The sequence below is a fragment of the Micromonospora sp. NBC_01796 genome (assembly GCF_035917455.1).
Classification (GTDB): domain Bacteria; phylum Actinomycetota; class Actinomycetes; order Mycobacteriales; family Micromonosporaceae; genus Micromonospora_G.
Genome location: NZ_CP109078.1, coordinates 4510001 through 4567671 on the forward strand (window position 1 = coordinate 4510001; position 57671 = coordinate 4567671).

General features: G+C 70.6%; 42 protein-coding genes, 2 rRNA genes and 1 pseudogene. 35 read left to right on the forward strand and 10 right to left on the reverse strand.

Annotated elements, in window-relative coordinates:
- Positions 1 to 318: 318 nt before the first annotated feature.
- A 23S ribosomal RNA gene (locus OIE47_RS20855) occupies positions 319 to 3425 on the forward strand.
- Positions 3426 to 3502: 77 nt separating this feature from the next.
- A 5S ribosomal RNA gene (gene rrf / locus OIE47_RS20860) occupies positions 3503 to 3619 on the forward strand.
- A gap of 123 nt (positions 3620 to 3742) precedes the next feature.
- Here the strand turns inward: rrf and OIE47_RS20865 are convergent.
- Entirely contained in the window at positions 3743 to 4432 is a 690-nt protein-coding gene (locus tag OIE47_RS20865; RefSeq protein ID WP_326556217.1) for a hypothetical protein, read from the reverse strand.
- Between the two features lie 69 nt (positions 4433 to 4501).
- Between OIE47_RS20865 and OIE47_RS20870 the strand changes: the two genes are divergently transcribed.
- From OIE47_RS20870 to OIE47_RS20880, 3 genes are read left to right on the forward strand one after another with little or no spacing between them, the layout of a single operon-like run.
- The gene (locus tag OIE47_RS20870; RefSeq protein ID WP_326556218.1) at positions 4502 to 7117 is read left to right on the forward strand and encodes a valine--tRNA ligase; all 2616 of its coding nucleotides are present in this window, start codon (positions 4502 to 4504) and stop codon (positions 7115 to 7117) included.
- 59 nt (positions 7118 to 7176) lie between these two features.
- On the forward strand, positions 7177 to 8448 hold the full coding sequence (locus tag OIE47_RS20875) for a bifunctional folylpolyglutamate synthase/dihydrofolate synthase (RefSeq protein ID WP_442792180.1): 1272 nt from the start codon (positions 7177 to 7179) through the stop codon (positions 8446 to 8448).
- A gap of 13 nt (positions 8449 to 8461) precedes the next feature.
- Positions 8462 to 8989, forward strand: a complete 528-nt coding sequence (locus OIE47_RS20880) for a DUF4233 domain-containing protein (RefSeq protein ID WP_326556220.1) — start codon at positions 8462 to 8464, stop codon at positions 8987 to 8989.
- 21 nt (positions 8990 to 9010) lie between these two features.
- On the opposite strand, the gene OIE47_RS20885 is transcribed toward OIE47_RS20880, so the two are convergent.
- Complete coding sequence (locus OIE47_RS20885; RefSeq protein ID WP_326556221.1) at positions 9011 to 10672, reverse strand: VOC family protein; 1662 nt, start codon at positions 10670 to 10672, stop codon at positions 9011 to 9013.
- Positions 10673 to 10826: 154 nt separating this feature from the next.
- On the opposite strand from OIE47_RS20885, the gene ndk reads away from it, so the two are divergent.
- From ndk to OIE47_RS20900, 3 genes are all read left to right on the forward strand, one after another.
- Complete coding sequence (ndk, locus tag OIE47_RS20890; protein WP_326556222.1) at positions 10827 to 11252, forward strand: nucleoside-diphosphate kinase; 426 nt, start codon at positions 10827 to 10829, stop codon at positions 11250 to 11252.
- 82 nt (positions 11253 to 11334) lie between these two features.
- On the forward strand, positions 11335 to 12687 hold the full coding sequence (locus tag OIE47_RS20895) for an SWIM zinc finger family protein (protein ID WP_326556223.1): 1353 nt from the start codon (positions 11335 to 11337) through the stop codon (positions 12685 to 12687).
- The gene (locus tag OIE47_RS20900) at positions 12684 to 15518 is read left to right on the forward strand and encodes a DUF7824 domain-containing protein (RefSeq protein WP_326556224.1); all 2835 of its coding nucleotides are present in this window, start codon (positions 12684 to 12686) and stop codon (positions 15516 to 15518) included. Before OIE47_RS20895 ends, OIE47_RS20900 begins: the two co-directional genes overlap by 4 nt.
- A 260-nt stretch (positions 15519 to 15778) precedes the next feature.
- Here OIE47_RS20900 and OIE47_RS20905 read toward each other — a convergent pair whose 3' ends face one another.
- Positions 15779 to 16372, reverse strand: a complete 594-nt coding sequence (locus tag OIE47_RS20905) for a carboxymuconolactone decarboxylase family protein (protein ID WP_326556225.1) — start codon at positions 16370 to 16372, stop codon at positions 15779 to 15781.
- An 82-nt stretch (positions 16373 to 16454) separates the two neighbouring features.
- On the opposite strand from OIE47_RS20905, the gene OIE47_RS20910 reads away from it, so the two are divergent.
- The 3 genes from OIE47_RS20910 to OIE47_RS20920 all read left to right on the forward strand — a co-directional run bounded on the left by OIE47_RS20910 (position 16455) and on the right by OIE47_RS20920 (position 22490).
- Positions 16455 to 18020 carry an alkaline phosphatase D family protein gene (locus tag OIE47_RS20910; RefSeq protein ID WP_326556226.1) on the forward strand — a complete coding sequence of 522 codons (1566 nt, stop codon included), beginning with the start codon at positions 16455 to 16457 and terminating at the stop codon, positions 18018 to 18020.
- Between the two features lie 384 nt (positions 18021 to 18404).
- The gene (gene ileS / locus OIE47_RS20915; RefSeq protein WP_326556227.1) at positions 18405 to 21557 is read left to right on the forward strand and encodes an isoleucine--tRNA ligase; all 3153 of its coding nucleotides are present in this window, start codon (positions 18405 to 18407) and stop codon (positions 21555 to 21557) included.
- Positions 21558 to 21797: 240 nt separating this feature from the next.
- The gene (locus OIE47_RS20920; protein WP_326556228.1) at positions 21798 to 22490 is read left to right on the forward strand and encodes a lysophospholipid acyltransferase family protein; all 693 of its coding nucleotides are present in this window, start codon (positions 21798 to 21800) and stop codon (positions 22488 to 22490) included.
- Between the two features lie 34 nt (positions 22491 to 22524).
- Here the strand turns inward: OIE47_RS20920 and OIE47_RS20925 are convergent, their stop codons facing one another.
- Both OIE47_RS20925 and OIE47_RS20930 read right to left on the reverse strand, forming a co-directional pair.
- On the reverse strand, positions 22525 to 23997 hold the full coding sequence (locus tag OIE47_RS20925) for a cryptochrome/photolyase family protein (protein ID WP_326556229.1): 1473 nt from the start codon (positions 23995 to 23997) through the stop codon (positions 22525 to 22527).
- An 81-nt stretch (positions 23998 to 24078) separates the two neighbouring features.
- On the reverse strand, positions 24079 to 24543 hold the full coding sequence (locus OIE47_RS20930) for a hypothetical protein (RefSeq protein ID WP_326556230.1): 465 nt from the start codon (positions 24541 to 24543) through the stop codon (positions 24079 to 24081).
- On the opposite strand from OIE47_RS20930, the gene OIE47_RS20935 reads away from it, so the two are divergent.
- From OIE47_RS20935 to OIE47_RS20975, 9 genes are all read left to right on the forward strand, one after another.
- Positions 24521 to 25153, forward strand: coding sequence for a hypothetical protein (locus tag OIE47_RS20935; protein WP_326556231.1), 633 nt, complete (start codon positions 24521 to 24523; stop codon positions 25151 to 25153). The two genes, OIE47_RS20930 and OIE47_RS20935, sit on opposite strands and share 23 nt — an antisense overlap.
- 750 nt (positions 25154 to 25903) lie before the next feature.
- Positions 25904 to 27880, forward strand: coding sequence for a TIGR03960 family B12-binding radical SAM protein (locus OIE47_RS20940; protein WP_326556232.1), 1977 nt, complete (start codon positions 25904 to 25906; stop codon positions 27878 to 27880).
- A 144-nt stretch (positions 27881 to 28024) separates the two neighbouring features.
- Positions 28025 to 28744 (forward strand): TIGR03936 family radical SAM-associated protein, encoded by a 720-nt coding sequence (locus tag OIE47_RS20945; RefSeq protein WP_326563185.1) that lies wholly within the window; start codon positions 28025 to 28027, stop codon positions 28742 to 28744.
- Positions 28745 to 28882: 138 nt separating this feature from the next.
- The gene (locus OIE47_RS20950; RefSeq protein WP_326556233.1) at positions 28883 to 31969 is read left to right on the forward strand and encodes an Rne/Rng family ribonuclease; all 3087 of its coding nucleotides are present in this window, start codon (positions 28883 to 28885) and stop codon (positions 31967 to 31969) included.
- Between the two features lie 173 nt (positions 31970 to 32142).
- A complete protein-coding gene (locus OIE47_RS20955) occupies positions 32143 to 32748 on the forward strand; it encodes a hypothetical protein (protein WP_326556234.1) in 606 nt (201 codons plus the stop codon).
- Positions 32749 to 32911: 163 nt separating this feature from the next.
- A complete protein-coding gene (rplU, locus tag OIE47_RS20960) occupies positions 32912 to 33226 on the forward strand; it encodes a 50S ribosomal protein L21 (protein ID WP_326556235.1) in 315 nt (104 codons plus the stop codon).
- Between the two features lie 49 nt (positions 33227 to 33275).
- The gene (gene rpmA / locus OIE47_RS20965; protein ID WP_326556236.1) at positions 33276 to 33533 is read left to right on the forward strand and encodes a 50S ribosomal protein L27; all 258 of its coding nucleotides are present in this window, start codon (positions 33276 to 33278) and stop codon (positions 33531 to 33533) included.
- A 238-nt stretch (positions 33534 to 33771) separates the two neighbouring features.
- Positions 33772 to 35271 (forward strand): GTPase ObgE, encoded by a 1500-nt coding sequence (gene obgE, locus OIE47_RS20970; RefSeq protein WP_326556237.1) that lies wholly within the window; start codon positions 33772 to 33774, stop codon positions 35269 to 35271.
- A gap of 70 nt (positions 35272 to 35341) precedes the next feature.
- On the forward strand, positions 35342 to 35803 hold the full coding sequence (locus tag OIE47_RS20975) for a GNAT family N-acetyltransferase (RefSeq protein ID WP_326556238.1): 462 nt from the start codon (positions 35342 to 35344) through the stop codon (positions 35801 to 35803).
- 38 nt (positions 35804 to 35841) lie between these two features.
- Here the strand turns inward: OIE47_RS20975 and trpS are convergent, their stop codons facing one another.
- Entirely contained in the window at positions 35842 to 36855 is a 1014-nt protein-coding gene (gene trpS, locus OIE47_RS20980) for a tryptophan--tRNA ligase (RefSeq protein ID WP_326556239.1), read from the reverse strand.
- A gap of 305 nt (positions 36856 to 37160) precedes the next feature.
- Between trpS and OIE47_RS20985 the strand changes: the two genes are divergently transcribed.
- Together OIE47_RS20985 and OIE47_RS20990 are read left to right on the forward strand one after the other, a co-directional pair.
- A complete protein-coding gene (locus OIE47_RS20985; protein ID WP_326556240.1) occupies positions 37161 to 39407 on the forward strand; it encodes an FUSC family protein in 2247 nt (748 codons plus the stop codon).
- Between the two features lie 169 nt (positions 39408 to 39576).
- The gene (locus tag OIE47_RS20990; protein ID WP_326556241.1) at positions 39577 to 40455 is read left to right on the forward strand and encodes an NAD(P)-dependent oxidoreductase; all 879 of its coding nucleotides are present in this window, start codon (positions 39577 to 39579) and stop codon (positions 40453 to 40455) included.
- Between the two features lie 90 nt (positions 40456 to 40545).
- On the opposite strand, the gene OIE47_RS20995 is transcribed toward OIE47_RS20990, so the two are convergent.
- Positions 40546 to 40764, reverse strand: a complete 219-nt coding sequence (locus OIE47_RS20995; protein ID WP_326556242.1) for a DUF397 domain-containing protein — start codon at positions 40762 to 40764, stop codon at positions 40546 to 40548.
- Positions 40765 to 40833: 69 nt separating this feature from the next.
- Between OIE47_RS20995 and pepN the strand changes: the two genes are divergently transcribed.
- The 5 genes from pepN (at position 40834) to OIE47_RS21020 (ending at position 46198) form a co-directional block, all read left to right on the forward strand.
- The gene (gene pepN / locus OIE47_RS21000; protein ID WP_326556243.1) at positions 40834 to 43365 is read left to right on the forward strand and encodes an aminopeptidase N; all 2532 of its coding nucleotides are present in this window, start codon (positions 40834 to 40836) and stop codon (positions 43363 to 43365) included.
- Between the two features lie 112 nt (positions 43366 to 43477).
- On the forward strand, positions 43478 to 44071 hold the full coding sequence (gene nadD, locus OIE47_RS21005; protein ID WP_326556244.1) for a nicotinate-nucleotide adenylyltransferase: 594 nt from the start codon (positions 43478 to 43480) through the stop codon (positions 44069 to 44071).
- Positions 44072 to 44174: 103 nt separating this feature from the next.
- Positions 44175 to 44573 (forward strand): ribosome silencing factor, encoded by a 399-nt coding sequence (rsfS, locus tag OIE47_RS21010; protein ID WP_326556245.1) that lies wholly within the window; start codon positions 44175 to 44177, stop codon positions 44571 to 44573.
- Positions 44570 to 45199 carry a histidine phosphatase family protein gene (locus OIE47_RS21015; protein ID WP_326556246.1) on the forward strand — a complete coding sequence of 210 codons (630 nt, stop codon included), beginning with the start codon at positions 44570 to 44572 and terminating at the stop codon, positions 45197 to 45199. The genes rsfS and OIE47_RS21015 overlap by 4 nt, the downstream gene beginning before the upstream one ends.
- A 132-nt stretch (positions 45200 to 45331) precedes the next feature.
- Positions 45332 to 46198, forward strand: coding sequence for a DegV family protein (locus OIE47_RS21020; protein WP_326556247.1), 867 nt, complete (start codon positions 45332 to 45334; stop codon positions 46196 to 46198).
- A gap of 19 nt (positions 46199 to 46217) precedes the next feature.
- Here OIE47_RS21020 and OIE47_RS21025 read toward each other — a convergent pair whose 3' ends face one another.
- Positions 46218 to 46892, reverse strand: coding sequence for a maleylpyruvate isomerase N-terminal domain-containing protein (locus OIE47_RS21025; RefSeq protein WP_326556248.1), 675 nt, complete (start codon positions 46890 to 46892; stop codon positions 46218 to 46220).
- A gap of 323 nt (positions 46893 to 47215) precedes the next feature.
- On the opposite strand from OIE47_RS21025, the gene OIE47_RS21030 reads away from it, so the two are divergent.
- The 4 genes and pseudogenes from OIE47_RS21030 to OIE47_RS21045 form a co-directional block, all read left to right on the forward strand.
- Positions 47216 to 47956, forward strand: a complete 741-nt coding sequence (locus tag OIE47_RS21030) for a helix-hairpin-helix domain-containing protein (protein WP_442792181.1) — start codon at positions 47216 to 47218, stop codon at positions 47954 to 47956.
- Complete coding sequence (locus OIE47_RS21035; RefSeq protein ID WP_326556250.1) at positions 47953 to 50358, forward strand: ComEC/Rec2 family competence protein; 2406 nt, start codon at positions 47953 to 47955, stop codon at positions 50356 to 50358. Before OIE47_RS21030 ends, OIE47_RS21035 begins: the two co-directional genes overlap by 4 nt.
- 139 nt (positions 50359 to 50497) lie before the next feature.
- A complete protein-coding gene (gene holA / locus OIE47_RS21040) occupies positions 50498 to 51472 on the forward strand; it encodes a DNA polymerase III subunit delta (protein ID WP_326556251.1) in 975 nt (324 codons plus the stop codon).
- A gap of 224 nt (positions 51473 to 51696) precedes the next feature.
- Positions 51697 to 52026, forward strand: a pseudogene (locus OIE47_RS21045) (hypothetical protein); the annotation flags it as partial.
- 464 nt (positions 52027 to 52490) lie between these two features.
- Here the strand turns inward: OIE47_RS21045 and rpsT are convergent.
- Both rpsT and OIE47_RS21055 read right to left on the reverse strand, forming a co-directional pair.
- Positions 52491 to 52763 (reverse strand): 30S ribosomal protein S20, encoded by a 273-nt coding sequence (gene rpsT / locus OIE47_RS21050; RefSeq protein WP_326556252.1) that lies wholly within the window; start codon positions 52761 to 52763, stop codon positions 52491 to 52493.
- 146 nt (positions 52764 to 52909) lie between these two features.
- Positions 52910 to 53896, reverse strand: a complete 987-nt coding sequence (locus OIE47_RS21055; protein WP_326556253.1) for a phosphotransferase family protein — start codon at positions 53894 to 53896, stop codon at positions 52910 to 52912.
- 141 nt (positions 53897 to 54037) lie between these two features.
- Between OIE47_RS21055 and OIE47_RS21060 the strand changes: the two genes are divergently transcribed.
- The 4 genes from OIE47_RS21060 (at position 54038) to OIE47_RS21075 (ending at position 57593) form a co-directional block, all read left to right on the forward strand.
- Positions 54038 to 54568 carry a DUF4240 domain-containing protein gene (locus OIE47_RS21060; RefSeq protein WP_326556254.1) on the forward strand — a complete coding sequence of 177 codons (531 nt, stop codon included), beginning with the start codon at positions 54038 to 54040 and terminating at the stop codon, positions 54566 to 54568.
- A 248-nt stretch (positions 54569 to 54816) separates the two neighbouring features.
- Positions 54817 to 56706 (forward strand): translation elongation factor 4, encoded by a 1890-nt coding sequence (lepA, locus tag OIE47_RS21065; protein WP_326556255.1) that lies wholly within the window; start codon positions 54817 to 54819, stop codon positions 56704 to 56706.
- Positions 56703 to 57230 carry an NUDIX domain-containing protein gene (locus OIE47_RS21070; RefSeq protein ID WP_326556256.1) on the forward strand — a complete coding sequence of 176 codons (528 nt, stop codon included), beginning with the start codon at positions 56703 to 56705 and terminating at the stop codon, positions 57228 to 57230. The genes lepA and OIE47_RS21070 overlap by 4 nt, the downstream gene beginning before the upstream one ends.
- An 81-nt stretch (positions 57231 to 57311) precedes the next feature.
- On the forward strand, positions 57312 to 57593 hold the full coding sequence (locus OIE47_RS21075; protein WP_326556257.1) for a GlsB/YeaQ/YmgE family stress response membrane protein: 282 nt from the start codon (positions 57312 to 57314) through the stop codon (positions 57591 to 57593).
- Positions 57594 to 57671: the final 78 nt, after the last annotated feature.

The window sequence follows — 57671 nt, forward strand, 5'->3', positions numbered from 1 at the left end:
GTGGGGTGCTCAGATGGCGGAGACACTGGTGAGTTCACTGTCGGCAACGGCCGTCCGATCGCTAGTACAGCTGTGACCCTGAGAGGGGTTGTGGTGGGAATGTGGTTGGTGGTGCGGCTGGTGGTGAATGATAAGCATCCTGTTGGGTCCTGAAGGAACAAACACGGTGTGTTTGTTGTTTCGGGTTGCCAGGCATGGCCTGTCATCGCAAACGGATTCCCGGAGCCAGGTTTTCTGGTGGTGGGGTTTGGTGTGGTGGTTGTGGGTTGTGGGTTGGTCGTTTGTTGAGAATTGCACAGTGGACGCGAGCATCTTTGTGGTCAAGTTGTCAAGGGCGAACGGTGGATGCCTTGGCACCAGGAGCCGATGAAGGACGTGGGAGGCCGCGATAGGCCTGGGGGAGCTGTCAACCTAGCTGTGATCCCAGGGTGTCCGAATGGGGGAACCCGGCAGCAGTCATGTGCTGTCACCTGCACCTGAACACATAGGGTGTATGGAGGGAACGCGGGGAAGTGAAACATCTCAGTACCCGTAGGAAGAGAAAACAATAGTGATTCCGTGAGTAGTGGCGAGCGAAAGCGGATTTGGGCTAAACCGGCTGCGTGTGATACCTGTCAGGGGTTGCGTGGTTGGGGTTGTGGGACTCTGCTGATTCAACTGACATTGGGTCGAGAAGTGATAAAACCAGTTGCTAGCCGAATGGTGTGGGAAAGCCAACCGTAGACGGTGAGAGTCCGGTAGGTGAAAGTGGCTGGTCTTCTGTGGATGTTCCCGAGTAGCGGCGGACCCCTGTAATCTGCCGTGAATCTGCCAGGACCACCTGGTAAGCCTAAATACTTCCTGGTGACCGATAGCGGACTAGTACCGTGAGGGAATGGTGAAAAGTACCCCGGGAGGGGAGTGAAATAGTACCTGAAACCGTTCGCCTACAATCCGTCGGAGCCTTTAGGGGTGACGGCGTGCCTTTTGAAGAATGAGCCTGCGAGTTAGTGGCATGTGGCGAGGTTAACCCGTGTGGGGTAGCCGTAGCGAAAGCGAGTCTGAATAGGGCGTTCAGTCGCGTGTCCTAGACCCGAAGCGGAGTGATCTAGCCATGGGCAGGCTGAAGCGTGGGTAAGACCGCGTGGAGGGCCGAACCCACCAACGTTGAAAAGTTGGGGGATGACCTGTGGTTAGGGGTGAAAGGCCAATCAAACTCCGTGATAGCTGGTTCTCCCCGAAATGCATTTAGGTGCAGCGTCGCGTGTTTCTTGCCGGAGGTAGAGCACTGGATGGTCTAGGGGGCCCACAAGCTTACCGAAATCAGCCAAACTCCGAATGCCGGTAAGTGAGAGCGCGGCAGTGAGACTGCGGGGGATAAGCTTCGTAGTCGAGAGGGAAACAGCCCAGATCACCAGCTAAGGCCCCTAAGCGTGTGCTAAGTGGAAAAGGATGTGGGGTCGCATAGACAACCAGGAGGTTGGCTTAGAAGCAGCCACCCTTTAAAGAGTGCGTAATAGCTCACTGGTCAAGTGGTTCCGCGCCGACAATGTAGCGGGGCTCAAGTACACCGCCGAAGCTGTGGCATTCATATTTTACTTCGCGTGTTCTTTCGAGAGCGCGTGCAGGTGTGTGGATGGGTAGGGGAGCGTCGTGCCGCGGGTGAAGCAGCGGAGTGATCCAGTTGTGGACGCGGCACGAGTGAGAATGCAGGCATGAGTAGCGAAAGAAGGGTGAGAAACCCTTCCGCCGGATGACCAAGGGTTCCAGGGCCAGGCTAATCCGCCCTGGGTGAGTCGGGACCTAAGGCGAGGCCGAGAGGCGTAGTCGATGGACAACGGGTTGATATTCCCGTACCCGCGAAAGAGCGTCCGTGGTGAACCTCATTGTGCTAACTCCTTGATCTGAGGCCGGCTTTCGGGTTGGTTTTGGTGATTTGAGGAACCTGGTGGGTAGTAGTCAAGCGATGGGGTGACGCAGGAAGGTAGCTGAGCCCGGCCGGTGGTTGTGCCGGGGTAAGCGTGTAGGCCGTGTCGTAGGCAAATCCGCGACGCATTAAGGCTGAGACGTGATGCCGAGCCGATTCAGGTGAAGTCAGTGATCCTATGCTGCCGAGAAAAGCCTCTAGCGAGTTCTTAGCGGCCCGTACCCCAAACCGACACAGGTGGTCAGGTAGAGAATACCGAGGCGATCGGGCGAACTGTGGTTAAGGAACTCGGCAAATTGCCCCCGTAACTTAGGGAGAAGGGGGGCCGGAGACGTGAAGCCCCTTGCGGGTGGAGCGTTGTATGGCCGCAGAGAGCAGGGGGAAGCGACTGTTTACTAAAAACACAGGTCCATGCGAAGAAGTAATTCGATGTATATGGACTGACGCCTGCCCGGTGCTGGAACGTTAAGGGGACCGGTTAGTCTTTCGGGGCGAAGCTGAGAACTTAAGCGCCAGTAAACGGCGGTGGTAACTATAACCATCCTAAGGTAGCGAAATTCCTTGTCGGGTAAGTTCCGACCTGCACGAATGGCGTAACGACTTCCCCACTGTCTCAACCACAGGCCCGGCGAAATTGCATTACGAGTAAAGATGCTCGTTACGCGCGGCAGGACGGAAAGACCCCGGGACCTTTACTATAGCTTGACATTGGTATCCGAATTAGCTTGTGTAGGATAGGTGGGAGCCGGTGAAGTCCATACGCCAGTATGGGTGGAGGCAATCTTGAAATACCACTCTGGTTGATTTGGGTATCTAACTTCGGACCGTGATCCGGTTCAGGGACAGTGTCTGGTGGGTAGTTTAACTGGGGCGGTTGCCTCCTAAAATGTAACGGAGGCGCCCAAAGGTTCCCTCAGCCTGGTTGGCAATCAGGTGTTGAGTGCAAGTACACAAGGGAGCTTGACTGTGAGACTGACAGGTCGAGCAGGGACGAAAGTCGGGACTAGTGATCCGGCACTTGCGAGTGGAAGCGGTGTCGCTCAACGGATAAAAGGTACCCCGGGGATAACAGGCTGATCTTCCCCAAGAGTCCATATCGACGGGATGGTTTGGCACCTCGATGTCGGCTCGTCGCATCCTGGGGCTGTAGCAGGTCCCAAGGGTTGGGCTGTTCGCCCATTAAAGCGGTACGCGAGCTGGGTTTAGAACGTCGTGAGACAGTTCGGTCCCTATCCGCCGTGCGCGTAGGATACTTGAGAAGGGCTGTCCCTAGTACGAGAGGACCGGGACGGACGAACCTCTGGTGTGCCAGTTGTCCCGCCAGGGGCACGGCTGGTTGGCTACGTTCGGAAGGGATAACCGCTGAAAGCATCTAAGCGGGAAGCCTGCTTCAAGATGAGGTATCCCACCCACTTTGTGGGGTAAGGCCCCCAGCTAGACTACTGGGTTGATAGGCCGGAGATGTAAGCTCGGTAACGGGTTGAGTTGACCGGTACTAATAGGCCGAGGACTTGATTACTAAGGTGCTACGCGTCCACTGTGTGATTCCCGACAAACGAACAAGACCCTTTGGGTTGTTTGTTAAGTCGATAGTGTTACGGCGGTTATAGCGGTGGGGAAACGCCCGGTTACATTCCGAACCCGGAAGCTAAGCCCTCCAGCGCCGATGGTACTGCACTCGGGAGGGTGTGGGAGAGTAGGACGCCGCCGGACTTCTTTCTAGTTAGGGCCACCCTTCGGGGTGGCCCTAACTTGCATTCCGGGCCTGATTGCATTCCGGGCCTGATTGATCGGCGCCGGGCACGGGGAAGGACACCGCACCCGACGACCTTCAGGTCAGTCTCTGGTCTGTACCTCGGAGCGGATCTGCAACATCAGCGGTGCCGCCTCGTCGGCCGTACGGCCGGGGAACATCGCCAACGCGACGCTGCCGTGGTCCGCCCAACCGCAGACGGTCAAAGCGTCGCCCTGGTGGCTGGTGCCGCACTTGAGCACCCCGCCGAGTTCACCGGCCGGCAGTCCGCGCAGCTCGTCGATCCGACCGGAGTCGTCCGCCACGAGCTTGAACAGGCGGTCCAGATCCTGTTCCGGCTGCCACATCAACGTCGTACCGCCGAAGAGCAGGACCGACCGCTCGGGTCGGGCCGGGTCGGCGTACACGGCTGCGATGCTCTGGTCGACCTCGATGTCGGCGAGGAACCCGTTACGCAGATAGTCCGCGGTGGTCCTCGCCCGGTCGCTGCCGTCCAGGGTGAGGCCGGCAACCTGGTCGGGAGTGGCCAGGGTGGCGTCCTTCTCCTGCGCGACCCGCCAACCCAGGGTGCCCAGCACCGCCGCGCCGGCCACCCCGACAAGCAGTGCGGCCCCGAGTGCGATCAGCCGACGGCGGGACGGCGGGCCCGACCGCTCCTCCTCCGGGTCGTCATCGAAACCGAAACCGGGAGTGATGTCGTACGGCTCCGGGGTGACGTCTACCGGCACCGGATCGGTGGCCGAAGGGCGATCGGAGAGGTTCGCGTCGGACATGACCGACACCGTAGCCCAAGCGGAGGTGGTCCACGTCGGTCCCGGTCGGGGCCTCCGTAGACTTTCAGGGTGACCGAGACACTGGATACCCAACGCACGGCCGTCCCGTCCCTGCCCGCGCAGTACCAGCCGGGCGAGGTAGAACAGCGACGGTACGAGCAGTGGGTAGCCGCCGGCCACTTCCGGGCGTCGGCCGACAGCGACAAGCCGCCGTTCACCATCGTCATCCCGCCGCCGAACGTGACCGGCTCCCTGCACATGGGCCACGCCCTGGACCACACGGTGCAGGACGCCCTCATCCGGCGCAAGCGGATGCAGGGCTTCGAAGCGCTCTGGCTGCCCGGCATGGACCACGCCGGCATCGCCACCCAGAACGTGGTCGAGCGGCAGCTCGCCGCTCAGGGCCTGTCCCGGCACGACCTGGGTCGGGAGAAGTTCGTCGAACGGGTCTGGCAGTGGAAGGCCGAATCCGGCGGAACGATCCTCGGCCAGATGCGCCGGCTCGGCGACTCGGTCGACTGGGAACGCGAGCGTTTCACCATGGACGAGGGTCTCTCGCGGGCCGTACAGACGATGTTCAAGCGGCTGTACGACGACGGCCTGATCTACCGCGCCGAGCGCATCATCAACTGGTGCCCGCGCTGCCTCACCGCCCTGTCGGACATCGAGGTCGAGCACACCGACGACGACGGCGAACTCGTCTCGATCCGGTACAGCGACGACGTGGTGGTCGCCACCACCCGGGCCGAGACGATGCTCGGTGACACCGCGGTTGCCGTACATCCGGAGGACGAGCGGTACCGGCACCTGATCGGGACCGAGGTCGAGGTGCCGCTCACCGGCCGGATGATCCCGATTGTCGGCGACGAGCACGTCGACCCGACGTTCGGCACCGGCATGGTGAAGGTGACCCCGGCGCACGACCCCAACGACTTCGAGATCGGCCAGCGGCACCAACTGCCCTCGCTCACGATCATGGACGAGCGCGGTGTGATCACCGCCGCCGGGCCATTCGAGGGTCTGGACCGGTTCGAGGCCCGGCCGGCGATCGTCGCCGCGCTGCGCGAGGACGGTCGGATCGTGGCGGAGAAGCGGCCGTACGTGCACGCGGTGGGGCACTGTTCGCGGTGCCGTACGACGGTGGAGCCCCGGCTCTCCCTGCAGTGGTTCGTCAACACGACCCCGCTGGCGCAGGCAGCCGGTGACGCGGTCCGGGACGGGCGGGTCCGGATCGAGCCGGCCGAGCTGTCCAAGCGCTACTTCGCCTGGGTCGACAACATGCACGACTGGTGCATCTCCCGCCAGCTCTGGTGGGGGCACCGGATCCCGGTCTGGTACGGCCCGGACGGCGAGGTCGTCTGCGTCGGGCCGGACGAGCAACCGCCGACCGGGCCGGGCTGGCGGCAGGACGAGGACGTACTCGACACCTGGTTCTCCAGCGGTCAGTGGCCGTTCTCCACCCTCGGCTGGCCGGAGCGGACCGCCGACCTGGAGAAGTTCTACCCGACCAGCGTCCTGGTCACCGGCTACGACATCCTCTTCTTCTGGGTCGCCCGGATGATGATGTTCGGCCTGTACGTGATGGACGGCAAGCCGCCGTTCGAGGTCATCGCGCTGCACGGCATGGTCCGTGACCAGTACGGCAAGAAGATGTCGAAGTCCTTCGGCAACGTGATCGACCCGCTGGACTGGATCGAGCGGTTCGGCGCCGACGCGACCCGGTTCACCCTGGCCCGGGGGGCCAACCCGGGTGCGGACGTCCCGGTCAGCGAGGACTGGTGCCAGGGGTCCCGCAACTTCTGCAACAAGCTCTGGAACGCGACCCGGTTCGCTCTGATCAACGGGGCGAACGTCGAAGGACCGCTGCCGGAGCCGGGCCAACTCTCCCCGGTCGACCGGTGGATCCTGTCCCGGTTGCAGCACGTGGTCGCCGAGGTCGACGAGCAGTTCGAGGCGTACGAGTTCGCCAAGATCTGTGACACCCTCTACCACTTCGCCTGGGACGACGTCTGCGACTGGTACGTCGAGCTGGCGAAGCCGGTGCTGGCCGCCGGGGGTGAGCCGGCCGCGGTCACCCGTCGGGTGCTGGGGCACGTACTCGACCAGGTGTTGCGCCTGTTGCACCCGATCGCGCCGTTCGTCACCGACGAACTGTGGATCGCGCTGACCGGTCGGGAGACGATCCAGACCGCCGACTGGCCGGTGACCGAGCCGACGCTGGTCGACGACGCGGCCGAGGCCGAGCTGGTCATGCTCCAGCGGGTGGTGACCGAGATCCGCCGGTTCCGTTCCGACCAGGGGCTGCGCCCGGCCCAGCGGGTCGCCGCCCGGCTCGACGGGCTGGCCGAGGCCGGCATCGTCGGGCACGAGCCCCTGATCCGTTCACTGGTGCGGCTGGAGGACGGTGGACCGGACTTCTCGGCCAGCGCGACCCTGGCCGTCGCCGGTGGGGTGAACGTGGCCCTGGACACCCGCGGCTCGATCGACCTGGCGGCCGAACGGGCCCGGCTGGAGAAGGACCGGGCGGCGGCGGAGAAGGAAGCCGCCCAGGCCCGGGCGAAGCTCGGCAACCCGGCCTTCGTGGACAAGGCACCGGAACCGGTGGTCAACAAGATCAAGGATCGGCTGGCCGTCGCCGAGGCCGACCTGGCCCGGATCGCCGCCGCGCTGGAGGCACTCGCGTGAGCGACCGTAACGAGTTCAACCAGGTCGACGCCGAACTGGAGGCGCGCGGCTTCACCCGGATGGTGTTTGACCTGGGCCGGATCGAGCAACTGCTCGACCTGCTCGGCAGCCCGCAGCGGGCGTACCCGTCGATCCATCTGACCGGCACGAACGGCAAGACCTCCACCGCGCGCATGATCGACGGGTTGTTGCGGGCGTTCGGGCTGCACACCGGCCGCTACACCAGCCCGCACCTGGAGACCGTACGGGAGCGGATCAGCCTGGACGGGGAGCCGGTCAGCGAGTCACGGTTCGTGGCCGCGTACCGGGAGGTGCTGCCGCTGGCCCGACTGGTCGACGTGAAGGCCAGCGAGCCGCTGACGTACTTCGACATGACCACCGCGCTGGCGTTCGCGATCTTCGCCGACGCGCCGGTGGACGTGGCCGTGGTCGAGGTCGGCCTCGGCGGGGCGGACGACTCCACCAACGTCCTCGGCGCCGGCGTAGCCGTGATCACCCCGATCGGGCTCGACCACACCGAGTGGCTCGGCGACACGATCGAGGACATCGCGCTGGCCAAGTCCGGCATCATCCACAAGGGCGCCACGGTGATCACGGCGAACCAGACGGAGGAGGCCGCCCGGCCCCTGCTGGAGCGGGTCGCCGAGGTCGGTGCCACCATCGCCCGCGAGGGCAGCGAGTTCGGCGTGGTACGGCGGGACGTGGCGGTGGGCGGCCAGGTGCTGACCATCCAGGGGCTCGGCGGCGTCTACGACGAGATCTTCATCCCGTTGCACGGTGCGCACCAGGCGCAGAACGCCGCCGTCGCGCTCGCCGCCGTGGAGGCGTTCCTCGGCGCCGGTGCCGACCGGCAGCTCGACATCGACGCGGTCCGCGAGGGCTTCGCCGAGGCCAGCTCGCCCGGCCGGCTGGAACGGGTCCGGTCCGCCCCGACGATCCTGCTCGACGGTGCGCACAACCCGCACGGGATGGCCGCCACCGTCAACACGCTCCAGGAGGAGTTCGCGTTCAGCCGGCTGGTCGCGGTGCTCGGCGTACTCGCCGACAAGGACGCGTCCGGGCTGCTGGAACTCCTCGAACCGGTGGTCGACACGGTCGTGGTCACCCGCAACACGTCACCCCGGGCGATGCCGGTCGAGCAACTGGCGGAGCTGGCCGAGGAGATCTTCGGTCCGGAACGGGTCGCGACGGCGGAGGACATGCCCGACGCGATCGAACTGGCCGTGGAACTCGCCGAATCGAACCCCGAGGCCGAGCTGAGCGGTGTCGGGGTACTCGTCACCGGATCCGTGGTCACCGTGGCCGACGCGCGGCGGCTACTGAAGCGATGAACCCGGAGGAACGATGACACCGGAACGGGAAGCGGGCGAACCGGAACTGGCCGGGACGGCGACGGTCGAACCGGCAGCGGTCGAACCGGCAGCGGTCGAACCGGCAGCGGTCGAACCGGCAGAGGTCCAACCGGGAAGGGTCGAACCGGCAGAGGTCCAACCGGGAGGGGTCGAGCCGGAGGCGGCCGCAGGGACGGGGGAGCGGCGGTCGGGGCTGCGTAACCCGGTCCGGGCGGTACGCGGCCTCGGCGCCGGCACCCTGGTCATCGAGATGCTGGTGCTGCTGCTGGCCATCCAGCCGATCCGACTCGTCGGCGGTGACCTGAGCGGCACCGCGATCTGGACCATCGTCGCGCTGGCGGTGGTCGCGGTGCTGCTCAGCGGCATGCTGGCCCGGTCGTGGGCCTGGCACGCGGCAACCGTCCTGCAGGGACTGCTGTTGCTGTCGAGCTTCCTGCACTGGTCGCTGGGCGTGCTCGGGCTCATCTTCGCCCTGGTCTGGGCGTACGTGTTGCACGTACGCCGGACGATCCTGGGTTGATCGGACCCGGCGCCGGACCGGTCAGGCCGCCGTGCGACCGCGCCACTGGGTCAGTGCGATGCCGTGCCCGTCCGGGTCGCGGAACGCCGCCGCCCACAGCTCCAGCTTCGCGCCCCGGTTGACCGCCCTCGGCGCGTAGGTGAACCGCACCCCCTTGGCCCGAAGGTCCTCGTACACCGCCTCGACGTCACCGACCTCGAGGTTCAGGTGGACCAGGCGGCGGTTGATCGGTGCGACGTCCGGGATGGCCCGCAGCACGATCCGGGTCGCGCCCGAGGCGAGTACGGCGTTGCCGTCGCCGCCGTCGATCTCGAAGAAGCCGAGCATGTCCCGGTAGAAGGTCACCGACCGGTCGAGGTCGGTGACGAGCAGGGTGATGCCGACCCCGTGGATCGGGCCCCCGCCGCCGACCTCGGCGCTCGGTGGTGTGGTGACCAGCCCGGCGAGCAGGTCGGCGTCATCGGCGGGCTCGGGTCGATCGTCGGACGCTTCGGCATCCGGTGAACGGTCCTGGGGCGCCACCGGGTCGTCGAAGTCCAGGTCGAGGTCGATGTCGTCCGCTGGGCGTACCGGTCCGGAGGCGGCCACCACCGGCCCGGACGCGGCCGGGTACGGATGGGGCCGGTGATCGTCGCCGCGGTTGTCGTCGTCAGCGTCGACGTCGTCGTAACGCTCGTCGGCGCGGTTGTCGTCGTAGTAGCGCTCGTCGACCCGGTCCTCGATCCGGTCGTCCACGCGGTCTTCGATCCGGTCGTCGGTCGGTTCGTCCACGCGGTCCTCGAACCGGTCCTGGACTCGGTCGTCGACGCGGTCCTCGATCCGGTCGTCGGGGTAGCGGTCGCGGTCGCGGAAGTCGGTGTCCAACCGGTCGGTGGGCTCGTGGTACGGCGGCGCGTCCGGGTACGGGTCACCGCCACCGGCACCGCCGGTGCGCCGGGTCGGGCCGGGGGTCGGCTTCGCCCGGCGCGGCAGCGGTACCGCGGCCGGCGGCTCGACCAGGTGACCCTCCAGCACGATGGTCCCGCCCGGCGTGTGGTGCACCACCACCGGTTCCTCCCGCAGGTCACGCAGATCGTCGTCGAGGTCCGCGATGACCGGGCCACCGCCCGGCGAGGGCGTCCGGTAGCCGTCGCCGGCCCCTCGGCGTACCCACGGCGGGACGTCCTCCTCGATCAGCACGTCGTCGCCGAGCGGGTCGAGGTTCTCGTCGAACTCCGGCGGCAGGTCCATCCGCTCGGCGGCCTCCGCGTGGGTGGGCACCTCGTCCCAGAGGATCCGTACGTGCCGGGGGTCGTCGATCGCGACCATGATCGGTAGGGCGGTACCCGGAGCCGGCCACTTGGTCACCGGCACCCTCGGATCCCGGACCCGGATCGACCGGGGCGGCAGGCCCGGCGCGTCCAGCACGATCTGCAACTCGCACCGGCCGAACACCGACGAAGCGGGCGGCTCCGACACGCTGTGTACGTGCGCGATGCCGGAGACCCAGGCGCGGGCACCACTGCGTACGGTGGTCACCAGGCCGAGCCCGACGGCGAGCACCAGCAGGGCCACCCCGAGGGCGACGATCGCCCAACTGGGCATGCCGCAGCCGAAGAGGATGACAAAGGTGGCGAAGGTGCCCAGCACTCCGGCGACGAGCTTGCGCACGGGCGCGACCGATCGACGAACACCGTCTGCCACAGTGGACCTCCCTGGTTAAGGCCAGGCTAGGCCCGATCCGCCAGGATTGGAAAGAGCGGGGCCGTGAGACGTGGCCGGCGTCGGGAGCCACCGGCCGGCTCGCTAGGCTGACCTTGGTCCAGCCGTACCCGGTCCCGCTCAGGAGGAAAACAGCGTGTCCACCAGCAGCCAGGACGAGCGCACTCTCGTTCTGATCAAGCCCGACGCGGTTCGCCGCGGCCTGGTCGGCGAGATCATCTCGCGGTTCGAGCGCAAGGGCCTCGCTATCGACGCGCTGGAGCTGCGCACGATCGACGGCGAGTTCGCCGACCAGCACTACGCCGAGCACGTCGAGAAGCCGTTCTACCCGCCGCTGAAGGACTTCATGACCGGCGGTCCGCTGGTCGCGCTGGTGCTCTCCGGCGACCAGGTGATCGAGGTGGTACGCGGGCTGGTCGGTGCCACCGACGGCCGCAAGGCGGTGGCCGGCACGATCCGTGGCGACCTCTCCCTGTCCAACCGGGAGAACCTGGTGCACGCCTCCGATTCCGTCGACAGCGCCAAGCGCGAAATCGGGCTCTGGTTCCCCGTACTGGGCTGACCTTCGGGTCGGTGTCGTCGAGGCGGACAAAAGGGGTGGCGGACGCGTTCGGTTGTCGTACCGGGCGGCTAGTTTCTCCGGCATGGCCACGCTGGCGACGTACTCATATCTGCGCCCCTCCGGTCTCACCCCCGACGACCGGCAACTGACCCTCCAGACCTCGGGTGGGCCCTCGGCCCACCCGAGGTTTTTCCACGGCTTCCTGACCACCCCCGAGCCGGCCGCGGTGGGCCTGCTCGCGGTCGCCGAGGTGGCCAGGGCCCGTTACTACCAGCCGGTCAGCCCCGCCAGCCTCGACCCGGTCGTCACCGGTGGGCTGGACCGGCTGCGGTTCGAGTCGTTCTCCGGCTGCTGCGGGGTCTACGCCCGGCTCGACGTGCTGCCGGCCGGGCTCGACGGTCAGATCACCACCCACGGCACCACCAACGTCGACGTCAACCCACCGCTGCGCCAGGCGCTGGCCGGCATCGGCGACAACGACCCGATGCACGTCGCCGTCGGGCCGGACGACCTCACCGTCACCACCATCGACGACGGGCCACTCGTCGAACGGAAGGTGCCGCTGCCCACCCGGTGGCTGCGCGGCTTCGCCGAGGCGCAGGTCATCACCGCCCCGTTCGAGCCGCGGGTCGAGGTCAGCGGCGCCGAGGCGACCGCGTTCCTGCGCCGCCTGCCCAGCGGATCGGACCGTTCGGTGCTCTGGGTGGTGCCGGCCGGGCGGACCCTGCGGCTGACCTCCCGCGCGGTGCCGGGCGCGGTCTGCCTGCCCGGAGCCGGTCGACTGGTGGCGCTGCGGCCGTTCCTGCGGTTCGCCACCGGGCTGCGGGTCTACGGGCCGGCGGTCCGGACGGGCAGCGGGCCGGTCGCCAGCACCTGGGAGCTGAGCACACCGGCACTGCGACTGTCGCTGACCCTGTCACCCGAACCGCACCGCGGCTTCTCCGGTGAGGGGGCGGTCCTCGCCGCGCTCGCCGGAGACGAGGTCTGCGATGACGCCGACCTGGTCAGCGCGCTGCTCTCCTGGGACCCGACGATCGACGTCGGTGCGCTGGCCGGCGCCGCCGGCCTCCCCGTCGACCGGGTACGCGCCGCGCTCACCCAACTCGGCACCGCCGGACGGGTGGGCTACGACGTGGCGGAGGCGGGCTACTTCCACCGGGTGCTGCCGTACGACGGGGCCGCCGCCGAGCGGATGAACCCCCGGCTGGTCGGCGCTCGGGCCCTGGTCGACGCGGGTTGCGTGACCGTCGACGGCGACCTGGCGACCGTACGCAGCGGGGAGGAGACGTACCGGGTCCGGTGGACCGGGGCGGCGTCGTCCTGCACCTGTCCCTGGTGGGCGAAGTACCGGGGCGGCCGGGGGCCGTGCAAACACGCGCTCGCGGTTCGGCTGGTCACCACCGCCGCCACCGAACCGGCCGAGGTGTGGGCGTGAGTGTCATCCACCGGGAGCCGGAGCTGAACTGGCCCGACCTGCGGCAGGCGATCGACCTGGGCAAGGTCGAGGTGGTCGGCAGGTTGCTCCGCGACGGGACCGAGGAGCAGCGCCGGACGTTCGGCCCGGAACTGGAGGCGTACGTCAAGGGTCTGCCCCCCGAGCGCTGGTGGAGCAACCGCGACCGGGCCGCCGCGGTGGCGGTCGCCGCCCTCGGTTGCCTGCCGTCGGCCGCCCGGACCTCGGCCCTGCTCACCCGTCGGGACGTGCGCGACCGGTGGGGCGACATCCCGCTCGGCGAACTGATCAACATGTCCCGCGCCCGGGACCTGCAGTGGCTGGGGGACCTCGCCCGACGGCTCGCCGCCAAACTCCCCCGTGAGGGGCGGGACGGACAGTGGAGGCTGGTTGCCGGACTGCTCACCGAGGCCGGCGTCGCCCCGCCCACCGACGACGCGTTCGTCCGGGGATGGTTCGCACACCTCCAGGCGTGGCAGCCGAAGGACGAGCGCAGGCCGCTGCTCGAACGGCTGCGGGTCGACCCGTACCTCGACGCCCTGCTGCCCCGGATGTTCGAGGTGGACGGGCTCGGCGTCGAACTGGCCCGCAGCAGTTGGCACCAGGAGGAGCGACGCTGGGACCACCGGCCGGCGGTGCCGCACGTGCTGGTGGCGCTCGCCGCCGAGGGACGCGTCGACCGGACGGTGCTGCTCGACGGCGTACTGGGACGGTTCCTGCGCGGGGACAGGGTGTCCGCCCTGCGCGCCTTCGTGGTCCTGCACGACGAACTGGGACCGACCGAGGCAGAGCTGACCGCACGGGTCGTCCGCTACGTCCGGCTGCTGCCCGACGCCCACTCCACCGTCGCCACGCTCGCCCAACGGGCCCTGCGCCGGCTGGACAACAACGGCCGGTTGGAACTCGACACCCTGTTGCAGGGCAGCCGTCAACTCCTCGCCCGCCCGGAAAAGATGCTGGTCAAGGCACAGTTGAGTTGGCTGGACCGGGTCGCCAAACGTAACCCGGACCGGGTCGGCGAGGTGCTGGAGACGGTCGCGGTCGCCTTCGGACACGACGCCCTCGACGTGCAGGAGCGGGCGTTGACCATCGTGCTCCGGCACGTCGCCCGGACCGAGCCGCCGGTACGCGCCCGGCTCGCCGAGCTGGCCGGCGTACTGGCGGGCGACCTGCCGGGGCGGGCTGCCGCCGTACTCGGGGAGCCGGTGGCGGCGGTGGCCGTCGACGTACCGGCCGGGTGGGTGCTGGTTCCGATGCCGTCGGTGGCACCCATGCCGCCGCCGGTGACGGGGGTCGCCGAACTGGCCGAGGAGATCGGTGCGCTGCTGCACGACGAGGGTTCGATGGTCGGCTGGGAGCGGGTGCTCGCCGGAATCGTCGCCTGCCACGCCGACGATCCGGTGCTGCTGCGTGACGCGCTCGTGCCGATCCTCGACCGGTACGAGGTGCAGTTCCGGCCGGGGCAGACCTGGTGGGGCAGCCCCCGGCTGCGGCAACTGCTCGGTGAGGTGATCCGAGCCGCCGTACGCCCCGGGAACAGGCTCTCCGGCTGGGAACGCGGGGTCGGCATGGTCCGGGCGGCGCTCGGCGGTCCTCCGGCCGACCTGCCGGTCACCGGGTACGGGCCGGGGCCGCAGCACGCCCTCGCCCTCCGGATCGCCGAGACGGCGGTCTACACCCGGCACAGGCCGATCCCGATGCTGGTGTCGACACCGACCCGGGCCAACGGTCAGCTCGACGCGACGGTGTTGGTGCAACGGCTCGCGGAAGCCGAGCGGGCGGGTTGGCAGCCGTGGCGGTTCGACCTGGAGCAGGCCCTGCTGCGGCTGCCCCGCGAGATCGACGGCGACGCGCTGAGCCGGGCCGCCGGGCTGCGCACGCCGGCCGGTGTGCGGCTGTCCCGGTGGCTCACCGACGGCGGGGCACCGCAGCCGGGATCGGTCAGGGTGGACCAGCGGCGACCGCCGCTGCGGCGCTTCGACCACTGGGAGTTGAGCCATCTGCCCGAGCGTCGGGTGGTGGTCGGGCTGCGGCCCGGGGCGGTGGACTACGGGCCGTTCGCCCAGGAGATGTTCGAACTCGATCCGGCCGACCGGCCGGAGATCAAGCAGAGTGACCCGGAGTACCAGCTCTGGCCGGGGGTGCTGCCCAACCATCGCGAGGTGATCGCGGCCTGGGCGCTGCCCGCCTTCGCCGGGCTGGCCGACTGCGACCAGCGGGGAGCCGAACTGTTGCCGCTGCTCGCCGAGTCCGCCGGCCCGGTCGGCCCGGCGGTGGCGCTGGCGTTGGCGTACACGCTGGCGGCGCGGCACGAGGCGGACCGGGTCGCCGGGGTCGACGCCTTCCTCGCCCTGGCCGCCGTCGGGGACCTCGACGGGGCGGCGCTTGGCCGGGAACTCGGCGCGCTCGCGGCCGACGGCACGATCAAGCTGACCCGGGTGGTGGCGGGCCTGGCCGAGGCCGCTCGGGCCGGTGCTCGGGCGGATGTGTGGGCCGCGATCGAGGCGGCCCTGCCGGCGGTGCTGGCCGCCACTCCCCGCGGCGGACCGGACCTGCTCGCCCTCGGCGCCCAGACCGCGACCGCCACCCCCACCGCGAGCACGAGCGGTGTCACGAGCGGGAGCAACGCGACGGGCGCGAGCGGCGGCACGGGCGCGAGCGGCGGCACGAGTGGGACCGGGAGTGTGGGCGGCGAGGCGCACCAGGCCGAACCCGGGGCGCTGCGGGCCGCCCTGGCGGGGATCGCCGCGCGCGGCGGCAGCGGTCGGCTGGTGACCGAGGCCCGGCGCCTCGACCGGGTGCTCGCCGGGTAGCGACAGCGGGGCGGCTGGCGACGGGCAGGGTGGCGACAGCGGGGCAGGGTGGCGACAGGCCGGGGCGGGTGGCGACAGCGGGCAGGGTGGCGACAGGCCGGGGGAGGTGGCCACGGCCAGGGGCGGGTGGCGACCGCCGGGAACGGCCGGCCGGGTCGAGCTGGATGGTGATGAGTGGTGCGAGGGGACCATCCGGCCGACCCGGCCGCGCTCCGGTCAGGCCTCGGGTCGGGCCTGTTCAGCCCTCGGTCGGGCCTTGTTCAGACCTCGGTCGGTGTCTGGGCGTGGACGGTCACCGCGACCCGGTTCCACACGTTGATGGTGGCGATCGCGACCACCAGGTCGGCGAGTTCCTTCTCCGACCACACCTTGGCCGCCCCGTCCCAGACCTCGTCCGAGACACCGTGCTCGCCCAACCTGGTCACCTCGTCGGTGAGGGCCAGGGCGGCACGCTCCCGCTCGTCGAAGAGGGATGACTCCCGCCAGGCGGAGACCGCGAACAGCCGCCGACTCGACTCGCCCGCCGCCAGCGCGTCCCGACTGTGCATGTCGACGCAGAACGCACACCCGTTGATCATCGACGCCCTGAGCTTGACCAGCTCCAACACGGTGTGGTCGACGTTCTTCTGGACATAGCCCTCCAGCCCGGCCACCGCCCGGTACGCCTCCGGCGCCACCCGCCCGATATCCATCCGCTGCTGCACTCCGCACCTCCTCGACCCGCCGTCGCCGGCCCCTTGACCGCCGTACGGCACCGCTTTTGGTTGCGTCTCGTGGACGGGCGGGTCGGTGGGGACGTGACGGGACCGGGGTGTGATCCGGGTCATCCGGTCGTTCGCATCCAGTTCGGACATCGGTCACCTCCACCGCGTGGAGGAGCCACCTCCGGTCGATAGACAACCCTGGTCAACGCCCCACCGACCGTGGAGGAATCGAATGACCTCACTCGATCGACGTACCCTGTTGCGCGCCGGACTGGTCAGCGGCGCCGGACTCGCCGGCGGAGCGCTGCTCGGCGCGGCCGGTGCGTCCGCCGGCGGACCCGCCGCCCCGGCCTGGCGGCCCAGCGGGCGACCGGTGCTCACCCACGGCGTGCAGAGCGGCGACGCCACCGCCGACTCCGCGGTGGTCTGGACCCGGGCGGACCGGGCCGGTCGACTGCACGTCGAGGTCAGCCGCCGGCCCGACTTTCGCGGGGCCCGCCGGATCCGCGGGCCGCTGCTGGCCCCGTCCGGCGACTTCACCGGCAAGGTACGCCTGCGTGACCTGCCCGGCGGCGAGCGGCTGCACTACCGGGTACGGGTGGAGAGCCTGGATCGACCCGGCCTGCTCAGCGAGCCCCTGGTCGGGTCGCTGCGTACCGCCCCGGGGTCGGGGCGCCGGGCGGACCTGCGGTTCGTCTGGACCGGTGACATCGTCGGTCAGGGCTGGGGCATCGCGTCCGACTTCGGCGGCATGAAGATCTTCGAGTCGATGCGGGCGGTCCGGCCGGACTTCTTCCTGTGTAGCGGGGACACCGTCTACTCCGACGGACCGCTGGCCGAGACGGTGGCGCTGCCCGACGGGCGGATCTGGCGCAACCTGGTCACCCCGGAGAAGAGCAAGGTCGCCGAGACCCTGGCCGAGTACCGGGGGCAGTTCGCGTACAACCTGCTCGACGAACACCTGCGGGCGTTCGCCGCCGAGGTGCCGCAGATCAACCAGTGGGACGACCACGAGGTGACCAACAACTGGTACCCGGGGGAGATCCTCGCCGACGACCGGTACACCGAGAAGCGGGTCGACGTACTCGCCGGGCGGGCCCGGCAGGCGTTCCACGAGTGGCTGCCGACCCCGGGCGACGGGCGGCTCTACCGGAAGCTGTCGTACGGGCCGCTGCTCGACGTGTTCGTACTCGACATGCGGACGTACAAGGACGCCAACGACGGCAACACGTACGCCGATCCGAACCGGGGGCTGCTCGGGCGGGCCCAGCGGGAGTGGCTGATCCGGGAGCTGAAGCAGTCCCGGGCGACCTGGAAGGTGATCGCCAACGACCTGCCGATCGGGCTGGTCGTACCGGACGGGTCGACCGCTCAGGAAGGGGTGGCGCAGGGCGACAACGGGCTGCCCGCCGGGCGTGAACTGGAGTTCGCCGAGGTGCTCCGGGCGGCGCACCGCGGCGGCGTACGCGGGATCGTCTTCGTGACCGCGGACGTCCACTACACGGCGGCGCACCACTACGACCCGGCGCGGGCGGCGGTGCGCGACTTCACCCCGTTCTGGGAGTTCGTCTCCGGGCCGGCGCACGCCGGTGCGTTCGGCCCGAACGCGCTGGACGGGACGTTCGGCCCCAAGGCGGTCTTCGTCAACGCCCCGCCCGCGGCCAACACCTCGCCGGCCGACGGCTTCCAGCACTTCGGCGAGGTCACCATCAACGCCCACTCGGCGGACCTGACCGTCCACCTCCGCAACCGCAACGGCCACTCCCTCTGGTCCACCACCCTCCCCGCCCCCCGCTAACCGGCGCGTTGATCATGAAGTTAGCGACGGTTCGATCATCGTTCCGTGTTGCTAACTTCATGATCAACGCCCTGGGGGTGGGTGGAGGTGGGGTTAGTCGGGGGCGGGGTTGGGGGTGGGGCGGGTAGGGTGGGGGGACAGGCGATGATCTGGCTATCACCGGGGAGCCTCCGGAAGAAACGGTGGGATCCCGTGAGGGGTGCCGGCGGAGTAGAACCGGACGGGGCCGGCCCGTCACAGCCGACGAACGAGCGGGCGGTCGATCCTGACCGTCAAGCGGGGTGGTACCGCGGGTCCCGCGGCGCGTCGGCTGTCCGGCGTACCGTTTCGGGCTCGTCCTCGCAGTCCACTGACAGTGAGCTGCACCGAGGAGAGCGACCCCCGATGGCGTATCCCAAGCACGCGTCCGACAGCACGGGCGTACCGGCGAGCCCCGACCTGCCCGCGGTCGAGCGCCGCGTGCTGGAGCACTGGACCTCGGACAAGACGTTCGAGGCGAGCGTCGAGCAGCGACCGGCCGGCGACAACGGCGCCAACGAGTACGTCTTCTACGACGGCCCGCCGTTCGCCAACGGCCTGCCGCACTACGGCCACCTCTTCACCGGCTACGTCAAGGACGTGGTCCCGCGCTACCAGACCATGCGCGGCCGGCGGGTCGAGCGGCGGTTCGGCTGGGACACCCACGGCCTGCCCGCCGAGGTGGTCGCCGAACGGCAGCTCGGCATCACCACCAAGGCCGAGATCATCGACCTCGGGGTGGCGAAGTTCAACGACGTCTGCCGTACGTCGGTGCTGCAGTACACCCAGGACTGGGAGCGGTACGTCAACCGGCAGGCCCGCTGGGTCGACTTCGGCAACGACTACAAGACCCTCGACCTGGACTACATGGAAAGCGTCATGTGGGCCTTCCAGACCCTGCACAAGAAGGGCCTGATCTACGAGGGCTTCCGGGTCCTGGCGTACTGCATGCGCTGCGAGACGCCGCTGTCGAACACCGAGACCCGGATGGACGACGTCTACCGGGAGCGGCACGACCCGACGCTGACCGTCTGGTTCCAGCTCGACCCGACCGCCGACGGCCAGCCCGGCGAGAAGATCGGCGTCTGGACCACCACCCCGTGGACCCTCCCGTCGAACCTGGCGCTCGCCGTCGGCCCGGACATCGAGTACGCCGTACTCGAGCGCGACGGCCAGCGGTACATCGTCGGTGCCGCGCGCGTCGGTGCGTATGCCAAGGAGTTGGAGGGGTACACCCAGGTCGGCACGGTGTACGGCCGTGACCTGGTCGGACGCCGCTACACCCCGCTGTACGACTTCCTGGTCGAGCCCGCCGGACCGAACGCGTTCCAGGTGCTCGGGGCGGAGTTCGTCACCACCGAGGACGGCACCGGTGTGGTCCACCTCGCCCCGGCGTTCGGTGAGGACGACCAGAACGCCTGCAACGCCGCCGGCATCCCGACCATCGTCACCGTGGACGACCACGCCCGGTTCACCGCGCTCGTGCCGACGTACCAGGGCGAGCAGGTCTTCGACGTCAACAAGCCGGTGATCCGGGAGCTGAAGGACCGGGGGGTGGTGCTGCGGCAGGACACGTACACCCACTCGTACCCGCACTGCTGGCGCTGCGACACCCCGCTGATCTACAAGGCGGTGTCGTCCTGGTTCGTGGAGGTGACCCGCTTCCGGGACCGGATGGTCGAGCTGAACCAGGAGATCAACTGGACGCCGGGGCACGTCAAGGACGGGTCGTTCGGCAAGTGGCTGGCGAACGCCCGCGACTGGTCGATCAGCCGTAACCGGTTCTGGGGGTCGCCGATCCCGGTCTGGAAGTCCGACGACCCGAACTACCCCCGGGTCGACGTCTACGGCTCGCTGGACGAGATCGAGCGGGACTTCGGCGTACGGATCACCGACCTGCACCGGCCGGTGGTCGACGACCTGGTACGCCCGAACCCGGACGACCCGACCGGCAAGTCGACGATGCGCCGGGTGCCGGAGGTCCTGGACTGCTGGTTCGAGTCCGGGTCGATGCCGTTCGCCCAGGTGCACTACCCGTTCGAGAACCGGGACTGGTTCGAGGACCACTACCCGGGCGACTTCATCGTCGAGTACATCGGCCAGACCCGCGGCTGGTTCTACACCATGCACGTACTGGCCACGGCGCTGTTCGACCGGCCCGCGTTCCGTAACTGCCTGGCGCACGGCATCCTGCAGGGCGCCGACGGGCGCAAGATGTCCAAGAGCCTGAACAACTACCCGGACGTCTACGGCGTCTTCGACTCGTACGGGTCGGATGCGATGCGCTGGATGCTGATGTCCTCGCCGGTGCTGCGCGGCGGTGACATGCCGGTGACCGAGGTCGGGATCCGGGACGCCGTACGTCAGGTGCTGCTGCCGCTCTGGAACGTCTGGTACTTCTTCTCCCTCTACGCCAACGCCGACGGCTACGAGGCGAAGCGAGTTGAACCGGAATCAGCGGTCAGTCTGCTGGACCGGTATGTGCTGGCGAAGGCGGGTGAGCTGGTCGGCACCGTGCAGACCCAGCTCGACGAGTACGACATCTCGGGCGCCTGTGCCACCGTGCGGTCGTTCCTCGACGCGCTCACCAACTGGTACGTCCGCCGTTCCCGGGACCGGTTCTGGTCCGGCGACCGGCAGGCGTTCGACACCCTCTACACCGTGCTGGAGACGCTCTGCCGGGTGGTCGCACCGCTGGCGCCGCTGACCGCCGAGGAGATCTGGCGGGGGTTGACCGGTGAACGCTCGGTGCACCTGACCGACTGGCCGGACGCGGCCGAGTTCCCGGCCGACCACGACCTGGTCAGCGCGATGGACAACGCCCGTACGGTCTGCTCGGTGGCGCTGTCGCTGCGCAAGGCGAAGGGGCTGCGGGTACGCCTGCCGCTGTCGTCGCTGACCGTGGCCAGCTCGAACGCGAACGCCCTGGAACCGTTCGCCGACCTGATCGCCGACGAGGTCAACGTCAAGACGGTCCTGTTCACCACCGAACTGGCCGGCTACTGCGAGCAGGTCCTGACGGTGGTGCCCCGGGCACTCGGGCCGCGCATCGGCGGGCAGGTCCAGACGGTGATCAAGGCGGTCAAGGCGGGTGACTGGTCGCTGGTCGACGGTGCCCCGGTCGCCGCCGGGGTCACCCTCCAGGAGGGCGAGTACGAGCTGCGCCTGGTCGCCGCCGACGTCGAGCACTCGGCACCGTTGCCGGGTGGCGAGGGGGTGGTGGTGCTGGACACCACGGTCACCGCCGAACTCGCCGCCGAGGGACTGGCCCGGGACGTCGTACGGGTGGTGCAGCAGGCCCGTCGGGCGGCCGACCTGGACGTGTCGGACCGGATCGGGGTGGCCCTGTCGGCGTCCCCGGAGGTGGCGGCGGCGGTCGAGGCGTACCACGACTTCGTCGCGACCGAGGTGCTCGCCGATCTGATCACGGTCAACGCGACCACCGGCGAACTGCCGGGCGCCTTCACCGGCGAGGTCGGCGAGGGCGAGCCGGTCGCGGTGACCGTCCAACGCGCCTGAGCGAAGGGAAGGGCCCCTTCTCATCGCGTTCCGGGTGGGGAGGGGCCCTCCTCGACCACCGTCCGACCGCGCCCGGCAGCCGGGCGAGGCGTCGATGGCGGTGGTCGTGGAGGGGGTTGGCCGGCGGTCGGTGAGATGGAACGCTGGCGATGCTGAAGTCGGAGCGACTCTGGCCTACCATCGGTGCGGCGGCGAGGGCCGTCGCGACCGGTGGGCCCGGCGCTGACCAGGGGAGGCCGCGTGCCGCTGCTCTACACCGTCGGCAAAGTCACCGTCGGTACCGCGATGAACCTGGTGTGGCGGCCGACGGTCGAGGGGCTGGAGAACGTACCGACCAGTGGCGGCGCGATCATCGCGGGCAACCACCTCTCGGTTGCCGACGAGCTTTTCCTCGGCTCGGTGGTGCCCCGGCACATCTCCTTCTGGGCCAAGGCGGAGTACTTCACCGGGACCGGGTTCCGGGGCTGGCTGAGCCGGTCGGTGATCGGCGGGCTGGGCGCGATCCGGGTCGAACGCGGTGGCGGACGGGCCGCCCTCTCGGCCTTCGACGGGGCGATCCCGGTGCTGCGCGGCGGCGAACTGGTCGCGATCTATCCCGAGGGCACCCGGTCGCCCGACGGGCGCCTCTACCGGGGGCGTACCGGCACGGCCCGGCTGGCGATGGCGGCCGGGGTGCCGATCATCCCGGTCGGCATGATCGGGACCGACCGGGTCCAGCCCATCGGTGTCCGGGTGCCCCGGCCCAACGCCCGCGGCGTCGTGGTGCGTTTCGGCAAGCCGATCGACGTGAGCGGACGGCAGGACGACCGCACCACGCTGCGCGAGGTCACCGACGAGCTGATGGCCGAGATCCAACGGCTCACCGGCCAGGAGTACGTGCCTCGGTACGCCCCGGCGCGGGTGAGCCCGACCTCCGACCCCACCGACGGCTGACCACGATCCGGCCCGGTGCCGAACCGGCTCCGGGTCACGGTGCCTGCGACCCGCGTTCCTTCTCCTGGTCCCGGATCGCGGGTACGTCGTCGAGCCGGTCGAGTTGGCGCAGGGTGCGTACCAACCGGGGACTGCTGGGCAGGCGTTCCCGGTTGCGGTCGAGGAAGACCCAGTGCCCGGCGGTGTACGGGCAGGCGTTCTCGCCGAGGTGCTGCTTCGGGTCGTACCGGCAGCCCCCGCAGTAGTCGCTCATCCTGTTGACGTACGCCCCGCCGCCCACGTACGGCTTGGTGCTCAACTGGCCGAGGTCGGCGTACGGGTTCATGCCGACGACGTTGGCGGTCAGCACCCACTCGTGGCCGTCGACGAACGACCGCTGGAACCAGTCGACCACCTCCGACGGGCGCCACCCGCGCTGCAACGCGTAGTTGGCGAGAACCATGAGTCGGGGGACGTGATGGACCCAGCCCCGGTCCCGTACCCCGGCCAGGACGTCGGCGAGGCAGCGGGCCTGGACCGCGTCGGCGTCGAGATTGCCGAACCACGCCGGCAGCGATCTGCGGGCGCCGACCCGGTCGCCCCCACGGTGGCCGGCGTCGAAGTACCAGTAGAGGTGCCAGACGAAGTCCCGCCAGCCGAGAAGCTGACGGACGAATGCCTCCACACTGGATAGCGGCGCGTCCTGCTCCCGGTAGGCCTGCTCGGCGCCCCGGATCGCCTCCATCGGATCGAGCAGACCGAGGTTGAGCGACGGCGAGAGCAGGCTGTGCGCCATGAACGGGTCGGTGCCGAGCATCGCGTTCTCGTACGGCCCGAAACTCGGTAGCCGGTGCCGCAGGAAGTGCCGCAGCCGGTCGGTCGCCTCGGCCCGGGTGGCGGGGAACAGCCGGGGCCCGTCCCGGCCCACGAACCGGATGCCCTCCGCCGCCCACCGGTCCAGGTCGTACCGGACCTCCGCGTCGATGTCGTCCTCCTCCGGCAGCGGCGGTGGGGGGACGTCGAGGGGTTCGGACTCCTTCGGCGGCGGCTGCCGGTTGTCGGCGTCGAGGCTCCACCGGCCCCCGACCGGATCGTCGCCGTCGAGCAGCACCCGGTGCTGGCGGCGGGCGTGGCGGTAGAAGTCGTCCAGCCGCATCGCACCCCGCCGGTCGTCGGCCCAGGCGGTGAAGTCGGTGGTGCTGGTGACAAAACCGCGAGGCGGCAGCACGGTCACCCGCTCCAGGGACCGCACCAGGTCACGGGCTCGACGCGAGGTCGGGTGGCAGACCTCGACCGGTTCGGGGACCTGCCGCAGGCCATCCCGGTACGTCTCCGCCCGTACATAGGTTGCCTGGTCGCCAAGCTCGGCGGCCCGGTGCCGGAGCGCGGACAGGATCAGGTGGGCCTTCTGCCGGTGGAACGCGCGGCGGCGGAACACCGCTTTCGACTCGATCAGGAGTACCTGCTGGTCGTGGTCGTCGAGGAAGTGCGGCCCGAGTTGGTCTGCGAAGATCCAGCGCCGCGACATGACCCGATTCTGCCCGGCGTGGCTGTGTTCACCCGTAGCCCGCCCGTGGATCAGCTGTGTCTCCGGTCACATGAAGTATGGTCATTCGTGACGGATGATCTCGGTCCGGAGTCGGGCCAGCAGGTCCGCACTGTCCTGTACCGACAGTTGGGTGAACAGGACAGTGCCGAGGCTGCCGTGGTCGGCCCAGGAGCAGATCACGACGTCACTGCGTCCGGCCTGACCGACGCCGCAGCGCTGGAACTCGCCCCGTACCCCGGTGTCGATCGGCTGGACATCGCTCAGCGCGTACTCGTTGCCGAGTTGCGCCATCGCGGCGTCGAGATCCTGTTCCGGGTTCCACCGGAAGCCCGTGCTGCCGAAGATGGTGACGACCTTCTCGTTCGGGTCGGTGTAGACCCCGGCGAAGGTGTCGCCGAACAGATCACTCGTGGCCATCTGCTCCCTGAGCTGGTCGGTGAGCTGCTCGCTGGCCCTGTCCTCCCGCTTGTGCAGGTCGAACACCTCGGCCGGCAGGGTGGCGGTGACCGGGTACTGCTCCCACATCGGCTTGGCGTACCAGCCCGGCACCCCGCAGCAGCAGGCAACGCCGAGCAGCGACAGCACCAGCATCACCCTCGGCCAGCGCCGCCGGCGCCGACCGGTCACCGCCACGTACCCGGGCGGCGCCTGCCATCCCGGCGGCGGCGCGGCGGTGGGGCCCCGGCCGGGCGGCGGATCGTCGCGGCGTCCGCGCCGGGCCCTCGCCGGCACCTTGGCCACCGGGACGGGTGCCGGGGCCGGCGGCCGACCGGACCGGGCCGGCGGGGGAGGAGGCGGCGGCGGGGGAACGGCGGCCGGCGGGGCCGGCGGCGGGCCCGCCGAGAACGGCCGGGTCGCGGGGTACGGACGCACCGGCGGATGCGGCGAAACCGGCGGGTACGCCTGCGCCGGCGCCCCGGCCCGGTACGGCTCGCCCCCCGCCGTCGGTCGGTACGGCTCCGCCGGCGAGACCGGCTGGTACGGCTCTGCCGGCGAGACCGGCTGGTACGGCTCTGCCGGCGAGACCGGCTGGTACGGCTCTGCCGGCGAGATCGACGCCACGTGTGCCGCCCACGGCTCCGGATCCGCCGCCGCCCACGGGTCGACCGGGGTGTCCCGGTCCGGGATCTCCTGACCGTGGTGGCTGTGCCCGTGGCCACCCTGGTCGTGCTGTCCCTGACCGTGGTGACCCTGCCCCGGATGGCCCTGGTCGCGGTGGTCCGGTTCGACGGCCGGTAACCGCAGGGTCGGGTTGCGGGGGGCCGGCACGCCCCGATTCCCGCCGCCCAGGGAACGGCGTTTCTTCGGCGCCGGTGGAGGAACCGCCGCCGATCCGGTCCAGCGCGGCGGCGCCGGCTCGGTCACCGGCTCGTCCGTAGCGGATGCTGTCGTCTCCCGGACCTTCGTCGGGGGCGTGGCTGGCGCTTCCGGGGTCTCAGCCCTGGTCGGAGGTGTGTCCGGCGAGGCTTCGGGGGTCTCCACCTTTGTCGGGGGCGTGTCCGGCGACGTTTTCGGGGTCCCCGCCTCTGTCGGTGGCTGGTCCGTGGGGGCGTCGGCTGTTGGTGTCCCGGTCGGGCGGGTGTCCGGGCCGGTCGGTGGCTCCGGGTCCGCGGTGGCGGTCGGCTCGGCGGGCCGCCGCTCCGGTTTCGGGGCGGGGACCGATGGCTCGGACGGTCGGGACTGGCCTGCCGGTGGGGTGACTTCCGGCTGTGGCTCCGGCATCGGGTTGTGCTCCTCTCGCGCGCCCGTACGAGGGTAGTAGCGGCGGGCCACTGCGGCATCGACGGCCACCGGGGCATCAACCTCCACGCGCTTCGGCGACTTACGCGGCCCGCCGGGCATATGGCAACCGGTCGGCCGGGCGCGCCGCGTACCCTTGGCGGTCATGAGCGTCCCGACGACCACGACCGGCCACAGCAACAGCATCTGGCCGCAGCTCGAGCCACTGTTGCCGAAGGTGAGCAAGCCCATCCAGTACGTGGGCGGCGAACTGGGGGCGGTTGTCAAGGAGTGGGAGTCGGCGACCGTACGCTGGGCGCTGATGTATCCGGACGCGTACGAGGTGGGGCTGCCCAACCAGGGCGTGCAGATCCTCTACGAGGTGCTCAACGAGCAGCCCGACGTGCTCGCCGAGCGGACGTACGCGGTCTGGCCCGACCTCGAGGCATTGATGCGCGAGCACCGGGTGCCGCAGTTCACCGTCGAGGCGCACCGGCCGGTCGGCACCTTCGACCTGTTCGGCATCTCGTTCAGCACCGAACTGGGCTACACCAACCTGCTCACCGCGATCGACCTCGCCGGCATGCCGATGCTCGCCGCCGACCGGACCGACAACGACCCGGTGATCGTGGCCGGTGGGCACGCCGCGTTCAACCCGGAGCCGATCGCCGACTTCATCGACGCGGCGGTCCTCGGCGACGGTGAGGAAGCCGTACTCGAGATCACCGCGATCGTGCGGCAGTGGAAGAACGAAGGATCTCCGGGCGGGCGCGACGAGCTGCTGCTGCGGCTCGCCCGGACCGAGAGCGTCTACGTACCGAAGTTCTACGACGTCGACTACCTGCCCGACGGCCGGATCCAGCGGGTCGTGCCGAACCGGGCGGACGTGCCGTTCCGGGTACACAAGCGCACGACGATGGACCTCGACGCGTGGCCGTACCCGAAGAAGCCCCTGGTCCCGCTCGCCGAAACGGTGCACGAGCGGTACGCGGTGGAGATCTTTCGGGGTTGCACCCGGGGTTGCCGGTTCTGCCAGGCCGGCATGATCACCCGCCCGGTACGCGAGCGGTCGATCACCACGGTCGGGCAGATGGTCCGGGACGGGCTGGAGTTCTCCGGCTTCTCCGAGGTCGGTCTGCTCTCGCTCTCCTCGGCCGACCACTCCGAGATCGGCGACATGTGCTCCGGCCTGGCCGAGCAGTACGCCGGCACCAACGTCTCGCTCTCGCTGCCCTCCACCCGGGTCGACGCGTTCAACATCGACCTGGCCCAGGAGCTGTCCCGCAACGGCCGTCGCACCGGGCTGACCTTCGCACCCGAGGGCGGCTCGGAGCGGATCCGCAAGGTGATCAACAAGATGGTGTCGGAGGAGGACCTGATCCGCACCGTGGTCACCGCGTACACCAACGGGTGGCGGCAAGTGAAGCTCTACTTCATGTGCGGGCTGCCGAGCGAGACCGACGAGGACGTACTCCAGATCGCCCGGCTCGCGCACGAGGTGATCAAGGCCGGGCGGGCGGCGACGGGGTCGAAGGACATCCGCTGCACCGTCTCCATCGGCGGTTTCGTACCCAAGCCGCACACCCCGTTCCAGTGGGCGAAGATGGAGACGCCGGAGGTCATCGACAACCGCCTCCGGCTCCTCAAGCAGGCGATCAACTCCGACCGGTCGCTGGGCCGGGCGATCAGCTACCGCTATCACGACGGCGAGCCGTCGCTGATCGAAGGGCTGCTCTCCCGTGGTGACCGCCGGGTCGGCGCGGTGATCCGCCGCGTCTGGGAGGGCGGCGGCCGGTTCGACGGCTGGAGCGAGCACTTCTCCTACCAGCGCTGGGTGACCGCCGCCGCCGAGGTCCTGCCGACCTTCGGTGTCGACCTGGACTGGTACACCACCCGCCAGCGCGAGGAGCTGGAGGTCCTGCCCTGGGACCACCTCGACTCCGGCCTGGACAAGGACTGGCTCTGGCAGGACTGGCAGGACTCGATGTCCGAGTTCGAGCAGGATGACTGCCGGTGGACCCCGTGTTTCGACTGCGGCGTCTGTCCCTCAATGGACACCGAGATCCAGATCGGGCCGACCGGCAAGAAACTGCTGCCGCTCACCCCGCTCAACTCCGGGCTGCGAGCGCCGGCCGGCGCCTGACCAGGGCTGCCGCCGGCCGCCGCAGGCCGTACCCATCCGAGCCGGACGGGCCACGCCCGCTCGGCCGCCACACCGAGGAGCACCACGATCAGCAAGAAAAACCAGCCAGAGGGTGGTCAGGCGCCGGTCGTACAGCGGATCCGGATCAGGTACGCCAAGCGCGGGCCGCTCCGGTTCACCTCGCACCGCGACTTCGCCCGCGCGTTCGAGCGGGCCCTGCGCCGTGCCGGCGTACCGGTGGCCTTCTCCCAGGGCTTCACCCCACACCCCAAGATCTCGTACGCCAGCGCGGCACCCACCGGTACCGCGAGCGAGGCGGAGTACCTGGAGGTCGGGCTGCAGGCCGAGGTCGACCCGGAGGCACTGCGGGTCGCCCTCGACGCCTCCCTGTCGCCCGGACTCGACGTGATCGAGGTGGTGGTCGCGCACGGCGGCAGCCTGGCCGACCGGATCGACGCCTCGCACTGGCGGATCGAGTTGCCGGGGATCGGGCCCGACGTGGCACGGCAGGCGGTGGAGAAGTTCCGGGCCTCGTCCGAGGTACTGGTCGAGCGCCTGACCAAGCAGGGCCGGCGTACGTTCGACGCCCGGGACGCAGTCAGCAGGCTCGATGTGATCGACCAGACTGGGGCACCTTCCGAGGTCGCGGGCGTACCGTGTGCGATACTCGACCTAGTCATACGGCAGGTCACTCCGTCCGTACGACCCGATGACGTCCTTTCCGGCCTCCGCGTGGTGGCCGACCTGGAGCCGCCGGTGCCGCCAAGGGCTACCCGGCTGGCGCAGGGCAGTTTGACCGCGCACGGGGCGATCGCGGATCCGTTGGAGGCGGACCGCGACGGGGCAACCATCGGTGAACGCTGATCGATTCCGGCCAGCGCTCAAGTGTTAGCCAGACTTCGGTAGTCGTGCACCTGGACGCGCTGCCGGAAACACCTTTGCGGCAACCCTGCGTGGCAGCGCTCACCCGCGCCCGGGGCAGCCAGAACTGGAGAACGTCCAATGCTCGACAACGAGCCCGAGGGCGGCGAACGGACCGGCTCCCAGCCGGCCGGTGACCCCGCCGAGACCAACGACACCACGCCCGTGCGGCGCACCCGTACCACCAGGCGGCGAACGCCGTCGGCCACCGCCGAGACGACGGAGGGCGGCGCTCCGGTGGAGGCACCGGGCGAGGCCCGTACCGGCTCCGACGAGGCACCGCAGGCCGAGGTCTTCGCCCCGGTCGCCGGAGACACCGAGCCGGCGCCGAAAGTCACCCGGCGACGTCGAAAGGCGACCACCGCCGACAAGCGGGACGAACCGCCGGCGGTTGTCGGTGAACTCGGCGCGGGCGGCGAGGCCGACCCCGAACTGACCGCCTCCGGCGGAGACTCCACCCAGCTCACGGGCACCGCACCGGTCGACAGCCCCACCCCGGCCGAAGAGCCCGAGCCCACCCCGCCGGTCAAGGTCACCCGTACCCGGCGGCGCAAGGCCGTACCGGCGGCGGTCGAGGCCGAGAACATCCCCGCCGAGCCCGAGGTGACCGCGGTGACGCCGCCGGTCGCCCCGCCCGCAGCCGAGCAGGCCGCCCCCGCCACCGACGCGGAGCAGGTGCCGCCGGGTGTCGCCGTACCGCCGACCGCCGAGACCGCACCGAGCGGCCCCGACCTCGCCGAGCCGGCCGAGGAGGAGGTGCCGCGCACCCGTCGTCGTCGCGCCGCCCTCTCCGCCCCCACCGTGCTGTTCATGGCCCCCGAGCCGGAGATCCCGCCGTCGCGGCCGACCACTCCGCCACCGGCGGTGCTGATCGAGCCGGTCGTCGCGCCCACCGACAACGAGATCATGGCCGAGGAGATCGAGGCCGAGCCGGTCGAGACCTCCCGTCGCAGGCGGCGCGGGCGCCGTACCGGTGAGCCGACCGAGCAGGTCGTCGACCTGGTCGAACCCGCCACCGACGCCGCCACCGACGGTGAGTCGGAGCCGGTCGACCTGGACGAGGACGACGAGGACGAGGACGACGAGGCCGGTGGCCGCCGCCGTCGCCGTCGCGGACGTCGGGGTCGGGGCCGGGGCAAGGGCCCGACCGACGAGCTCGAAGACGAGGAAACCGAGGAACCGGCGCAGGCCGACGCCGAGGCCGAGGCGGAAGACGACGAGGACGACGACACCGAGGGGGGCGACGGGCTGACCCGTCGTCGCCGTCGCCGCCGCCGCAAGGGCGCCGGGGACAGCCCCGAGGGTGGTGCGAGCGCCGACGACGGCGTACACACCGTCGTCAAGATCCGTGAGCCCCGCCGGACCTCCGACGAGGTGCAGGGTGTCTCCGGGTCGACCCGGCTGGAGGCGAAGCGGCAGCGCCGGCGCGATGGGCGCGAGCAGCGCCGTACCCGGCCGCCGATCCTGAGCGAGTCGGAGTTCCTGGCCCGCCGCGAGGCGGTCGACCGGGTGATGGTGGTCCGTCAGCGCGGCGACCGTACCCAGATCGCCGTGCTCGAGGACGGGGTGCTGGTCGAGCACTACGTCACCCGGGCCACCTCCGGCACCATGGCCGGCAACGTCTACCTGGGCAAGGTGCAGAACGTCCTGCCCAGCATGGAGGCGGCGTTCGTCGACGTCGGGCGCGGCCGCAACGCCGTCCTGTACGCCGGTGAGGTCAACTGGGACATGAGCGGCCTGGAGGGACGGGCCCGCTCGATCGAGCACGCGCTGCGCTCCGGCGACTCCGTGCTGGTCCAGGTGACCAAAGACCCGATCGGTCACAAGGGCGCGCGGCTGACCAGCCACATCGCCCTCTCCGGTCGGCACCTGGTCTACGTACCGAACGGCAACGCCTCCGGGATCAGCCGCAAGCTGCCGGACAACGAGCGCAAGCGGTTGCGCGACGTACTCAAGAAGCTGGTCCCGGACGGCGCGGGCGTGATCGTCCGGACCGCCGCCGAGGGCGCCAGCGAGGACGAACTCGCCCGCGACGTCAAGCGGTTGCAGGCGCAGTGGGAGGACATCCAGGCCCGGGCCGCCGAGGGCGGTGCTCCTGCTCCGCTCTACGAGGAGCCCGACCTGGTCATCCGGGTGGTCCGCGACCTGTTCAACGAGGACTTCCAAGAGCTGTTGGTGCAGGGCGACGAGGCGTACAGCCAGGTCGAGTCGTACCTGGCGCACGTCTCGCCGGACCTGGTGGCCCGGTTGCACCGGCACACCGGTACGGGCGACGTCTTCGTGGAGCGGCGGATCGACGAGCAGATCCTCAAGGGCCTGGACCGCAAGGTCTACCTGCCCTCCGGTGGTCACCTGGTGATCGACCGGACCGAGGCGATGACCGTCGTCGACGTCAACACCGGCAAGTACACCGGTGCCGGCGGCAACCTCGAGGAGACGGTCACCCGGAACAACCTGGAAGCGGCCGAGGAGATCGTCCGCCAGCTCCGGTTGCGGGACCTCGGCGGCATCGTCGTGATCGACTTCATCGACATGGTGCTGGAGTCCAACCGTGAGCTGGTGCTGCGCCGGCTCACCGAGTGCCTCGGCCGGGACCGGACCAAGCACCAGGTCACCGAGATCACCTCGCTGGGTCTGGTGCAGATGACCCGTAAGCGGATCGGTGCCGGGCTGCTGGAGGCGTTCAGCGAGACCTGTGACTGCTGCAAGGGCCGTGGCGTGATCATCCACACCGAGCCGGTGCCGGAGAAGCGTCCCCAGGCCAGCGCGAACGGCGGCGGCGACCGGGTGAAGGCGGTCGCCTCGGCGACCGTACCGAGCACCACCGCCGCGTCGGCCGCTCCGGCGACCGAGGCGGCACCGGCGGTCAGCCGGCGTACCCGGGCCCGCAAGAGTGCGGCACCGGAGCGGGTTGCGGTCGAGATCGCCGACTCCGACGAGATCGACACCATGGGGTACGACCTGTCGCGTTACGAGGTCGACACGACCGAGGCGCCGGACGACACCGACGCCGGCTCGACCGGGTCCGCCCGGTTGGCCGGTGCGGACGACCCGGACGCGTTGGGCGAGAGCGGAGAGCTCGACGAGGACGGCGAGCCGACCGAGGGTGGTGCCGGTGGCCGGCGGCGGTCGCGTCGCGGTGGCACGCGGCGGCGTACCCGTCCCTGACCCCCACCCGATCGACGTCGGGCGCCGATCTGATCGATCTTGTGCTCCGCACCGGTTGCGTACGACGCGCCGGTGCGGTGCACTAGGGGCCGAGCGCTGAGAAGGCCCCTTCCAGGCCAAAATGCGACTGGAAGGGGCCTTTTACCATCCGCACCCCCTCGCGAGGAGATCAGATGCGACGCCCGCTGCCGGCCGCCGTCATCACCACCGCCGCCCTCACCGCCGTCCTGCTGATCGGCTCCGGCTGCGCCGCCGAGCGTCCGAAGTCGGAGGGGCAGGCCCCGTCGGGTACGGCCGCTCCGACCGTCTCGGGTTCCGCGGAGCCCGGCGCCGGTGCCTCTCCCGGTGCCAGTGGCATGCCCCCGGCCCGTTCGAGCGAGGCACCCGGCGGTGCCACCGGTGGGCCCGGTGTCCCGGCGCCACCGCCGCCGGCGTTGCCCCCGGCCGGCGGCAACGCCAAGGAGGTCTGCGCGGCGGCCCTGAAGACCAACACCGACCTGGGTACGGCCTTCATCACCGAGATGGTGACGGTGATGCAGGCGACCAGCGACGGCGACACCGCCGCGGCGACGGCTGCCCGGGGTCGGGCGGAGAAGGGGCTGGCCGACTGGACGGCCGCGCTGCGCGGGCACGCCACGAAGGCCACCGACGCCACGCTGAAGAGCACCCTCGGCGAGCTGGCGACCCAGGTCAGTACGATGAAGCCCGAGGCGAACTCGATCGACGAGATCAAGCTCGAGTCGCTGAACGAGCGCATCGGCCAGCTCTGCCAGAGCTGAGCCGTCGGGGCCCGGTTTGGGCGCCCGACACCCCATGGCGTACGCTAGCCTGCGGCGCACCTTTGGCGCCAAGCTCTCGCGTGCCCGCCCCCGCATTCGTGCGGCCGAGGTGAGCAGCCGCGAACAGCATCCCAACGCCTCAACGACAGGGAGTCCGCCTCCGATGTACGCGATCGTCAAGACCGGCGGCAAGCAGTACAAGGTCGCCGAGGGCGACGTGATCGAGGTCGAGAAGCTCGTCGGTGAGCCTGGCGACGCGGTGACGCTCTCCGCGGTGCTTCTCGTCGACGGCACCGACCTGGTGACCGACGCGGCCAAGCTCGCCAAGGTCGCGGTTTCCGGCGAGATCGCCGCCCACACCAAGGGCCCGAAGATCCGGATCCACAAGTTCAAGAACAAGACCGGTTACCACAAGCGTCAGGGGCACCGTCAGCCGCTGACCCAGGTCAAGGTGACCGGAATCTCCAACGGTAAGTAAGCAGTCGGCGGCAGGGTAAGAGTCCAGCGGAAAGTTAGGTCGTCCTCAGATGGCTCACAAAAAGGGTGCGTCCAGCTCGCGCAATGGTCGCGACTCCCAGGCGCAGCGGCTCGGTGTCAAGCGGTTCGGTGGCCAGGTGGTCAGCGCCGGGACGATCCTGATCCGGCAGCGCGGCACCAAGTTCCACCCCGGCGACCTGGTCGGGCGCGGCGGCGACGACACGCTCTTCGCCCTCGCCCCGGGTGCGGTCCAGTTCGGCACCAAGCGTGGCCGCAAGGTCATCAGCATCGTGCCGGCGGCACAGTAGTTAGCTTCTCCAATCGGCGAAGCGGGCCGCGGACCTGAGTGTCCCGGCCCGCTTCGCTGTTTGCGTCACGGGCCGATGCCGCGTCACGCGTAGCCGATGTCGCGTCGCGCCTCGATGTCGCGTCACGAGCCGATCGACGCGTTCCGTGGCAGGCTTGTTCAGGCGTGGTACGAGACCGGGCCGATGTCGCGGGTCGGTGGTTGTCGCGGGGATGGGCCCCGCGGAGAGGATTGGCGTCGTGATTACCTTCGTTGACCGGGTCGTCCTGCATCTGCGGGCCGGCGACGGCGGGCACGGCTGCGTCTCGATCCACCGGGAGAAGTTCAAGCCGTTCGGTGGCCCGGACGGCGGCAACGGCGGCCACGGCGGCAGCGTGTCGCTGGTCGTCGACCCGCAGGTGCACACCCTGCTCGACTTCCACTTCCGGCCGCACATCAAGGCCGACAACGGCAAGGGCGGCGCCGGTTCCAACCGTGACGGCGCCAACGGCGGCGACCTGGTCCTCAAGGTGCCCGCCGGCACCGTGGTGCTGAGCACCACCGGCGAGGTACTGGCCGACATGACCGGCGCCGGCACCACCTTCGAGGTCGCCCGCGGCGGACGCGGCGGACGCGGCAACGCGTCGCTGGCCAACGCCCGACGCAAGGCTCCGGGTTTCGCCGAGCTGGGTGAGCCGGGCGACGAGATGGACGTCGTGCTGGAGCTCAAGAGCGTCGCCGACGTCGGCCTGGTCGGCTTCCCCTCGGCCGGCAAGTCCTCGCTGATCTCGGTGATCTCGGCCGCCAAGCCGAAGATCGCCGACTACCCGTTCACCACCCTGGTGCCGAACCTCGGCGTGGTCCGGGTGGAGAACCACACCTTCACCGTCGCCGACGTACCGGGGCTGATTCCGGGCGCGGCCAGCGGCAAGGGGCTCGGACTGCAGTTCCTGCGGCACATCGAGCGCTGCTCGGTGCTGGCACACGTGGTCGACACCGCGACCCTGGAACCGGGCCGGGACCCGCTCGCCGACATCGACGCCCTCGAGCTCGAGTTGGCCGAGTACGGCGGACTGGCCGACAAGCCCCGGATCGTCGTACTGAACAAGGTGGACGTGCCCGACGGGAAGGACCTGGCCGACATCACCCGGGCCGACATCGAGGCCCGGGGTCTGCAGGTCTTCGAGGTGTCGGCGGCGACCCGGGTCGGGTTGCGGGAGCTGACCTTCGCCATGGCGGAGTTGGTCGAGCAGTCCCGCGCCGCGGCGCCGGTGCTCGAACCGACCCGGATCGTGCTCCGCCCGGTAGCGGTGGACGACGCCGGGTTCACCATCGAGGCCACCTCGGACGGGGCGTTCGTGGTGCACGGCCCGCGCCCGGAACGCTGGGTACGGCAGACGAACTTCGACAACGACGAGGCGGTCGGCTTCCTCGCCGACCGGCTGGCCCGGCTGGGCGTCGAGGAGAAGCTGGCCAAGGCCGGTGCCGTCTCGGGCAGCCTGGTTCGGATCGGCGTACGCGAGTTCGACTGGCAGCCGACGCTCTACGCCGGTGCGGACTTCACGCCCGGTAACCGGGGCACCGACATCCGGCTGGAGACCCAGTCGTCGCGTCCGTCGGCCTCCCAGCGGTTGGCCGCGCGCAAGGCCCGGCGGGTGCGTTCGGACGAGGAGTCGCAGGCGGCGCTGGCCGCGGCGGCTGCCGCCAACCTCGACGACGCGCCGGTGACCGTCGGCGGCGGGGACAGCACCGCCGACTAGACGGATTCGCGCTCTATCGGCGCCACTTTCGGGAAACCTGGGCGAAATGCCGCCTGATTACCCTGAGTGGATGTTGATCGAGTCTCGTCCATGCTCCGATCCGGAACTCGTCGCCCTGGTCACCGCACAGCAGCGGGAGCTGCGTGAGGCGAACCGGCCGGTCGGCGTCGGCGCGGTGGACGACTCCTTTCCCGCCCCCGACGACGTACGGCACCTGGTTGGCGTGGTCAACGGGCGTGCGGTGGCCTGCGGGGCGATCCAGTCCATCGATCCCGACATCGCCGAGATCCGGCGGATGTACGTCCGACCGGCCCACCGCAGGCGTGGTGTGGGGCGGCAGCTCCTCGCCGCCCTGGAGGACCTGGCCTTCTGGGCCGGTCACTCCGTGTTGCGCCTGGAGACCGGGACGTACCTGCCGTCGGCGTTGGCGCTCTACCGCTCGTCCGGCTACACCGAGATCCCGGTCTACGGCCGGTACGTCGGCAACCCGTACAGCGCCTGCTTCGAGAAACGGATCTTGGTTGCGGCTTGACCCGGTGTACGGGGGCCCGTACACCGGGTTGCTGCTCTTCAGGTGAGCAGGCCGATCGCGCGCTTGGCCCGGTGCACGGTGTCGGTGGCACCGTCGCGGGCCCGTTCGGCGCCCTCCGCCAGCACCCGCCGGACGTAACCGGGGTCGCGGGTCAGCTCGGCGTGACGGAGTTGGATCGGTCGCAGCAGAGCCTCGACCGCCTCCGCGACCGCCCGCTTGAGTTTGCTGTACGAGGTGAACTCGTCGGCGAGAGCATCCGGGCGGGCGTCCACGCAGGCGGCGAGGATCTCCAACAGGTTCGCCAGGCCGGGCCGGTTCTCCGGGTCGTACGCGACACCCCGGCCCGAGTCGGTGACCGCGCGGGTCACCTTGCGCCGGATCACCTCGGGCGGGTCGAGCAGGAAGATGGTGCCCGCGTCCGCGCTGGTGGTCTTGCCCATCTTGGCGGTCGGGTCGCTCAGCTCCATCACCCTGGTGGCCACCTCCGGGTGGACGGCACGCGGCACGGTGAAGGTCTCCCCGTAGCGGGTGTTGAACCGGATCGCCACGTCCCGGGCGAGTTCGAGATGCTGGCTCTGGTCCTCGCCGACCGGCACCTCCTCGGCGTCGTGCAGCAGGATGTCGGCCGTCATCAGCACCGGGTACGTCAGCAGGCTCAGCCGTACGTGCTGTTGCTGGGCGGCGGACTGCTCCTTGAACTGGATCATCCGCTGGGCCTCGCCGACACCGGTGGCGCACTCGAGCAGGAAGTGCAGTTCGGTGTGCTCCGGCAACTGGGACTGGACGTAGAGGATGGCCCGGTCCGGGTCGAGCCCGGCGGCGAGCAGCATGGTCGCCTGTTCCAGGGTCCGCTCGCGTACCCGGGCCGGTTCGTGGGCGACGGTGAGCGCGTGCAGGTCGGCGAGGAAGACGATGGTCTCGGCCCGGTACTGGGCGTCGACCACCGGGCGGATCGCGCCGAGCAGGTTGCCCAGGTGCAGTGAACCGGTGGGTTTGAGGCCGGTCAGCCGGCGTTTCGGCACGGTCCGGGTGATCGTCGGGGTCGCGGTCATCGGGGGCTCCTTCGGGAGTACGTCGACCTGCCCGTCCCGGGTGCGCATACGTCAACGGCCGCCCGGGTGGGGCGGCCGTGGTGCTGTCTCGGGGTGCGCGGATGCGTGGCCGCCCGTCAGGGGGCCCGCCAGCCGTTTGTTGTCATCCGCACCCGGCCAGCTTAACCCACCCGATCGGATCACCCGTGCGGGTGGCCGGACCGCTCGTGCGGGTGGCCGGACCGGATGCCCCGTAACGCCGTGCCCGGGTGATCGTTTCTCCGATCGTGAGGAGCTGATCGGGTCGGCGAGCATCGGAGGGATCCGTGGGCAGCCGCGCCGCCGTGGCCTGGTTGAGTCGACGTGACCCCGGCTACCGGATCATCCGCCGTGCCGTACGCCTGACGCTCATCGGTGTCCTGGTCTTCTACAGCGGGATCTACCTGGTCGACAGCACCACCCTGGCGCTCTACTCGGTCTTCACCGTCTTCGCCGTCGGGGTGCTCGGCCAGTTGCCGGCCACCCCGAGGGAGCGGGCCCGGGTGCTGATCGCCGCCCTCCCGGTGACCTGGGTGCTGGTGGTCGCCGGCACCCTCCTGGCCGGCAGCATCTGGGCGGCGGCGGCCGGCATGGTGGTGGTCGGATTCGTGGTCGCCTTCATCGGTGTCGGCGGGCCACGCCTGGCCGGGGTGGCGGCCGGGCTGCAACTGTTCTACATCCTGTCCTCCTTCGGCCCGTACGCGCCCGACACGCTGGGCGAGCGACTGGGCGGGATCACCGCGAGTACGTTGCTGCTGATCCTCGCCGAGTTGGTGCTCTGGCCCGACCGGGTGACCCCGGTGTCCTATCCGAAGCGGCTCGCCATCGCGGCGGACGCCGTCGCGGACTTTCTCGACGTGCTCGCCGACGCGCTGTCCGGACGGGTCGATCCGGGGCCGGAGACCTCCCGGCGGCAGGCCCGGGCGGGTCGGGCGGTGGACCGGTTGGCGTTCGAGGAGTTGCCGGCGACCGAGCGACCGACGTCGGCGGGCCGTCGGGACCGGGCGATGCGCGATGCCGCGGTGGCGTTACGGGAGGCGTTGGACTTCGGCGACCGGCTGGCCGTCGACGCGGCGCTGCCGGGAGCGTCCGCCCCGGTCGGCTCGCCGCCACCGCCGGGTGCGCCGGGAATCCCGGACAGCGATCTGGACTGGCTGCTGCGTCAGGGGGCGGACCAGATCCGGGCGGCCGGCCGTACCCTCGTCGGGCAGGGGCGGCGGGACGACGAGGCGGAGCCGCTGCGGCTGCACCGGTTGATCGAGGAAATCTGGGCCCGCCCGCGCGGCGAGGCGTTCCAGGAGCCGGGCCTGGGCCGGTTGTGGCTGGACGCGATCGTCCTGCGGGTGGTCGAACAGGCGCCGATCCTGAACACCGCGGCCCGGATCGTCGCCCGGCTGCCGATCACGCGGGTGCCACCGCAGCCCGGCCAGCGACACCACCCCTTCGAGTACGCCCGCCGTCCGATGCTCGCGCTCTACTGGCAGCGGTACCGGGTGCACCTGACCCCGCGTTCGGTGCACTTCCAGGGGGCGGCGCGGATCGCCCTGGCGCTGGCGGCGGCTCGGGTGGTGGCCGGTTACCTGAACCTCGACCACGGTTTCTGGGTCCTGCTGGCCACCCTGACCCTGTTGCGTACGTCCGCCGCCGACACCCGTACGACATTGCGGCCGGCGGTGATCGGCACCGTGCTCGGTGCCACCGCCGGTGCGGGGCTGCTGCTGGTCACCGACCGGCCGGAGGTGTACCGGGGAGTCCTGCCGGTGGCCATGGTGCTGGCCTTCGCGGTCGGCCCGCTGCTCGGGCTGGCCTGGGGGCAGGGCTTCGTCACCCTGCTGCTCACCGCCCTGTTCGCCCAGATCGGCCCGGCGAGCCTGCGGATCGTGCAGGCCCGGTTCACGGACGTGCTGGTCGGCGCGGTGATCGGGGTGCTGGCCGGTCTCCTGCTCTGGCCGCGGGGTGGGGGTGGGGAACTGCGCCGGTCGCTGGCGAACTACCTGGACGCGGCGGCGTCGTCGACCGAGGAGACGGTCGACGTGCTCACCGGCCGCCAACCGGACCGGGGGGAGTTGGGCCGGGCGCACCGGGCGATGGTGCTCGCCGAGGCGTCGATGATCCAGTACCAGTCGGAGCAGCCGGCCCGTCGCAACGAGGGGGTGGACTGGAGCGCGGTGCTGATCGCCGGACACGAGATGGTGCGCGGTGGTCAGGCCCGGCGGGATCTGCGACCGCCGCCGTACCCGCTGTTGAGCGACGAGGTGGCGGGGCCGTTGGACGACTTCGCCCACCGGGTGCGGGGCGCGTACGGGGATGTCGCGGACCAGTTGGGGCGGGGCGGGCGGGCGAAGTCGGTGTCGCCGCCTCCGGGACCCGACGACCTGGCGGTCCGGTTGCGTACGCTGCTGCGGATCGGCGGCACCCGGGCTTCGGCACTGGACCTGGTCGACCTGGAGGTCTGGCTGATCTGCCTGACCGCGCACCTGAACCGGATCCAGACCGAGATCGACGGTACGGCGACCGAACTGCCCCTGCGGTAGCAACTCCGGCACGGGCGCGGGGGGTCAGCCGCCCACGGGTGCGCGGGTGGGGTCAGCCGTCCGGGTAGGACCGGCCGATGTTCGCCCAGATCCCGCGTACGGCCGCCCGCCGGACCGGGTCGCGCCGCAGCCTGGAGGCGAGCCCGGAAGGGCGGCGGAGGGGGGTGCCATGGCGCAGCAGCAGACGGTCGCTTTCCTCGGCCTCGGTGGCATGGGTCGGGGGATGGCGGCGAACGCGTTGCGGGCCGGCCTGCCGACGGTGGTGTGGAACCGGACACCCCGGTCGGCGGAGGCCCTGTCCGATCTCGGCGCGCAGGTGGCCGGTAGCGCGGCCGAGGCGGCCGGCCGGGCGGCGATCGCGGTCACGATGGTCACCGACATCGACGCGGTCACCGCGATCGTCGTCGACCAGGGCGCGCTCGCCGCACTGCCGCCGGGGGCGATCTGGGCGCAGATGAGCACGATCGGGGTGGCCGGCACCGAGCGGCTCGCCGCGCTGGTGCGGCGGGAGCGTCCGGACGTGGTGTTCGTCGACGCGCCGGTGGCGGGCAGTCGGGGACCGGCCGAGGCAGGGAAGCTGTCCATCTACGCGTCCGGGCCGACCGAGGCGCGGGACCGGGTGGCACCGCTGTTCGACGCGCTAGGCCAGCGGACCCTCTGGGTCGGCCCGGCGGGGCAGGGTTCCCGGCTCAAACTGGTGAACAACATCCTGCTGGCGTTCCTTGCCGAGGGGGTGGCCGAGTCGGTCGCGATGGCGCAGGCGGTCGGGATCGGCACCGAGACGGTGCTGACCGCGCTGGTCGGCAACCCGATCGTGGCGCCGTGGGCCGAGGCGAAGCTGCACCGGATGGCCCGCGACGACTACTCACCCGAGTTCACCCTGTCCCTGGCGCTCAAGGACCTCCTGCTCGCGCTCGACGCGGTCGATCCGGCCGAGTTCACCGTCGCCGGTTGTCTCGCGGCACAGTGGCGGCGGGCCGTGGACCGGGGGTTCGGTGGCGACGACCTGACGGTGATCGCACGGGCGATGACACCGGGCCCCGCGTGACGGCGCCGTCCACCCGCCTGCCGGTGCGGGCGGGCCGCCACCCGTGGCGGGTCATCCGGACGACCGACCGGATGACCCGTGACGGCGTTCCTACTCCAGGTCGAACTCGCCGTCCTGGGCGCCGGCCACGAACGCGTCCCACTCGGCCTGGGTGAACACGAGCACCGGTCCGTCGGGTTCGGCGGAGCTGCGCATGCCGATCAGGTCGTCCACGAACGCGACCTCCACCGCCGCTTCGGACGTGTCGCCCTCGGCCCGCTGCCACACCGCGCGGGACAGGTCGAAGTCGCCCTTCGGGTGCTGCGCCATCGTCGATTCCTCCACTGCGCGATCCGTCATGGGAAAGCCTTTCCACTCTTCATGTTGCAGGATATGCGGATGCCGAGCCTTACCAGGGTCGAGGCGGCCGAGCGCGCCGCGCTGCTGACCGTCGAGTCGTACCATATTGATCTTGACCTGACCGCCGGCGACACCGGTTTCCGGTCCGTCACCACGATCCGCTTCCGGGCCACCCCCGACAGCACCACCTTCGTCGATATCAAGCCGGCCCAACTGACCAGCGTACGGCTCAACGACACGACGATCGATCCGGCGACGCTCGCCGACGACCGTCTTGTGCTGACCGGGCTGCTGGCCGAGAACACGCTGACCGTCGAGGCGGAGATGGCGTACTCGAACACCGGCGAGGGGCTGCACCGCTTTGTCGACCCGGCCGACGGCGAGGCGTACCTCTACGCCATGGCATTCCTCGAAGAGGGGCCCCGGATCTTCCCCAGCTTCGACCAGCCCGACCTGAAGGCACCGGTGACGCTGAGCGTGACCGCGCCCGAGAACTGGCTGGTCGCCGCGAACGGCGCCCCGCTGCACCCGCCGACCGGCGGCCGGTGGGAGTTCGCCCCGACCGCCCCGCTGGCCACGTACTTCACCTCGCTGATCGCCGGGCCGTACCACGCCCGGTACGACGAGCACGACGGCATCCCGCTCGGCATCTTCTGCCGCCGGTCGATGGCCGAGCACCTGGACCGGGACGCCGACGAGATCTTCACCGTGACCAAGCAGTGCCTGGACCGGTTCCACGAGCTGTTCGACGTCCGCTACCCGTTCGGCAAGTACGACCAGGCGTTCGTGCCGGAGTTCAACGCCGGCGCGATGGAGAACCCCGGCCTGGTGACGATCCGCGACGACTACGTCTTCCGGTCGGCGGTCACCGACAGCGAACGGGAACTGCGGGCCACCACGATCGCGCACGAGATGGCGCACATGTGGTTCGGTGACCTGGTCACCATGCGCTGGTGGGACGACCTGTGGCTGAACGAGTCGTTCGCGGAGTACCTGGGGACCAGGGTGACCGCCGAGGCGACCCGGTTCACCGGCGCCTGGACCACGTTCGGCCTGCGCCGCAAGGGCTGGGGGTACGCCGCCGACCAGCGCCCGTCCACCCACCCGGTCGCCCCGGAGGACGTACCCGACGCCGCCGCCGGACTGCTCAACTTCGACGGCATCTCGTACGCCAAGGGCGCCTCGGTGCTGCGCCAGCTCGTCGCCTGGCTCGGCGACGAGGCATTCCTCGCCGGGCTGAACGCGCACTTCGCCGCCCACCGGTACGGCAACGCCACCCTGGCCGACCTGCTCGACGCGATGGGTACGGCCAGCGGGCGGGACCTGTCCGAGTGGGCCGAGCTCTGGTTGCGCCGCCCGCAGGTGAACACCCTGCGGGCCGAGGTGAGCGTGGCCGAGGACGGCACGTACACCGAGGTGGCGGTGGTGCAGACGGCCCCTCCGGAGCACCCGGTGCTGCGCCCGCACCGGATCGGGGTGGGGCGCTACGACACAGAGGACTCCGCCGACCGGCCGGTGGCGGTGCTACGGGACCGGATCGAGGTCGACCTGGACCCGGCCGTCGACAAGGGACGGACCGTCCTGGCCGAGCTGGCCGGTCAACCGGCCGCGTCGGTGCTCCTGCTCAACGACGGTGACCTGACGTTCGCCAAGGTGCGCCTCGACGACGCGTCGGCTGCGGCCGTACCGCAGGTTCTGCCCGGCCTGACCGACTCCCTGGCCCGTGCGGTGCTCTGGACCGCGACCATCGACGCGGTGACCGACGGGGAGCGGCCGGTCTCCGACCTGGTGACCCTGATCCTCGCCGCGCTGCCCGGCGAGACCGAGGTGATCGTGGTCGAGGACGTGCTGAAACTGTCCCGTACGCTGATCGACCGTTACCTCGATCCGGATCGCCGGCTGACCGCCCTCGGTTATGTCGCCCAGGCCTGCGACCGGTTGCTCGGCACCGCCCCGGCGGGTGGTTCGGTGCAGCTCGCCGCCGCTCGTGGCCTGATCGGCGCGAGCGCCGATGCGGCCCGGCTGGCCGGCTGGCTGGCCGGTGACAACGTGCCGGAGGGGCTCGCCGTCGACACCGACCTGCGCTGGGCGGTGGTCGGGCGGCTGGTGGTGCTCGGCGCGGCGGGGGAGGCGGAGGTCGCCGCCGAACTGGCCGCCGACCGGAGTGCGGCCGGTGAGGAACGGGCCGCCCGGTGCCGGGCCGCGCTGCCGGATCCGGCCGCGAAGGAGCGGGCCTGGCAGATCATCGTCAGCGACACCTCGCTGTCGAACCGGTTGGTCGAGGCGAACGCGGGCGGGTTCTGGCAGCCGGAGCAGGAGGCGCTGACCGAGTCCTATCTGGAGCGGTACTTCGCCGAGATGCCGGCGGCGGCGCGGTTGCGTACCTCCTGGACCGCCGACCAGGTGGCCAGGCTGGCCTTCCCCCAGTACGCCGTCGCGCCGCGTACCCGGGAGCTGGCCGCGGCGCTGATCGAGCGCGACGACCTGACGCCGGGGCTGCGCCGGGTGGTGACCGACGCGGCCGACGACCTGCGTCGGGCGCTGCTGTCCCGTTCCGCCGGGCTGCTCTGACGGCTCCGCCGGCCGCTGGCCGGCTCGCCGGACCCCCGCTGGGGGGATCGAGCGGGTGCGATCTGCGTCATGCCGGGGCGGTTGACCGACCGTCCCGGCATACGATCAAGAGGTGGAGGAAGATACCCGACGAATCGGGATCATGGGCGGAACCTTCGATCCGATCCATCACGGTCACCTGGTCGCGGCCAGCGAGGTCGCCGACCGGTTCGGGCTCGACGAGGTCATCTTCGTGCCCACCGGTCACCCGTGGCAGAAGGCCGACGAGCCGGTCTCCTCGCCCGAGGACCGCTACCTGATGACGGTGATAGCGACCGCCTCGAACCCCCGCTTCCAGGTCAGCCGGGCCGACATCGACCGGGACGGCCCGACCTACACCGTCGACACCCTCCGCGACCTGCACGAGGAGTACGGCCCGAAGGCGCAGTTGTTCTTCATCACCGGCGCGGACGCGCTGGACAAGATCCTGTCCTGGAAAGACGCCGACCAGATGTTCGAGCTGGCCCACTTCATCGGGGTGACCAGGCCGGGCTTCGAACTCTCCGCCCGGCACCTGCCGGCCGACTCGGTGAGCCTGGTCCAGGTGCCGGCGATGGCGATCTCGTCCACCGACTGCCGGGCGCGGGTGGCCGCCGGGGAGCCCGTCTGGTACCTCGTGCCCGACGGTGTGGTCCAGTACATTGCCAAACGCCGGCTCTATCAGTAACGGTTTGGCACGGTTTGCGACCCGTTGTTCGCTAACTGCCAAGTCGTAACTCGGCCACGTGTGAGAGGCTAGATAGGTCTCATGGTCGACCCAAAGGAGTACGGTGACAGCTTCCGATCGCGCCCTCGAGCTGGCATTGGCCGCCGCCCAGGCCGCCGCTGACAAGAAGGCACAGGACATCGTCCTGATCGACGTAGGCGACCAGCTGGCCATCACCGACGTGTTCCTGATCGCCTCGGCGCCGAGTGAGCGCCAGGTACAGGCGATCGTCGACGCGATCGAGGAGCAACTGCTCACCCTCTCGGACAAGGCCAAGCCGGTCCGGCGCGAGGGCGAGCGGGCCGGACGCTGGGTGCTGCTCGACTACGTCGACATCGTGGTGCACGTCCAGCACACCGAGGAGCGCGAGTTCTACGCTCTCGACCGGCTGTGGAAGGACTGCCCGATCATCCCGTTCGTGGACCGTGACCTCGTCGACGCCGACGCCGGCCACGGCGAATGACCCGACTGATCATCTGGCGGCACGGCAACACGGACTGGAACGCGGACAACCGCGTCCAGGGGCAGACCGACACCCCGCTCAACGCGCTGGGTGTGGAACAGGCCGACGCCGCGGCGGCCCTGCTGGCCGAACTGAAGCCGGACGCCATCGTCGCCAGTGACCTGCAACGGGCCACCCGCACGGCGGAGGCCCTCGCCGCGCTGACCGGGCTGCCGGTATGCACCGACGCCCGGCTGCGCGAGCGTTTCTACGGGCAGTGGCAGGGGCTCACCATGGCCGAGGTCGCCGCCCGGTTCCCGACCGAGCACGCACGTTGGCGCAACGGTGACGCCGATCCCGGCTGCCAGGTCGAAGCCCTGGACGACCTGGCCAAGCGGATCGGCACCGCGTTCCAGACGGCGGCCGACGCCAACCCCGGCGGCACCACCGTGGTCGCCACCCACGGCGGTGGCGCCAAGCAGGGATGCGGCCACCTGCTCGGCTGGGGGCCACCGATCCTGCGCGCGCTCGGCTCGTTGCAGAACTGCCACTGGACCGAGCTGCGCCACGACCAGGTACGCGGCTGGCAGCTTCGCGCGCACAACGTCGGTCCGGCGGCCCGCGAGCCGATCCCCGCCGCCATCTGAGACAGACCGGTGGCCGACCGGCCGGTTTCGGTTGTCTTCTGCGGCCGTTCACCGGTTATTTGCCGGCAATTATCCTGGTCACGACCAATATCGCCAGCGGCGGTCACCAGGTAGATCGGCTACGGTGCCGGGATGCCCGTCGCGGTTGCCACCGATTCCACCGCCTACCTGCCGGATCCGCCCACCGGCCCCGCGGCGGTCGCCGCTGACGTCTGGCCCACCGTGGTCCCCCTCACCGTCGTCCTCAACGGGGTGCCGGGGCTGGAGGGCATCGAGGTGTCACCGGCCGACGTGTCCCGGGCGATGACCGGGCGCCGGGACGCGGTCAGCACCTCCCGGCCGTCACCGGAGCAGTTCGTCGCCGCGTACCGCCGGCTGTTCGAGCGGGGCGCGACCGGGATCGTGTCGGTGCACCTGTCGGCCGAACTCTCCGGCACGGTCGAGGCCGCGACCCTGGCCGCCGCCGAGTTCGACAACCGGGTCACCGTGATCGACTCCCGGTCCACCGGAATGGGCCTCGGCTTCCCCGCCCTGGCCGCCGCGAGAGCCGCCGCCGGCGGTGCCGACCTGGCCGAGGTCGCGCAGGCCACCCGGGACGCGATCGACCGTACGTTCACCTTCTTCTACGTCGACACCCTCGAATTCCTCCGCCGTGGCGGCCGGATCAACGCGGCCGAGGCACTGCTCGGCACTGCCCTGTCGGTCAAGCCGATCCTGCACGTCCGCGACGGCCGGATCGCAGTCCGGGACAAGGTTCGCACCGCGAGCCGGGGACTGGCCAGACTCGTCGACCTGGCCGTCGCCGCCGCCGACGAGTCGGCGGTCGACGTCGCCGTACACCACCTGGCCGCGCCGGAGCGGGCGGAAGCCCTGGCAGGGGCCCTGGCCGTACGCCTCGGCGACCGGTTGCACGACCGGCACATCACCGAGGCGGGCGCGGTGGTCGGGGCGCACGCCGGCCCGGGGCTCGCGTGTGTGGTCGTGCACCGCCGGGGGTGATCTTCCGTCCCTGATCGCCCTAGCCCAGGGTCAGCCACTGGATGCCGAGGTGGTTGATCTGCTCGGTTTCGGCGGGGGTGATCGGGGTTCGGCCGGTGGCCTTGAGCAGGAAGGTCAGCCGGTCCCAGCCGAGGGCTCGTCGCGCCGTGGAGCCGCCGAGCAGGTCTTCGACCAGTTCGGCGGCGGGAGCGGTCAGCCACGGTCGGCGGTCCAGGGCCGCGGCCAGGTCCAGGCCGTGCACCGCGACCTCCACCACCCGGGTACGCAGAAACTCCGTCAACAGCATCGGATCGCCGTGCCGGGTGCGTACGACCCGGTCCGGCGGCTCGGCCCGGCAGAGCTTGTCCACCTGCTGCCAGTTGATGCGGAAGTCCTCGACCAGCGCGGCTCCGGTGTCGTGCGCTGCCGTGTGCTCCCGGGCCAGCCTGATCCGGGTCGTGTTGGTGTCCGGGGCGAACCGCTCGTCCGGCCGGTAGTACGCCCTCGCGTCCACCTTTGCGCGGGCCGGTGGTTGGGCGATCAGCATTCCCGGCAGCCAGGCGATCACCACTCGGATGTGGGCGAGCAGGTCGCGTACGCGCCATGGGGTGCAGGCGGTGGGACGGTCCCAGTCCTGCTCGGACAGTCCGGTCAGTGCTCGGGTGAGCTGCTCCGCCTCGCCCCGGAGTACGTCCAGCACTGGATCTTCCGCCATGGCGGCCAACCTACCAATCGGGCGGTGACCCTCCGTCCGTCGTCGCCCATGGTTCGGCACCCGTCGACCGGCGACGTCATCCACGAACGGCATCCCGAGTCACGAGCGCGAAGAGTTTGGCCGGCTATAGCGAGCCGAACTCTTCGCGATCACGAGGCGTTCCCGCGCCGGATGAGAGGCATAGCAGATTCGGGCATGATCAGGGCTTTTTCCACAGGTGGGTGAGTTGTCCACAGGAGAGCTTCGGTTGGCGGCGCGGCCGGTCGACTTTGCCTACCGTCCCGCTCGTGTCCGATGACGACGAGACCAGGGTGCGGGAGCGGCTGGCCCGGCTGCTGCGTGGTGGGGCGACCCGTCCCTCCGTACCGGTGGAGGTTGGTGTTTCCCCGCCGGGTGACAACCCGGTGGCGAGTGGGCTGGGTGGGCCGGGCGCTTTTGACCCCGGCCGGCGTGGGGTCAGGGCGCTCGCCGTGGTGGCCGCGCTGGTGGTGCTCGGCGCCGCCGGTTGGGCCTGGCAGGCCCGCCCGCAGGCCGAGCCGGTCGACGTCGTCGCGACGGCCGGCGCCGACGAGCCGACCTCTGCCAGCGCCGGAGCAGGTCCGGGCCCGACCGGGAGCGCCGGGGCCGAGGTGGTCGTCGCGGTCGCCGGAAAGGTACGCCGCCCCGGTCTGGTCCGGCTCCCCACCGGAGCCCGGGTCGCCGACGCGCTGACCGCCGCCGGAGGTGCCCTGCCCGGCGTCGACGTCGCACTGCTCAACCTGGCCCGGAAGGTCACCGACGGCGAGCTGATCCTGGTCGGGGTGACCGCCCCGCCGGGAGTCGCCGCCGGACCCGCCGGTCCGGGGCAGCCCGCCGATCCGGCGGCCGGTGGCGGCAAGGTCAACCTGAACACCGCCACCCTGGCCCAGCTCGACACCCTGCCCGGCGTCGGGCCGGTGCTCGCCCAGCGCATCCTCGACCATCGTGACCAGCGCGGCGGGTTCCGCACCGTGGGCGACCTGCGGCAGGTCAGCGGCATCGGGGACGCCCGGTACGAGCAGCTCAAGGAACTGGTCACGGTATGAGGGCGGCAGCGGCGGTCCGGGTGCCGGAGGAGGTCGAGCCCGACACCCGTGCCAAGCCACCGGATCTGCGGCTCGCCGGTGTGGCGGTGGCGACCTGGTTCTCCGCCCTCGCCGTGCTCTACCTGTCGGCGCGGTCCGGAGTGCTGATCGCACTGGTCGCCGCCGCCGTCGCGCTGGCCCTCGCCGCCCGACTGACCCGGCCGCACCACCGAGGCCCGCTCGCCGACCGGTACGGCTGGATCGCGGTTGCCGTACTGATCGGGGTGGTGTGCGGCAGCGCGGCGACGGCTGCCCGGCTCGGCGTACGGGACGCGGAGTCGTTGGCCGAGTTGTCCCGTACGCGGGCGCCGGTCACGGTCGAGCTGGTCGTACGCGACGATCCGCGTGCGGTGGCCGGAGCGGCGGGACGGCCGTCGATGCTCCTGCTCTCGGCCGAGCTGTCCTGGCTGCGTGGGCCGGACCAGCGGAAGCTCGAGGTCCCGGCTCGGATTCTGGTGCTGGCCACCGATGCGCAGTGGCGGGACCTGCTGCCGGGGCAGCGGCTGACCGCCAGCGGTCGGTTGGCGCGGGCGCGGGGCGGTGACCTGACGGCGGCCGTACTGTCGGCCAACAGTGCACCCGTGCGGATCGGTACGCCCTCCTGGACGCAGCGGGTGGCCGGGACCCTGCGGGCCGGGTTGCAGCGGGCCTGTCTGCCCCTGGCCGACGAGCCCGGTGGACTGCTGCCGGGGCTGGTGGTCGGTGACACCAGTCGACTGTTGCCGGCGGTCGAGGACGACTTCCTCACCACCGGCATGACGCACTTGAACGCTGTTTCAGGGGCAAATGTCGCGATTGTCGTTGGGTTGGTGCTGCTCTGCGCCCGCTGGGCCCGTGCCGGCCCGTGGCTCACCGCCGTGATCTGCGCGATCGCCCTGGTCGGTTTCGTGATCCTGGCCCGACCGTCGCCGAGTGTGGTCCGGGCGGCCACGATGGGGGCGGTCGGGCTGCTGGCCCTGGCGGTCGGCCGACCACGGGCGGCACTGCCGGCACTCGGGGCGGCGATCACGGTCCTGGTGGTGGTCGACCCGGAGTTGGCCGGCGACGCGGGGTTCGCGCTGTCCGTACTGGCCACGGGTGGGTTGCTGCTGGTGGCGCCGAAGTGGCGGGACCGGATGCGGGCTCGGGGAGTGCCGGCGGGGCTGGCCGAGGCGCTGGCCATCCCGGCGGCGGCACAACTGACCTGTGCCCCGGTGGTGGCGGGGCTGTCCGGGACGATCAGCTTGGTGGCCGTACCGGCGAACCTGCTTGCCGTGCCGGCGATCGCGCCGGCCACCGTACTCGGCGTGGCCGCCGCCACGGTGTCACCCGTGTGGCCGGCGGGTGCCGAGTTCGCGGCCTGGCTCGGGAGCTGGCCGGCGTGGTGGCTGGTGCTGGTCGCGCGTTACGGGGCTCGGGTGCCGGCCGGAACCCTGCCCTGGCTGGACGGTGTTGCCGGTGGGCTGCTGCTCGGTGCGCTCACCGTGGCGCTGCTGGTCGCCGCCCGGCATCCGCTGGTCCGCCGGCTGGTCGCGGTGGTCGCGGTCGCGGTGGTGATCGGCGCGCTACCGGTACGCCTGGTCGCCTCGGGTTGGCCGCCGGACGGCTGGGTCTTCGCGCTCTGCGCGGTCGGGCAGGGCGACACCGCCGTGCTGCCGATCGGGGCAGGGCGGGCCGTCGTGGTCGACGCCGGACCCGATCCGGCGGCGGCCGACCGGTGCCTGCGCCGGCTCGGCGTACGGTCGGTGCCGTTGCTGGTGGTCAGCCACTTCCACGCCGACCACGTGGGTGGACTGGCCGGGGTGCTGCGCGGGCGCAAGGTTGGTGCGGTGGTGACTCCGCAGTGGCCGGAGCCGGAGGCCGGTCGGTCCACCGTCGAGCGGGCCGGGGCGACGGCCGGCATCCCGGTCAGCGGCATCGGTCCGGGCTGGCGGTACGTCGCCGGCCAGGTGGAACTGACCCTGCTCGGTCCGCCGTACCCGATGCGGGGCACCAGATCGGACCCGAACAACAACTCGCTCGTGCTCCGCGCACGGGTCGGCGGCGTACGGGTCCTCCTCGCCGGGGATGCCGAGGAGGAGGAACAGCGGGCGCTGCTCGACGGCCTGCCCGCCACCGAACTGCGGGCGGAACTGTTGAAGGTGGCCCACCACGGATCGGCCTATCAGGAGGTTGGCTTCCTCGACGCGGTGGCGCCGGCGGTGGCGCTGGTCCCGGTCGGGGAGGGCAACGACTACGGCCACCCGAACCCGGCCGTCCTGTCGAGACTGGCCCGCAACGGCGCGCGGGTGCTGCGTACGGACACCGACGGGGACCTGGCCGTGGTCCGGCGCGACGGTGCACTGGCGGTGGTCGTACGAGGACTCGGTGCAGGTGAGCGGTGACCGGGCCGGCTGACCCACAGTCAAAGTACGGAATGCCAGGATTAAGCTAAATGCCTGGATTTGCGCTAAGTGCGGGCTCGGCTACGGGTACCGGGGTGACCAGGCCCGACGTACGCACCCGCCGTGCGACGATGCTCGGGTGACCCCTGTTAGCCTCGCCCCGATCCTGCTCGTCCTCGGAGACGAGGAGCTGCTCGTCACCCGGGCGCTCGCCGGGGCAGCCGCAACGGCCCGGGAGATCGACTCCGGCGCCGACGTACGTGACTACGAGGCGGGATCGGTCAACCCCGGCGAGGTCGCCGAGATGCTCAGCCCGTCCCTGTTCGGCGGTCGCCGGGTCCTGCTGTTGCGCAACGGGCAGGACGCCCGCAAGGACCTGGTCACCGTGCTGCTCGCGTACGCGAAGAACCCGGACCCGGACGTCCACCTGGTGGTGGCCCACGCCGGTGGCGCCAAGGGCAAGGCCTTCGCCGACGGGCTGCGGACGGCCGGTGCGACCGTGATCCCGGCGGCCAAGCTCAAGGGCGAACGGGAGCGGATCGCCTTCGTCCGGGACGAGTTCCGGCGCGGTGGCGCCAAGGCCAGCGACGACGCCGCCTCGGCCCTGGTCGCCTCGGTCGGCAACGACCTGCGGGAACTCGCCTCGGCCTGCGCGCAGCTCATCGCCGACACCGACGGGCGGATCGGCGCCGACACCGTCGCCCGCTACTACAAGGGGCGGGCCGAGGTGAGCGGCTTCACCGTCGCCGACGCGGCCATGGTCGGTGACCTGCCCGCCGCGCTGGAGGCGCTGCGCTGGGCGCTGCACGTCGGCGTCGACCCGGTGCCGATCGCCGACGCCCTCGCCGACGGCGTACGGACGGTCGCCCGGGTGAGTTCCGCCGGGCGCGGCAGCGCGTACCAACTGGCCAGCAGCCTCGGCATGCCGGCGTGGAAAATCGAACGGGCGCAGCGGCAGGGTCGGGGCTGGACCCCGGAAGGGCTGGTCGACGCGATGCAGGCCGCCGCCGAGTGCAACGCCGCCGTCAAGGGCGGTGCCGACGACCGGGGGTACGCCCTGGAGCGGGCGGTCTTTGCGGTCGCCGCCGCCCGGACGGGAAGTGGCACCCGGTGAGCGGACCACCCCATCTCCGGTTGCCCGGAACGATGCGCACCGGTCGGCGCCGTCGTGCGGCCGAGGACGCGAGCTACCCCGACCTGTCGGGAGCGCTGGAGGATTTCGGCCCGATGGTGGCCGCGGAGATCGCGGTGAGCTATCCCGGCCTGGTCGCGGAGGTCTGCGCCGACCTCGACGGGGCGTCGCGTACGGAGCACCCCACCGTGCGGGTCTACCCCCGGTTGCTCGAACCGGTGCACGAGCCGCCGCCCGTCGACGACGAACGGGTGCGTCCGCTGTACGCCCGCGTCCTGCGGCTGCGTCACGTCGACCCCGGCGGCCTGCTCTGTTTCTTCTTCTTCGAGGGCACGGTGGCCCTCGGTCTGCTGCTCGCGCTCGCCGAACTCGTCAACTGGTGGGGAGTGCTGGTCCTGCCGGTGACGGTCGCCGTCATGGTCAAACTGAACGACCTGGTCGCCGCCGCCGTGGTCCGCTCCGCCGCCCGGGTCCCCGACCTGGAACAGGAGCGGTTCCGGCGCGAGATGCTGCCGGTGGTCGGCCGCGCCCGGGTGCCCGACGGCTGCAAGATCAGCGCGTACGGGTCGCACGCGCCGGCCGGTGCGCCCGACGCCTACGGCACCCTCAACCCGGCCACGTTCGGCACCGGGGACGCGGCCGAACCCGCCGAACCGGAACCGGACGAGGCCCTGCCCGCAGCCGCGAGGCTGGTGCTGGGACGGGCCGCCGCCAGCCGGATCCGGGCCAACTCCGGTCACGCCGGCACCCGCCGTACGCCGATCGGACGCCCGACCAACACGCACCCGGCGGCGGGGGAGCGGACCGAGCAGTGGCCCGGCCAGCAGACCGGACGATGGCCCGACCCGCTGGACCCCGGACAGCAGCGGGCCCGTCAGTCAGGCGCCCCGCACTACGAGTAAACCGGAGACGGCCCTGCGGTACGGGATCCGCGCAGGCGACACAGCTACGCCCCGAGCCTTCGCGGCTCGGGGCGTAAGTGGTGAAGTCTGTCGATCCGTCAGGCAGCGACGGAGAGCGACTCCAGGCGCTTGGCGATGGCCGACTTGCGGTTCGCCGCCTGGTTCTGGTGGATGACGCCCTTGCTGACAGCCTTGTCAAGCTTGCGCGAGGCGTCGCGCAGCAACGCGGTGGCCTGCTCGGCGTCACCGGCGACGGTCGCCTCGTTGAACTTGCGGATGGCGGTCTTCAGCGACGACTTGACCGACTTGTTACGCAGCCGGCGCTTCTCGTTCTGCCGGTTGCGCTTGATCTGGGACTTAATGTTCGCCACGCGACAGCCTCGTCTTGATAGCTCGGGTTGGTCAGCTTGATGCACGGGCGACGATCGGCGTAAGCCCTCAGGGGCACCAACGCACAGTTACATCGCCACACGCGAAAAGCCAGGTTACCAGGTCGGCCCGGTGGGGCCAAAACCGGTCACCGCCAGCCGCGCCGCGTGGCCAACCAGCTCAGCGCCGTCTCGCCGCTCCACCGCTGGTGTGCCCGCAGGTGCGGGGACTCGCCGGAGGGTTCCGTGGTCGCCCGGACCAGCCAGTACCCGGCGAGCGCGGCGAGCGTGGCATCCAGCCCGTCCACCGGCACGTCGCGGGCGGCGGGATGCGTCGCGAAGGCCCGGTCGGCGTCCAGCCCGCTGGCGTACACGGTCACCAGCAGGCCGGCCAGGTCGAACCAGGCAGGCCCGAAACAGAGCCAGTTCCAGTCGCAGATCCAGGCGGTCCCGGCCCGGTCGATAAGTACGTTGTCCAGCCGCAGGTCCCCGTGGATCACGCCGGTGCCGTACGCGTAACCGGGCAGCAGTCCCTCCAGGTGGGCCAGCTCCGGCAGCCGGTCACGCAGGCTCGCCGGCACCCCGGCCGGCACCGGCTCGTGCCCGTCGACGATCTCCCGCCACCAGGAGAGGTCGGCCCGGAGCAGGTCGGCGAGCTGCGGCAGGCCCAGCGCGACCAACTCGGCCGGAGGTTCCCGCAGCGCCTCGACCACCCGCGCGTACGCGTGCAGGGTGGCGGTCAGGTCCGCCGGGTGCCACGGCAGGGCGGGCATCCGGCCGTCGATCGCGTCCAGGCAGATGACGAAGTGCCCGGCGGCGGTGAGGGTCCACCGGGGGCGGGCGACCGGCAGGTCGGGCGGGAGCGCGGCGATGATCGCGGTCTCCCGGGCGTACCAGTCGCTCAGGTGTCGCTGGTCGGCCAGGGAGGCGGCCTTGACGAAGACCCTGTCCCCGGCGGTGGTGTCGAGGACCCCGGCGAAGCCGTTGGTGAAGCCCCCACCGGCGGTGCTCGCCCAACTGACCCTGGCTCCGAGCCGGGCACCGATCGCGGCGCGCAGCTCCGCCGGCAGGTCGGCCCAGTCCGGTCGTACGGCGGTCGCACCGTACGGCACCAGCGGTAACGAACTCGCGGACATGCCCCCCATCCTGCCTCAGCCGGCCCGACCGACGTCCCCGCCAGGCGGCGTGGCCGTCGCCACTGGTCGGCGTGACCGGCCGGAACGCGGCTCGGCGGGGGTGGCGGGAGATGTCACAGCGGTCTGCCAGACTGCCGGGACATGAGGACCGACGACTTCTGGGCGCTGATCGACGACGCCCGCACCGGCGCCGACGGCAACACCGAGGCGATCACCGCGCGGGCGGTGGCCCTGCTGGCGGCTCGGGACGTGACCGAGATCGCCGGCTTCGACCAGCACCTGTGGCGGGTCCTGGCGGCCTCCTACCGGGCGGATCTCTGGGGTGCGGCGTACCTGATCAACGGGGGCTGCTCCGACGACGGGTTCGAGTACTTCCGCTGCTGGCTGGTTCTCCAGGGGAGGGCGACCTTCGCCCAGGCGGTCAAGGACCCCGACTCCCTGGCCGGACTGCCGGCGGTCCAGCAGGCGGCGGTCACCGGCGAGGAGTTCGAGGCCGAGGACGTGCTGCACCTCGCGCACAACGCCTACCTGAAGGCGACGGCGAGCGAGCTGCCGGCGCAGGAGCACGCCGCCTACCCGAAACTGGACGAGTTCTGGGACTTCGACGACGAGGCCAGCGCCCGCCAGCAGTTGCCCCGGCTCGCCGCGCTCTTCGTGGAGCCGCCCGAGTGACCGGTGCTGTCGCACCGGGGACGACCGGGGGTGTGAACGGGCTCGGCGGGGACCGACCCTGCGTGAGCGGGCTCGGGTGATCGGATGGGCTGCGCCGGGGTTTCCGGAGGGCATGGGATCATAGAGAGTGGTCGGCCCCGCGCCGACCGACGCGTACCGCCCGCCGGGCCGTCGCGTACCGCTGACCAGCCCGACCTTGCCAGCTTGCCAGCCCGACCCGCTCGCCAGCCCGATTAGAACGGACCGCCGTGCCACCGACGCCCGACGCAGGCGCGAACACTCCTGGTGCCACCGATCCCGGCCGGATCAGGAACTTCGGCATCATCGCCCACATCGACCACGGGAAGTCGACCCTGGCCGACCGGATGTTGCAGCTCACCGGCGTGGTCGACCCGCGGCAGATGCGGGCCCAGTACCTGGACCGGATGGACATCGAGCGCGAGCGCGGCATCACCATCAAGAGCCAGGCGGTCCGGATGCCGTGGACCGTACGGGAGGGCGAGCAGCAGGGCGAGCACGCCGTGCTCAACATGATCGACACCCCGGGTCACGTGGACTTCACGTACGAGGTGTCCCGTTCCCTGGCCGCGTGCGAGGGTGCCGTGCTGCTGGTCGACGCGGCGCAGGGGATCGAGGCGCAGACGCTGGCGAACCTCTACCTGGCGATGGAGAACAACCTCCACGTCATCCCGGTGCTGAACAAGATCGACCTGCCGGCCGCCCAGCCGGAGAAGTACGCCGAGGAACTGGCCCACCTGATCGGGTGCGAGCCGAGCGACTGCATCCGGGTCTCGGGCAAGACCGGCGACGGGGTGCCGTACCTGCTCGACGAGATCGTCCGGCAGTTCAAGCCGCCGGTCGGTGACGCCGACGCCCCCGCCCGCGCGATGATCTTCGACTCGGTCTACGACGTCTACCGGGGCGTGGTCACCTACGTCCGGGTGATCGACGGGCGGATCGAGGCCCGTGAGCGGATCAAGATGATGTCCACCGGCGCGGTGCACGAGCTGCTGGAGATCGGCGTCATCTCACCCGAGATGGAGAAGCACACCGCGCTCGGTGTCGGCGAGGTCGGTTACCTGATCACCGGCGTGAAGGACGTACGCCAGTCGCGGGTCGGTGACACCGTCACGATCAACTCCCGGCCGGCGACCCAGGCGCTCGGTGGTTACAAGGACCCGAAGCCGATGGTCTACTCGGGTCTCTACCCGATCGACGGCTCGGACTACCCCAACCTCCGTGACGCCCTGGACAAGCTTAAGCTCAACGACGCCGCGCTCGACTACGAGCCGGAGACCTCCGGTGCGCTCGGCTTCGGCTTCCGCTGCGGCTTCCTCGGCCTGCTGCACCTGGAGATCATCCGGGAACGGCTGGAGCGCGAGTACAACCTCGATCTGATCTCCACCGCCCCGAACGTGGTCAACCGGGCGCTGCTGGAGGACGGCAGCGAGATCACCGTGACCAACCCGAGCGAGTACCCCACCGGCCGGGTGGCCGAGGTGTACGAGCCGGTGGTGCGGGCGACCGTACTGACGCCGAACGACTACGTCGGCGCGGTGATGGAGCTCTGCCAGGGGCGCCGGGGCAACCTGCTCGGTATGGACTACCTCTCCGCCGACCGGGTGGAGTTGCGCTACACCCTGCCCCTCGCCGAGATCATCTTCGACTTCTTCGACCAGCTCAAGAGCCGGACCAAGGGGTACGCGTCACTGGACTACGAGCCCTCCGGCGAGCAGCAGTCCGACCTGGTCAAGGTGGACATCCTGCTGCACGGCGAGCCGGTCGACGCGTTCAGCGCGATCGTGCACAAGGACAAGGCGTACAACTACGGGGTCACCATCGCCGCGAAGTTGCAGAAGCTGATTCCCCGGCAGCAGTTCGAGGTGCCGATCCAGGCCGCGATCGGCAACCGGGTCATCGCCCGCGAGACGATCCGGGCGATCCGCAAGGACGTGCTCGCCAAGTGCTACGGCGGTGACATCACCCGTAAGCGCAAGCTGCTGGAGAAGCAGAAGGAAGGCAAGAAGCGGATGAAGATGGTGGGCCGGGTCGAGGTGCCGCAGGAGGCCTTCATCGCCGCGCTCTCCTCCGACGAGTCCGGCGACGCCAAGGGCGGCAAGGGCGGCGGCAAGAAGTGAGCCTGCGGGCGTACGGGACGGACGCCTCGTTCTGCCCGCGCTGCGGGGCGCCGCTGCCCGGCGCCCCGCCCACCGCCTGCGGGTCGTGCGGGTACAACCTGTTCGTCAACGCCCGCCCCACCGCCAGCCTGATCGTGCTCGACGGCGACCCGGTCACGCCCCGCTTCCTGGCCCTGCGGCGGGCCGCCGAGCCCAGATCGGGGCTCTGGGAGACCCCGGGCGGCTTCTGCGACGGGTGGGAACACCCGGCGACCGCCGCGGTCCGGGAGGGACGCGAGGAACTCGGCGTCGAGGTCAAGCTCGGTGACTACGTCGGAATGTACGTCGGCAGCTACGACTACCAGGGCGAGACACTGCCCGTACTGGATGTCTTCTACCTGGCCACGATCGACGCCGACGCGATCCGGCTCGATCCGGCGGAGTCGTCCGAGATGACGTGGTTCGATCTGGCCGATCCGCCCACACTGGCCTTCGAGACCATGGACCAGGCCGTTCGGGCCGCCGCACGACAACTGGGATGTTAAGTCGGTTTGAGAATTCAGCGGGTCGGGCACTATGCCGTCACCACACAACAGGGTGTGGATGACTTGAGTAGGAGACGACCGATGACTGTAGCTGGCATCATCACCGCACTCATTGTTGGCCTGATCGTCGGTGCGCTCGGCCGCCTGATCGTGCCCGGCAAGCAGAACATCCCGATGTGGCTGCACATGCTGATCGGTGTCGGCGCCGCGCTCCTCGGTACCGTGATCGCACGGGCCGCGGGCATCGCGACCGAGACCGCCGGCATCGACTGGCGCGAGCTGCTGGTCCAGGTTGTCGTCGCGGCGATCGCGGTGGCCATCGTGGCCGGTGTCGGTGGACGCCGCAGCGTCAGCCGCTACTGACCCCCGGTAGCAAAGTAGCTACCTCCCCCTCGTACGACATGGCAGGGGCGTCCGACCGAAACCGGTCCGGCGCCCCTG

What these genes read in the sequence shown, in the direction of transcription:
- OIE47_RS20995 (WP_326556242.1), bottom strand. Translation starts at nt 40,764, where the DNA reads ATGGCGCAGCACCCGAAGGGCGACTTCGACCTGTCCCGCGCGGTGTGG.
- OIE47_RS20975 (WP_326556238.1), top strand. Translation starts at nt 35,342, where the DNA reads ATGTTGATCGAGTCTCGTCCATGCTCCGATCCGGAACTCGTCGCCCTG.
- pepN (WP_326556243.1), top strand. Translation starts at nt 40,834, where the DNA reads ATGCCGAGCCTTACCAGGGTCGAGGCGGCCGAGCGCGCCGCGCTGCTG.
- OIE47_RS21025 (WP_326556248.1), bottom strand. Translation starts at nt 46,892, where the DNA reads ATGGCGGAAGATCCAGTGCTGGACGTACTCCGGGGCGAGGCGGAGCAG.
- OIE47_RS20930 (WP_326556230.1), bottom strand. Translation starts at nt 24,543, where the DNA reads ATGTGGGAGCAGTACCCGGTCACCGCCACCCTGCCGGCCGAGGTGTTC.
- ileS (WP_326556227.1), top strand. Translation starts at nt 18,405, where the DNA reads ATGGCGTATCCCAAGCACGCGTCCGACAGCACGGGCGTACCGGCGAGC.
- OIE47_RS21015 (WP_326556246.1), top strand. Translation starts at nt 44,570, where the DNA reads ATGACCCGACTGATCATCTGGCGGCACGGCAACACGGACTGGAACGCG.
- OIE47_RS20910 (WP_326556226.1), top strand. Translation starts at nt 16,455, where the DNA reads ATGACCTCACTCGATCGACGTACCCTGTTGCGCGCCGGACTGGTCAGC.
- OIE47_RS20880 (WP_326556220.1), top strand. Translation starts at nt 8,462, where the DNA reads ATGACACCGGAACGGGAAGCGGGCGAACCGGAACTGGCCGGGACGGCG.
- OIE47_RS21075 (WP_326556257.1), top strand. Translation starts at nt 57,312, where the DNA reads ATGACTGTAGCTGGCATCATCACCGCACTCATTGTTGGCCTGATCGTC.
- OIE47_RS20950 (WP_326556233.1), top strand. Translation starts at nt 28,883, where the DNA reads ATGCTCGACAACGAGCCCGAGGGCGGCGAACGGACCGGCTCCCAGCCG.
- OIE47_RS20895 (WP_326556223.1), top strand. Translation starts at nt 11,335, where the DNA reads ATGGCCACGCTGGCGACGTACTCATATCTGCGCCCCTCCGGTCTCACC.
- OIE47_RS21055 (WP_326556253.1), bottom strand. Translation starts at nt 53,896, where the DNA reads ATGTCCGCGAGTTCGTTACCGCTGGTGCCGTACGGTGCGACCGCCGTA.
- OIE47_RS20990 (WP_326556241.1), top strand. Translation starts at nt 39,577, where the DNA reads ATGGCGCAGCAGCAGACGGTCGCTTTCCTCGGCCTCGGTGGCATGGGT.
- OIE47_RS21020 (WP_326556247.1), top strand. Translation starts at nt 45,332, where the DNA reads ATGCCCGTCGCGGTTGCCACCGATTCCACCGCCTACCTGCCGGATCCG.
- OIE47_RS21060 (WP_326556254.1), top strand. Translation starts at nt 54,038, where the DNA reads ATGAGGACCGACGACTTCTGGGCGCTGATCGACGACGCCCGCACCGGC.
- rplU (WP_326556235.1), top strand. Translation starts at nt 32,912, where the DNA reads ATGTACGCGATCGTCAAGACCGGCGGCAAGCAGTACAAGGTCGCCGAG.
- OIE47_RS20905 (WP_326556225.1), bottom strand. Translation starts at nt 16,372, where the DNA reads ATGTCCGAACTGGATGCGAACGACCGGATGACCCGGATCACACCCCGG.
- rpmA (WP_326556236.1), top strand. Translation starts at nt 33,276, where the DNA reads ATGGCTCACAAAAAGGGTGCGTCCAGCTCGCGCAATGGTCGCGACTCC.
- OIE47_RS21035 (WP_326556250.1), top strand. Translation starts at nt 47,953, where the DNA reads ATGAGGGCGGCAGCGGCGGTCCGGGTGCCGGAGGAGGTCGAGCCCGAC.
- trpS (WP_326556239.1), bottom strand. Translation starts at nt 36,855, where the DNA reads ATGACCGCGACCCCGACGATCACCCGGACCGTGCCGAAACGCCGGCTG.
- OIE47_RS20955 (WP_326556234.1), top strand. Translation starts at nt 32,143, where the DNA reads ATGCGACGCCCGCTGCCGGCCGCCGTCATCACCACCGCCGCCCTCACC.
- OIE47_RS20875 (WP_442792180.1), top strand. Translation starts at nt 7,177, where the DNA reads ATGGTGTTTGACCTGGGCCGGATCGAGCAACTGCTCGACCTGCTCGGC.
- OIE47_RS20940 (WP_326556232.1), top strand. Translation starts at nt 25,904, where the DNA reads ATGAGCGTCCCGACGACCACGACCGGCCACAGCAACAGCATCTGGCCG.
- OIE47_RS20925 (WP_326556229.1), bottom strand. Translation starts at nt 23,997, where the DNA reads ATGTCGCGGCGCTGGATCTTCGCAGACCAACTCGGGCCGCACTTCCTC.
- OIE47_RS20865 (WP_326556217.1), bottom strand. Translation starts at nt 4,432, where the DNA reads ATGTCCGACGCGAACCTCTCCGATCGCCCTTCGGCCACCGATCCGGTG.